At 36.6% G+C, this 57,671-nt stretch carries 48 protein-coding genes (1 of these 48 running past the window's edge); 21 read left to right on the top strand and 27 right to left on the bottom strand.

Annotated elements, in window-relative coordinates; translation table 11 throughout:
* Positions 1 to 263: 263 nt before the first annotated feature.
* Positions 264 to 3,077, bottom strand: coding sequence for a hybrid sensor histidine kinase/response regulator transcription factor (locus tag ACTHN6_RS06165; protein ID WP_440434852.1), 2,814 nt, complete (start codon positions 3,075 to 3,077; stop codon positions 264 to 266).
* 320 nt (positions 3,078 to 3,397) lie between these two features.
* Here ACTHN6_RS06165 and ACTHN6_RS06160 point away from each other — a divergent pair, with 320 nt between their 5' ends.
* The 7 genes from ACTHN6_RS06160 (at position 3,398) to ACTHN6_RS06130 (ending at position 15,332) form a co-directional block, all read left to right on the top strand.
* Positions 3,398 to 4,732, top strand: coding sequence for a sugar porter family MFS transporter (locus tag ACTHN6_RS06160; RefSeq protein ID WP_440434851.1), 1,335 nt, complete (start codon positions 3,398 to 3,400; stop codon positions 4,730 to 4,732).
* Between the two features lie 200 nt (positions 4,733 to 4,932).
* On the top strand, positions 4,933 to 8,163 hold the full coding sequence (locus ACTHN6_RS06155; protein WP_440434850.1) for a SusC/RagA family TonB-linked outer membrane protein: 3,231 nt from the start codon (positions 4,933 to 4,935) through the stop codon (positions 8,161 to 8,163).
* Between the two features lie 19 nt (positions 8,164 to 8,182).
* Entirely contained in the window at positions 8,183 to 9,934 is a 1,752-nt protein-coding gene (locus tag ACTHN6_RS06150; RefSeq protein WP_440434849.1) for a RagB/SusD family nutrient uptake outer membrane protein, read from the top strand.
* A 110-nt stretch (positions 9,935 to 10,044) separates the two neighbouring features.
* Positions 10,045 to 11,646 (top strand): glycoside hydrolase family 172 protein, encoded by a 1,602-nt coding sequence (locus ACTHN6_RS06145; protein ID WP_440434848.1) that lies wholly within the window; start codon positions 10,045 to 10,047, stop codon positions 11,644 to 11,646.
* A gap of 9 nt (positions 11,647 to 11,655) precedes the next feature.
* Positions 11,656 to 13,194 carry a glycoside hydrolase family 32 protein gene (locus ACTHN6_RS06140; RefSeq protein WP_440434847.1) on the top strand — a complete coding sequence of 513 codons (1,539 nt, stop codon included), beginning with the start codon at positions 11,656 to 11,658 and terminating at the stop codon, positions 13,192 to 13,194.
* A gap of 121 nt (positions 13,195 to 13,315) precedes the next feature.
* Positions 13,316 to 13,801, top strand: a complete 486-nt coding sequence (locus ACTHN6_RS06135) for a TlpA family protein disulfide reductase (protein WP_440434846.1) — start codon at positions 13,316 to 13,318, stop codon at positions 13,799 to 13,801.
* Positions 13,802 to 13,811: 10 nt separating this feature from the next.
* Positions 13,812 to 15,332, top strand: coding sequence for a TolB family protein (locus ACTHN6_RS06130; protein WP_440434845.1), 1,521 nt, complete (start codon positions 13,812 to 13,814; stop codon positions 15,330 to 15,332).
* An 820-nt stretch (positions 15,333 to 16,152) separates the two neighbouring features.
* Here ACTHN6_RS06130 and ACTHN6_RS06125 read toward each other — a convergent pair.
* The 19 genes from ACTHN6_RS06125 to ACTHN6_RS06035 all read right to left on the bottom strand — a co-directional run bounded on the left by ACTHN6_RS06125 (position 16,153) and on the right by ACTHN6_RS06035 (position 31,694).
* The gene (locus ACTHN6_RS06125; RefSeq protein ID WP_440434844.1) at positions 16,153 to 16,455 is read right to left on the bottom strand and encodes a helix-turn-helix domain-containing protein; all 303 of its coding nucleotides are present in this window, start codon (positions 16,453 to 16,455) and stop codon (positions 16,153 to 16,155) included.
* Between the two features lie 20 nt (positions 16,456 to 16,475).
* Positions 16,476 to 16,763, bottom strand: coding sequence for a hypothetical protein (locus ACTHN6_RS06120; protein WP_440434843.1), 288 nt, complete (start codon positions 16,761 to 16,763; stop codon positions 16,476 to 16,478).
* 3 nt (positions 16,764 to 16,766) lie between these two features.
* Positions 16,767 to 18,005 carry a hypothetical protein gene (locus ACTHN6_RS06115; RefSeq protein WP_440434842.1) on the bottom strand — a complete coding sequence of 413 codons (1,239 nt, stop codon included), beginning with the start codon at positions 18,003 to 18,005 and terminating at the stop codon, positions 16,767 to 16,769.
* A 2-nt stretch (positions 18,006 to 18,007) separates the two neighbouring features.
* Positions 18,008 to 18,808, bottom strand: coding sequence for a conjugative transposon protein TraN (traN, locus tag ACTHN6_RS06110; RefSeq protein WP_440434841.1), 801 nt, complete (start codon positions 18,806 to 18,808; stop codon positions 18,008 to 18,010).
* Between the two features lie 5 nt (positions 18,809 to 18,813).
* Positions 18,814 to 20,091, bottom strand: coding sequence for a conjugative transposon protein TraM (traM, locus tag ACTHN6_RS06105; RefSeq protein ID WP_440434840.1), 1,278 nt, complete (start codon positions 20,089 to 20,091; stop codon positions 18,814 to 18,816).
* A gap of 3 nt (positions 20,092 to 20,094) precedes the next feature.
* Complete coding sequence (locus tag ACTHN6_RS06100) at positions 20,095 to 20,553, bottom strand: hypothetical protein (RefSeq protein WP_440434839.1); 459 nt, start codon at positions 20,551 to 20,553, stop codon at positions 20,095 to 20,097.
* Positions 20,550 to 21,167: a conjugative transposon protein TraK gene (gene traK, locus ACTHN6_RS06095; protein ID WP_440434838.1), complete on the bottom strand. Its 618-nt coding sequence runs from the start codon at positions 21,165 to 21,167 to the stop codon at positions 20,550 to 20,552. Before traK ends, ACTHN6_RS06100 begins: the two co-directional genes overlap by 4 nt.
* 2 nt (positions 21,168 to 21,169) lie before the next feature.
* Positions 21,170 to 22,432: a conjugative transposon protein TraJ gene (traJ, locus tag ACTHN6_RS06090; protein ID WP_440434837.1), complete on the bottom strand. Its 1,263-nt coding sequence runs from the start codon at positions 22,430 to 22,432 to the stop codon at positions 21,170 to 21,172.
* An 80-nt stretch (positions 22,433 to 22,512) separates the two neighbouring features.
* Positions 22,513 to 23,145, bottom strand: coding sequence for a TerB family tellurite resistance protein (locus ACTHN6_RS06085; RefSeq protein ID WP_440434836.1), 633 nt, complete (start codon positions 23,143 to 23,145; stop codon positions 22,513 to 22,515).
* Positions 23,142 to 23,528, bottom strand: coding sequence for a hypothetical protein (locus ACTHN6_RS06080; RefSeq protein ID WP_440434835.1), 387 nt, complete (start codon positions 23,526 to 23,528; stop codon positions 23,142 to 23,144). The genes ACTHN6_RS06085 and ACTHN6_RS06080 overlap by 4 nt, the downstream gene beginning before the upstream one ends.
* Before the next feature lie 5 nt (positions 23,529 to 23,533).
* On the bottom strand, positions 23,534 to 24,181 hold the full coding sequence (locus ACTHN6_RS06075; protein ID WP_440434834.1) for a hypothetical protein: 648 nt from the start codon (positions 24,179 to 24,181) through the stop codon (positions 23,534 to 23,536).
* A 69-nt stretch (positions 24,182 to 24,250) separates the two neighbouring features.
* Positions 24,251 to 24,916 (bottom strand): conjugal transfer protein TraI, encoded by a 666-nt coding sequence (locus ACTHN6_RS06070; protein WP_440434833.1) that lies wholly within the window; start codon positions 24,914 to 24,916, stop codon positions 24,251 to 24,253.
* A 5-nt stretch (positions 24,917 to 24,921) separates the two neighbouring features.
* Positions 24,922 to 25,290 carry a hypothetical protein gene (locus ACTHN6_RS06065; protein WP_440434832.1) on the bottom strand — a complete coding sequence of 123 codons (369 nt, stop codon included), beginning with the start codon at positions 25,288 to 25,290 and terminating at the stop codon, positions 24,922 to 24,924.
* A complete protein-coding gene (locus tag ACTHN6_RS06060) occupies positions 25,287 to 27,734 on the bottom strand; it encodes a TraG family conjugative transposon ATPase (protein ID WP_440434831.1) in 2,448 nt (815 codons plus the stop codon). The genes ACTHN6_RS06065 and ACTHN6_RS06060 overlap by 4 nt, the downstream gene beginning before the upstream one ends.
* Positions 27,735 to 27,740: 6 nt before the next feature.
* A complete protein-coding gene (locus tag ACTHN6_RS06055; RefSeq protein ID WP_440434830.1) occupies positions 27,741 to 28,073 on the bottom strand; it encodes a DUF4133 domain-containing protein in 333 nt (110 codons plus the stop codon).
* 7 nt (positions 28,074 to 28,080) lie between these two features.
* Positions 28,081 to 28,467 carry a DUF4134 domain-containing protein gene (locus tag ACTHN6_RS06050; RefSeq protein WP_440434829.1) on the bottom strand — a complete coding sequence of 129 codons (387 nt, stop codon included), beginning with the start codon at positions 28,465 to 28,467 and terminating at the stop codon, positions 28,081 to 28,083.
* 209 nt (positions 28,468 to 28,676) lie between these two features.
* Positions 28,677 to 29,117: a hypothetical protein gene (locus ACTHN6_RS06045; protein WP_440434828.1), complete on the bottom strand. Its 441-nt coding sequence runs from the start codon at positions 29,115 to 29,117 to the stop codon at positions 28,677 to 28,679.
* A gap of 208 nt (positions 29,118 to 29,325) precedes the next feature.
* Positions 29,326 to 29,892, bottom strand: coding sequence for a Crp/Fnr family transcriptional regulator (locus tag ACTHN6_RS06040; RefSeq protein ID WP_440434827.1), 567 nt, complete (start codon positions 29,890 to 29,892; stop codon positions 29,326 to 29,328).
* Positions 29,893 to 30,326: 434 nt separating this feature from the next.
* Entirely contained in the window at positions 30,327 to 31,694 is a 1,368-nt protein-coding gene (locus tag ACTHN6_RS06035; protein WP_440434826.1) for a hypothetical protein, read from the bottom strand.
* 306 nt (positions 31,695 to 32,000) lie between these two features.
* Between ACTHN6_RS06035 and ACTHN6_RS06030 the strand changes: the two genes are divergently transcribed.
* A complete protein-coding gene (locus ACTHN6_RS06030; RefSeq protein WP_440434825.1) occupies positions 32,001 to 32,219 on the top strand; it encodes a hypothetical protein in 219 nt (72 codons plus the stop codon).
* Between the two features lie 374 nt (positions 32,220 to 32,593).
* On the opposite strand, the gene ACTHN6_RS06025 is transcribed toward ACTHN6_RS06030, so the two are convergent.
* Positions 32,594 to 33,775, bottom strand: a complete 1,182-nt coding sequence (locus ACTHN6_RS06025) for a redoxin family protein (RefSeq protein ID WP_440434824.1) — start codon at positions 33,773 to 33,775, stop codon at positions 32,594 to 32,596.
* Positions 33,776 to 34,354: 579 nt separating this feature from the next.
* Here ACTHN6_RS06025 and ACTHN6_RS06020 point away from each other — a divergent pair.
* From ACTHN6_RS06020 to ACTHN6_RS05990, 7 genes are all read left to right on the top strand, one after another.
* Positions 34,355 to 34,567, top strand: a complete 213-nt coding sequence (locus tag ACTHN6_RS06020; RefSeq protein WP_440434823.1) for a hypothetical protein — start codon at positions 34,355 to 34,357, stop codon at positions 34,565 to 34,567.
* Positions 34,568 to 34,596: 29 nt separating this feature from the next.
* Positions 34,597 to 34,812: a hypothetical protein gene (locus tag ACTHN6_RS06015; protein WP_440434822.1), complete on the top strand. Its 216-nt coding sequence runs from the start codon at positions 34,597 to 34,599 to the stop codon at positions 34,810 to 34,812.
* Positions 34,813 to 34,835: 23 nt separating this feature from the next.
* Positions 34,836 to 35,063 (top strand): hypothetical protein, encoded by a 228-nt coding sequence (locus ACTHN6_RS06010; protein WP_440434821.1) that lies wholly within the window; start codon positions 34,836 to 34,838, stop codon positions 35,061 to 35,063.
* A gap of 191 nt (positions 35,064 to 35,254) precedes the next feature.
* On the top strand, positions 35,255 to 36,271 hold the full coding sequence (locus tag ACTHN6_RS06005; protein WP_440434820.1) for a hypothetical protein: 1,017 nt from the start codon (positions 35,255 to 35,257) through the stop codon (positions 36,269 to 36,271).
* Between the two features lie 59 nt (positions 36,272 to 36,330).
* On the top strand, positions 36,331 to 36,753 hold the full coding sequence (locus ACTHN6_RS06000; RefSeq protein WP_440434819.1) for a MauE/DoxX family redox-associated membrane protein: 423 nt from the start codon (positions 36,331 to 36,333) through the stop codon (positions 36,751 to 36,753).
* A 177-nt stretch (positions 36,754 to 36,930) separates the two neighbouring features.
* Entirely contained in the window at positions 36,931 to 39,714 is a 2,784-nt protein-coding gene (locus tag ACTHN6_RS05995) for an outer membrane beta-barrel protein (RefSeq protein WP_440434818.1), read from the top strand.
* Positions 39,715 to 39,743: 29 nt separating this feature from the next.
* The gene (locus ACTHN6_RS05990; RefSeq protein ID WP_440434817.1) at positions 39,744 to 40,511 is read left to right on the top strand and encodes a GLPGLI family protein; all 768 of its coding nucleotides are present in this window, start codon (positions 39,744 to 39,746) and stop codon (positions 40,509 to 40,511) included.
* A 77-nt stretch (positions 40,512 to 40,588) separates the two neighbouring features.
* On the opposite strand, the gene ACTHN6_RS05985 is transcribed toward ACTHN6_RS05990, so the two are convergent.
* From ACTHN6_RS05985 to ACTHN6_RS05975, 3 genes are all read right to left on the bottom strand, one after another.
* Positions 40,589 to 40,984, bottom strand: a complete 396-nt coding sequence (locus ACTHN6_RS05985; RefSeq protein ID WP_440434816.1) for a response regulator — start codon at positions 40,982 to 40,984, stop codon at positions 40,589 to 40,591.
* Between the two features lie 55 nt (positions 40,985 to 41,039).
* Positions 41,040 to 41,441, bottom strand: a complete 402-nt coding sequence (locus ACTHN6_RS05980) for a hypothetical protein (RefSeq protein WP_440434815.1) — start codon at positions 41,439 to 41,441, stop codon at positions 41,040 to 41,042.
* A 352-nt stretch (positions 41,442 to 41,793) separates the two neighbouring features.
* Positions 41,794 to 43,002: a TlpA family protein disulfide reductase gene (locus ACTHN6_RS05975; RefSeq protein ID WP_440434814.1), complete on the bottom strand. Its 1,209-nt coding sequence runs from the start codon at positions 43,000 to 43,002 to the stop codon at positions 41,794 to 41,796.
* A 918-nt stretch (positions 43,003 to 43,920) separates the two neighbouring features.
* Between ACTHN6_RS05975 and ACTHN6_RS05970 the strand changes: the two genes are divergently transcribed.
* From ACTHN6_RS05970 to ACTHN6_RS05945, 6 genes are all read left to right on the top strand, one after another.
* Positions 43,921 to 44,988: a hypothetical protein gene (locus ACTHN6_RS05970; RefSeq protein WP_440434813.1), complete on the top strand. Its 1,068-nt coding sequence runs from the start codon at positions 43,921 to 43,923 to the stop codon at positions 44,986 to 44,988.
* 18 nt (positions 44,989 to 45,006) lie between these two features.
* Positions 45,007 to 45,465, top strand: coding sequence for a T9SS type A sorting domain-containing protein (locus ACTHN6_RS05965; protein WP_440434812.1), 459 nt, complete (start codon positions 45,007 to 45,009; stop codon positions 45,463 to 45,465).
* A 76-nt stretch (positions 45,466 to 45,541) separates the two neighbouring features.
* Positions 45,542 to 51,859: a SpvB/TcaC N-terminal domain-containing protein gene (locus ACTHN6_RS05960; protein ID WP_440434811.1), complete on the top strand. Its 6,318-nt coding sequence runs from the start codon at positions 45,542 to 45,544 to the stop codon at positions 51,857 to 51,859.
* The gene (locus ACTHN6_RS05955) at positions 51,859 to 52,350 is read left to right on the top strand and encodes a hypothetical protein (protein WP_440434810.1); all 492 of its coding nucleotides are present in this window, start codon (positions 51,859 to 51,861) and stop codon (positions 52,348 to 52,350) included. The genes ACTHN6_RS05960 and ACTHN6_RS05955 overlap by 1 nt, the downstream gene beginning before the upstream one ends.
* A gap of 228 nt (positions 52,351 to 52,578) precedes the next feature.
* Complete coding sequence (locus tag ACTHN6_RS05950) at positions 52,579 to 52,956, top strand: hypothetical protein (protein ID WP_440434809.1); 378 nt, start codon at positions 52,579 to 52,581, stop codon at positions 52,954 to 52,956.
* Positions 52,928 to 53,803, top strand: coding sequence for a hypothetical protein (locus tag ACTHN6_RS05945; protein ID WP_440434808.1), 876 nt, complete (start codon positions 52,928 to 52,930; stop codon positions 53,801 to 53,803). Before ACTHN6_RS05950 ends, ACTHN6_RS05945 begins: the two co-directional genes overlap by 29 nt.
* A 305-nt stretch (positions 53,804 to 54,108) precedes the next feature.
* Here ACTHN6_RS05945 and ACTHN6_RS05940 read toward each other — a convergent pair whose 3' ends face one another.
* From ACTHN6_RS05940 to ACTHN6_RS05930, 3 genes are all read right to left on the bottom strand, one after another.
* A complete protein-coding gene (locus ACTHN6_RS05940; protein WP_440434806.1) occupies positions 54,109 to 54,501 on the bottom strand; it encodes a DUF1398 domain-containing protein in 393 nt (130 codons plus the stop codon).
* 75 nt (positions 54,502 to 54,576) lie between these two features.
* Positions 54,577 to 55,341 (bottom strand): helix-turn-helix domain-containing protein, encoded by a 765-nt coding sequence (locus ACTHN6_RS05935; protein ID WP_440434805.1) that lies wholly within the window; start codon positions 55,339 to 55,341, stop codon positions 54,577 to 54,579.
* A gap of 85 nt (positions 55,342 to 55,426) precedes the next feature.
* A protein-coding gene (locus ACTHN6_RS05930; protein WP_440434804.1) for an NACHT domain-containing protein crosses the window boundary here: on the bottom strand, positions 55,427 to 57,671 show its 3' portion. 1,886 nt of this gene lie beyond the right edge of the window; the window shows 2,245 of its 4,131 coding nt (coding positions 1,887–4,131); its start codon lies beyond the right edge, outside the window; the stop codon is at positions 55,427 to 55,429.

Genomic DNA, 57,671 nt, shown 5'->3' with positions numbered 1-57,671 from the left:
AACTAAGTTACCAGAACTTAAAACATTCAATACCGATGCTAAGTGAAAATAAACCATAAGTATTTTTTGTTTTATAAATGATTTATTAAAAGGATAGGTCATCAGAAACAAATGAGAAAAGAAATTGAAATAACTTTTTTATTAATAAGGGCATTTGTTCAAGGTATTCTTAATTTGAAAGAGAGAATTAAAAAATTTAAGGGATTGGTTTTTTGCCATTTTACAGATTTGAAGAAATTCAAAAGTCTATAGCAACGATACTGTTATCTTATGTTATTTGTATTCCTATTCTCTTTGTATTCGCTTGGCGTTAAATTAAACTTTGATTTAAACACAGTAGAAAAATAAGCCGGAGAAGAAAAACCTACTTTATAAGCAATTTCTGAAATAGATAGTTCTTCATTTTGCAACATAAACTTTGATTTTTGCAAACGTTTGTTCAAAATATATTCGTTTACGTTACAGTTAAGCAGCGCTTTTACTTTACGATATAACTGCATTTTAGATAAACCTATTGTTCTGCAAATATCATCTATGCTAAACTTTTCGTTAGCAATATTACTTTCAATCAAAGCATTGAATTCGTGAAGAAACTTTCTGTCTGTTTTGTTGGTAGAACGGGTTTTTAATTCTGAAGAAATTTCACCGGAAAAATGTTCTTTTAATATAGTGCGGTTTGCCAGCAGGCTTTTAATATTTTGTTCGAAAAGTTTAAAGTTGAAAGGTTTGGTTATGTAAGAATCTGCCAGTTCTTTCATGCCTTCAATTTGCGATTGAAGCGATGTTTTTGCAGTTAAATGTATAATGGGTATGTGCGATGTTCTTATATCTGTTTTAAGAATATGCGTTATTTCAAATCCATCTTTGCCCGGCAGCATAATATCGCAGATAATAAGATCAGGTACAATATCGAGCGCTTTATCAATTGCATCAATTCCGTTTTCCGCTTCTATTATTTCGTAAGTATAACTTAAACGGGATTTTAAAAATCTTCTCAGGTCGTTATTGTCTTCAACAATTAATATTGAATGTTCGAAAGAAGGGCTCGTTAATTCATTCTGAAAAGTTTCATCAGGTAATAATTCTGAAGTATAAACTTTACTGTCATCATATAAAACAGTTTCAGAAATTTCTTTTCTTGTATAGTCCTGTTTATTAAGTGCTGTATTTTCAATAGGGATAGTGATAGTGAATTTTGTGCCTTTCCATTTTGCACTCTTAACACAAATGGTTCCGTTATGCAATTGTATAAGTTCTTTCGATAAAGCAAGGCCTAAACCTGTGCCGCGGTAATTTTCATGTTCACCCTGGTAAAACAGTTCGAAGGCATGTTCAACAGCAACTTCGCTCATGCCAACACCATTATCTTCAATAATAATCTTTATATTTTTTGCTGCTTCATTTTTTTCAAGAAAGATGTGTATATAACCATTATCGTTGGTGAACTTAAATGCGTTGGAAAGCAGGTTGAACAGCACTTTGTCGAGCATGGTTTCATCAAACCACACATTTAAAAAGTACTGGCTGGTAAAGAACCGCAGGTCAATATTTCTTTTGCGGGCAATATTTTTATATGCTTCTATTATCTGGTTTAAAAAAGAAACAATATCGTTTTCCGCAACATTTATTTTCAGTTTATCAATTTCAATTTTCCTGAAATCCATCAACTGGTTAATGAGCTTTAAAAGTCTTAATGTATTCTTTTGAATCAATGATAAACTTTGTGCTGCAACACGGTTTACTTTCTCATTTTCCATGAGGTCTTCAACCGGGCCAAGTATTAATGTAAGCGGCGTTCTTAATTCATGCGACATTTTTGTGAAGAACTGGATCTTTGCCTCATTGGCTGCATTGGCTTTCTTACCAAGTTCAATAAGCTGTTCACTTTGTTTCAGAATTTCTTCATTTTTTAAAGCAAGCCTTGCTGTAATTTTTTTATTCTCACGCAGGTAATACAGCAAAACAAAACCAAAGATGAGCGCCAGTGCCAGTGACACGGAAATCGCGAAAATTATATTAGACTGATTGTTGGTAATAATTTCCTGTTCTTTAATTTTCTGCTGGCCTCTTTCAATATCATTTTGCAGGGCAGATAATTTTTCATCCTGCAGGCGCATTACCCGCACATTCGTGGAATCAATAACAGTTGTTGTAAGCAGGGTTTCTTTTTTATAAGTATTGTTGTATAATATTTTTACAGCAGTTTGTATTGCTTCTTTGCCGCCTGTAGGATAAAGTATAGTTGCCTTCAGCATTCCTTTTTCAACCAGGTCTATGCCACCGTTTTTGCCGGGCAATCCATCAACACCAATGATCTTGGTTTTATTTTCAATGCCGAGGTTTTTGCAGGCATTATAAACAGCCAGCGCCAGTCGGTCGTTCTGTGTAAATATTAATTGTATGTCAGGATTGTTTTTTAAAAAACCGGTTGAGTTTTTATTGGATGGATGTTCATCGCCTTCTTCATAAATTTTTGAAATATATTTTATGCCCGGGTATTGCTGAAGCGAAGTAAAGAACCCGTTATGCCTGTCTATATCTGCAGAAGAGCCTGGAATATCTGATACTTCAAGAACGTTGCCTTTGCCTTTTAAAATGGAATTGGCAAATGAGGCAGCGGTTGATCCCACTTCATAATTGCTGCCGCCAACGTAAGCAGTGTATTTTTGTGATGAGGTTCTTCTGTCAACTATAATTACTTTAATGCCTTTATTGTAAGCTGTTTCAACAATGGGTGTAACTGGTGCAGCTTCCTGCGGTGAAACAATCAACAAATCTATTTTTTCATTGATCAGCTCTTGTATCTGTTCAGTTTGCTTTTGTGTGTTGCCGTTGGCATCTCTAAATACAAATTTTACTTCAGGATGAAATGCCAGTTCACGCTTCATTTCATCCAGCATGGTTTGACGCCATTTGTTTACCATAGTGCATTGTGAAAAGCCAACGATATACTGCTTTTTATTTTCGTTTTCATTACAGGAGGATATTAAAATAATGAAAGAAAAAATAATAGCAGCTATAGTAAACCGTAACATTAAACAAATGCCCACATGCAGCAACCGGTAGCAATTTTGCATTAGCAATTAATCGTTATAACTCTTCTAAGATATGCTGTTTTATGAAATAAAAGCGTCTTGCCGGCATTTATTCATGTAATAATTTTTTTGAAAAACTTATAGTCGTCTTGCAGGTTAAAAAACATGTTACTATTTTAAAAGAGCATGTTACAAAATCGAAAATGCAATTCTTTATATTGATATAATATATTTTGATAATCAACGATTTGTCTCCTTAAATTTTTTTAAAAGCTTTTGATACTATATCAGAACAATTGGGCTGCGACCGTCTTTACATTTAGTTTCCATTTACTCGTTTGCTTAAAAAACATTGCTTTGTCATGAACAAGAAAAAAGTACTGCTTTGGAGTATTGTTGTAGCGCTTGGAGGATTTCTTTTTGGATTTGATACTGCTGTAATTTCCGGAGCTGAAGAATCTATTCAGCAATACTGGAGCCTCAATTCTGTTGAACACGGTTTAACCATTTCCATTGCCCTGATCGGAACTATTATAGGCGCTTTAACCGGCAGCATGCCTGCTGATAAATTAGGCAGAAAGAAAACATTAATACTAATTGCTGTTGCTTATTTAATTGCTTCTGTTGGCACATGTTTTTCAACTAACTGGTATAGTTTTCTTCTGTTCAGGCTGATTGGTGGTTTAGGTGTGGGTGCCTCATCAGTAACAGCGCCTGTTTATATTTCCGAAATATCACCGGCTGCATACAGGGGCAGGCTGGTAATGATGTTCCAGTTCAATGTTGTTTTTGGCATTCTTGTTTCTTACCTGTCTAATTATGTAATTGGTATTGTATTTAACAATGATTATTCATGGCGTGTAATGCTCGGCATCCAGGCTATACCGTCTCTTATTTTTTTAATACTGTTACGATTTGTTCCTGAAACACCACGCTGGTTAATACTAAACAAACAACCTGATAAAGCTGCATCCATTCTTAAAATTATTGATCCTGGCAATTATGAAAATGATATCCGGGAAATAATCGCAAACAATAAAGAAGAACATGAGATTGATGCAGGCGATATGTTGTTTTCAAGAAAAAATAAACTGCCTGTTTTTCTTGCTGTTTGCTTTGCCATTTTTAATCAAGTTTCAGGTATTAATGCAATTATTTATTATGCGCCGCGCATTTTCGAAATGGCTGGTTTGGGCAGGCAATCTTCATTGTTGTCAACAACGGGCATCGGTTTAATTAATTTTCTCTTCACGCTCATTGCCATCAATTTTATTGATAAAATAGGAAGGCGCACTTTAATGATCATTGGCTCCGTTGGTTTAATAGGAACGCTTGGCCTTGTTTCCAAAACGTTCTATGCACAGGATTTTTCCGGCTTCGGCATTATTGTTTATCTAATGATCTATATCGCATTTTTTGCGTTCTCGCAAGGTGCTGTTATATGGGTTTTTATTTCAGAAATATTCCCCAATAATATACGCGCAAAAGGGCAAACGTTAGGCAGCTTTACACATTGGTTAATGGCCGCTGTTATCACTTTTCTGTTTCCTGTATTGTCAGAAAAATTAGGAGGCGGTAATACTTTTCTTTTCTTCAGCATCATGATGGTTTTGCAATTATTGTTTGTGTTGAAAATAATGCCTGAAACAAAAGGAAAATCATTGGAGCAGATTGAGAGAGCGCTTATTCTTCACTAATCAAATTGATTCTTCAAAACAAAATTCAAATAACACTATGCTACACTTCAACAATAAAAATGCGGGCTTGTCATTGCATAATTTTTCTGTGAATAAATTAACCGTTATTAACAAAGCTCCGCCGGCTAATCAAAACATTACTTCTTAAAAACTGTACCTGTATTTAAGACCTCCATTTTTTAATTATAAATAAAATCTCTATGAGAAGATTGTTAACGCTGATATCAATGCTGATAGTTACAGCCTGCTTTGCACAACAAAGGAAAATGACGGGGCGGGTTATAAATCAAGCAACCAAAGAGCCTTTAGCGGGTGTAACTGTTGCCGGTAAAAGCCAGACCGTTGTTACAGATGCTGCCGGTAACTTTACGATTTCTGCGGCTGCAGGGGAAACCATTAAGCTTTCTTATGTTGGTATGAACACTTTAACGGCAACCGTACCAAACGAAAATACTGTTATGGAACTTGCAATGACTGAAGCCGCGACAGATCTTGAACAGATTGTTGTAACAGGATATAAGTCTGAAAGAAAGGTTGATCTTACCGGCGCTGTGTCTGTAGTTAATCTTGCCAGTGTTAAAAACGCACCTGTATCAAGCCCGATGCTTGCTTTGCAGGGGCAGGTGCCCGGTTTATATGTGCAGCCTGATGGCTCGCCAACAGGCGCCAATGGCGGCGCTCCGAGAATTTTAATACGTGGGGTCAATACATTGGGCAACACTAATCCATTGTATATTATTGACGGTGTGCCAACCACGCGGTATGAAGATTTCGCCAATCTGAATACATCATCCATTGCTTCCATACAGGTTTTGAAAGATGCATCCGCATCTTCTATTTATGGCTCAAGAGCTTCCAATGGCGTTATCATTGTAACCACTAAAAACGGTGGCAGTGGCGATAAAGTTCATATTCAACTTAATTCCAGCTTAACGTTTCAGACTGAAAAGCCCTGGCAGGAAAATGTTTTAAATTCTGAGCAGAGAGGCGAAGCATTGTGGCGTGCCGCGATAAACGATGGAACAGACCCAAATAGCCTGGTAAGCCAGATATATAAATTTGACTGGAACGGAGATTATAACAATCCTGTTTTAAATAAAGTAATCATTGCACCTTTTGTTGGGGCAACCGGTACAGGAAGCCCTAATTTCGATCCCTACAACGGGCCGTTTTCTCATACAGACAGCCTTGAACCGGCCGGCAATACTAATTGGCAGGACGCTTTGTTTAAAAAAGCAACTATTACTTCTACCAATCTCACCATATCCGGCGGCAATGCGAAAAATGGTTTCCTTACCGATCTTGGATATTACGATAATAATGGCCTGGTTGTTTTTACCAAATATCAGCGCTACAATGTTAGAATAAACAGCCACGCTTCCGCATTTAACGACAGGCTGAAGTTTGGCGAAAATCTGCAACTGGCAAGAACATCACAAATTAATTCTGCCAATGATGTGGGCGGCGCTCCTTCACCTGGTCTTGCCCTGTCGCTTGCGCCCACTATCCCGGTTTATAAAACTGATGGCACTTATGGCGGCCCGCGCGGTGCAGGTTATACAGACAGGAATAATCCTGTGGATGTACAGTATTTAAACCGTTTCAATACCAATAATCAATTGCTGCTTATTGGAAACATATATATGGATTTAGAAATAATCAAAAACCTTGTATATCATACCAGTTTAGGATTTGATTATTCTGACCTGAAAAATAAAAACGCAGCGTTGATTGGCGATGAAGGGCCGGTAAGGTCGTTCAACAGTCTTTCCCTGCAGGAATCCAAGGACTTTACTTTTACCTGGACGAATACCTTAAACTATAATTTACAGCTTAAAGAACATCGCATCAACATTCTTGCCGGCACGGAAGCTATTCGCAATGATTTCTCAACCTTCGGCGCAATGAGTACCAACTTTGCTTTGCAGGACGAAGATTATCTTCAGCTGGGTGCAGGTTCCGGTTCGCAAACGGATAATGGTTCTGCAACAGGTTACCGCTTGCTATCTCAGTTTGGCAAAATATTTTATGGATATGCCGACAGGTATCTCGCTTCCGTAACAGTAAGAAGAGACGGCTCTTCGCGTTTCGGAACAAACAATCCTTATGGTGTTTTCCCGGCCTTTACATTGGGATGGAGAATCAATAATGAAAAATTCTTTCAGAATGTAAAAAACGTTTCCAACTTAAAGCTGCGGGCAGGTATTGGAACTGTAGGTAACCAGGAAAGCCTCGACAACCTCGCAGCTTATACTTTATTGAAGGCTAATTACGGCACATCAAGCCCTGCCTGGGCGCAATGGCTGAATACAGGAACAGCCTATGATTTATATGGCATCAACACGGGCCAGTTGCCATCAGGATTTGTGCAGACACAACGTGGCAATCCTGACCTGAAATGGGAATCAACTACTGAAACCAATATAGGTCTTGACTTTGGATTCTTAAATGAAAGCATCACAGGTTCATTTGATTACTTCATAAGAAAAACAAGTGATATTCTTATTCAGCCACCGGTAGCCGCTGTTTTGGGCGAAGGGCAACAACAGTTTTTAAACGGGGCCAATGTAACCAACAAAGGCTGGGAAGCAGTACTGGGCTATAATCATACAACCAATTTCGGCCTCACCTATTCTGTTACGGCAAACGCAGCCCACTGGCAGGATAAGGTTACCAGCATACCGGACGATGTTCGTGCGGCGTACCCCGGCGATGCTACTCATTCTATTGTTGGCCATTCCCGCTTTTCCATTTTTGGTTATGAAACAGTGGGTATTTTTCAAAGTTCAGAAGAAGCACAAAAGGCACCGACACAGCCGGGCGTTTCGTATGGTTCGCTGCAAGGAGCGGGGCGCCTTCAGTATAAAGATATTGCAGGCTATGATGCCAATGGCAATCTTACCGGGCCTGATGGCAAAATTGATGCGGCCGACCAAACATGGCTGGGAACAACATTGCCAAAGGTGGAATACGGCATACGTATAGATCTTAGCTATAAAAACTTTAACCTCACTGTTTTTGGTTCAGGCGTTGCAGGCAAAACCGGCTTTGATCCCACCAAATTCCTTAATGATTTTGTGAATGCAAGAAGCAATTTCGGGCCGGGCACCTTAGATGCGTGGACGCCGCAAAATACAGGTTCTTCCATTCCGGCTTTAAGCTTACTGAATAATAATGGCGAAGACAGAACATCCAATTTCTATTTTGTAAACGCTTCTTATTTCAAGCTGCGCAACCTTCAGATTGGCTATAACCTGCCGCAGCATATTGCCAACAGCATAAAGATGACAGGATTAAGAATTTACCTGGCCGGTCAAAACCTGTTTGCTTTAAAGTCGAAAGAGTTTTCGGCTAAAGACCCTGAAAGAACAGATTTTAATACATGGCCGGTACCAACAGCATATTCAGTTGGCATCAATGCAAATTTTTAATTCATTAAAAAATGATCGTATGAAATATCGTGGAATAAAAATAATGATGGCTGCAGCTGTTATATTTTCTATGAGCTGCAAAAAATATCTTGATTATAAACCGCAGGGTGCACTGGCTGCATCAGACCTTACATCACCTGAAGCTGTGGATGGCCTTTGCACCGCAGCTTATGCAGGTATTGCTAATGATTTCTGGGATGCATCCATTACAAGTATGTGGCAATGGGGAAGCATCCGTTCAGACGATGCATACAAAGGCGGCGGTGATATTGGCGACCAGCAGCAGCTTGATAAGTACGAACAATTTTACCTTCTTAATGCAGATAATAACGGGGCAGGAGATAACGGTTTCACTGAAGCATGGATAAGAATTTATGGTGCTATATCAAGAATCAATGCTGCATTAAGAGCATTAAATGATATTCCAGATGCAGATTTTCCCAAGAAAACAACACGCATTGGCGAAATGCATTTTTTGCGCGGGCACATGTTTTTTTTATTGAAGATTTTATTCAGAAACGTACCGTATTTCGATGAAACTGTATCAGAAGATGATATACTGAAAGTTTCCAATACCATGCCTAATGACTCTTTGTGGGAAAAGATCGCCGGTGATTTTCAGGTGGCAATAAATGATCTTCCGGAAACGCAAACGGGCGAGCCGGGCAGAGCTACCAAGTATGCTGCTGAAGCCTATCTTGCCAAAGTAAGATTGTATGAGGCTTATAAACAGGATGATAATTATACGGTAACAAGTATTGATGCAGATAAGCTGCAGGATGTGGTTAATCTTACAGATGATGTAATCAATTCAGGTTTATATAAACTGAATGATGATTTTGCCTATAATTTTTTATACGGTTATGAAAATGGCCCGGAATCAATTTTCGCCATTCAATATTCTATTAATGACGGAACACAGATAGGCGGCAGGTTAAGCATGAGCACCAGCCTGAATTATTTTGCTGGAGCACCGCAGTATGGATGCTGCGCTTTTCATGTTCCTTCCCAGAATATGGTAAATGCTTTTCAAACAGATGCCAATGGCCTGCCTGAGTTCACCACGTTTAATGGTAAAGTATTAACTGATGCAGACCTTAGGGCTAATGGTGTAACAGTTGATCCGCGTATTGATCATACCATCGGCATACAGGGCCACCCGTTCAAGTATGATGCAGCTATACCTTACGATCATAGCTGGGAAAGGCTGGCAGGTGTGTATGGCGGTTTTGGAACTATGAAAGAACTGCAGCTGGCTTCATGCCCATGCTTTAAAAAACTCGGGCCTTTTTATGGCACTTCAGTTAATATGGATGTGATACGATATGATGATGTTTTGCTGATGAAGGCTGAAGCTGAAATACAATTGAACAACCCGGCTGCAGCATTGCCTTTAATTAACCAGGTAAGAGGAAGAGCCGCGCAAATAAGTCCTTTGGTTAAAAAAACAGATGGCACTTATCCTTCCAACTATAAAATTGATGTTTATAAACCTGGCGTTAATATTCCTGTATGGGATAAGAACACCGCATTTACAGCATTACAATGGGAGAGAAGAATGGAGTTTGCTATGGAAGGTTACCGTTTCTTTGATCTGGTGCGATGGGGCATTGCGGAACCAACGCTCAATAATTATTTTGCTATTGAAAAAACGCGGCATCCGTTTTTAAGCAGTGCTCACTTTACACATGGTACGCATGAATATTTCCCGATACCGCAGGAGCAGATCACATTTACAAATGGCTTATATAAGCAAAACCATGGTTATTGATTTTTTAATACAAGCAGTAACTATTATGCATGGGAAGGGAGGTTTCTACCTCCCTTAAAATTAATTAATATTGTTTCTTTTAAAAGTTAAACTAAATCTGGCGCTGAATAATGATGATGAAAAAAAATATGGCGATTGTTACGGCAACATTGTTACTGTTTATTTGTTTTCAAAGTTTTTCTCAACCGATTATAACACTTCCCGTATTATTAAAAAGCATGACAGATTTTGATGCCATAACAAAATTTACTTCACCATCGTACAGGCTTAAACAGGCAAGCAGTTACGACAGGAGATCTGTTTCTCCGGATAAACCGGGATGGTTTGCCAATACAGATTACAACCAGTTTATCCGGGAAGAAAAAAAGGACGGGCATACTGAATATGTAATGATGGATGCAGATGGTCCTGGTGCTATTGTCCGTTTTTGGTTAACAACCGTTGTAAAGCCCGGCATGTTGCGTTTTTATTTTGATAATGAAGCAAGAGCTTCAGTTGAAATACCCGGTTTTGATTTATTAAGAGGTTTTAAGTTGGGGCGGGCTTTATTAAATCCGCACAGCAGTTATGAACCCGAAGGCAAAGGCGGCAATACTTTATACCTTCCGTTGCTGTATCAAAAACATTGTAAAGTAACGTGGGAATATACAGATACATCCGCCAGTAAAACTTCGCATTATTACCAGGTCAATTACAGAACATATTCAGCAGATACAAAAGTGGAAACATTCAATTTGAATCATCTCACGAAGTACAAAACTGATATCGATAAAGCGGAAACTTTGCTTTGGAATCCTGTTGTTGCACCAGGTAAGAAAATACAAATCAATCAAACAGTAAGCGCAGGTAAAGAAGCTGCAATTATATTACCGGAAGGTTCAAATGCTGTTCGTGTATTAACAGCAAAATTGAAGACAGCCAATAAAGATGATGCGGAAAAAATGTGGCGTGGAGTATTCTTAAAAATAGAGTTTGATGGTCATCAAACAGTGATGTGCCCGCTCGGCGATTTTATCGGCAGTGGTTATGGCGGCAGGAAAATTAAAAGCTGGTACAGGGATTTGGATGATAGCGGAAATCTTGTAAGTCGCTGGGTGATGCCGTATGAAAAATCCGCAAAGATTTCTTTCATTAATAAAATTGATTTTAATGTTGATGTAAATGCTGCAGCAACGGTAAGCAGCTTTCAATGGGATAACAATACTATGTACTTTCATGCTTCATACAAGTATGAAGAAAATATAAAAGATGCAAAATGGGATTATGATGTTACCAAAGTGGCTAAAGAAGATTCATCCGCACCCATTGACTGGAACTTCGTTACCATTAAAGGCAAAGGTATTTATCTCGGCAATACTTTGTGCGTGAACAATCACATGAATTCCTGGTATGGCGAAGGTGATGCGAAAGCGTATGTTGATAATGAAAAATTTCCTTCAGAATTTGGGACCGGTCTTGAAGATTATTATAACACATCATGGGCGCCGGTAGTGTTATACCAAACACCATTTGCAAATGCGCCACGTGCTGATAATCCATCATCAAAAGGTTATAACACTTTTACACGAACAAGAATTTTAGATGCAATTCCATTTAAAAAATCATTTGCTTTTGATATGGAAATGTTAAGCTGGGATGGAGGTACAATTGACGCTGCCGCTACAACATATTGGTATGGATTTGATGATGCACATGAAATATTAACCAGATAAAATAATATTATGAAACGATTATTGCTTTGTTCATTTTGTTTTTTGTTATCCGCAATTTTATTTGCGCAGGATGATACAACGTCAACATCGCAGTGGAGACCTCTATATCATTTCACGCCTGCAAAAAACTGGACGAATGATCCTAATGGATTGCTGTATGTAAAGGGTACCTATCATTTATACAATCAGCAAAACCCGTTCGAAAATCATTGGGGGCACATGAGCTGGGGACACGCCACCAGCACAGACCTTGTTCACTGGAAACATTTACCCATCGCCATTCCTGAATCGATAAAAGGCGATGATACAACCTGGATATTTTCAGGCAGCGCTGTGCTTGATAAAAACAATACCAGCGGCTGGTGCAAAACAAACGATTGCATCGTTGCAATTTATACAGGTCATCAGCCACACATTCGCAAAGAATCTCAGTTTGTTGCTTACAGCAATGATGGCGGAATGACGTTTATCAACTACGATAAAAATCCGGTTATTGATTTAAACAAACACGACTTTAGAGATCCCAATGTTTTTTGGTATGAGCCTGGAAAGTTTTGGCTGATGACAGTTGTATTGCCTGCTGAACATAAAGCAAGGTTTTACAGTTCACCTAATTTGAAAGACTGGACTTTATTAAGCGAGTTTGGTCCGCAAGGTTATACGGGCGCTTATTGGGAATGCCCTTTTTTAATTCAGTTGCCTGTTGAAGGAACCAGCGAAAAAAAATGGGTGCTCGTTACATCTGCTGCAGGCGGCGAACGCGGTGTGTTTGAACAATATTTTGTAGGCGATTTTGATGGCAAAGAATTTAAGAATGATAATGATTCTTCTAAAATATTAACGCTGGATTATGGCGATACTTATTATGCTGCTATTCCATGGAATAATTTGCCTGGCAATCAAAAAACTTATATTGGCTGGATGATTCCAAACCCGCAGCCAACATACCCGTGGCGCGGGCAAATGTCTGTTGCAAGAGATTTAAGTTTAAGGCAAACAAAAGATGGAATAAGATTGATACAAAAGCCATCATCTGTTGTTGAAAATGAATTGAACAAACTTTCAAATAATAAAATAACTGAACTAAAAAACATTGCCCTTAATAATGCTGAAACAGATGTAAGCAAGAACAAAATAAAAGGCAATGCTTATTGGATTAAGGCTGAACTTACGCTGCAACCCAATGCCACTGCGGGTTTTAAAATAGCGCAAAAGAAAGATGTCAATGGTAAAGTAATTAATGAAATAGTTATTGGTTATGATGTATCAACGCATCAACTGTTTGTTGACAGAACAAATTCCGGCGGCAAGCTGAATGAAAAAGCTTTAAAAAGAACGATTGATTTAAGTGATGCTTCTGATAAAATTCAGCTTGAAATATTATTGGATAAATCTTCACTTGAAGTGTTTGCAAATAATGGTGAAGCAGCATTAACTACTTATATCTATCCTGATGAAGGTGCAGATAATATTGCTGCTTATTCATCAAACGGAAATGCAACAATTGATAATCTTAAGATTTGGGATTTATCATCAGTAAAACAATAATACTTTGCTGATCGATGGAAATAGCGGCGGTCTGACGGCTCTCAGCCGTCAGACCGTTCCCGGAGCAGTAACATTTTAAAAACTCACTAAAAAATTATTGCAAAATTTTATATTGGCTTTAATGAAACGATTGATGAACATAGGCCTGCTGTCATTATTTTTTTCAATCAATATACAGGCGCAGGCACCGGCGCAAACTGTTCCCACATTTAATTTTTACCGATTTGATAAAATAACTTTCACCAATAAAGATTTACCAACAGGAAAAATGTTGTTCTTCTTCTTTTTTGATCCTTCATGCGAACATTGCCAGCAGGCGATGAGCAATCTCAACAAAAATTTTAAGCAGTACGCAAACGCAGCAGTTTATTTAATAAGCGCTGATGACCCAAAAGTAATTACTGCATTCATGGATAAATACGCACCATCATTAAAAAACAAAAAAAATGTGACGCTGCTTGTTGACACAAAGAATGAATTTCTTGAAAAATTTAAACCAATAAGATATCCTTCTATGTTTCTGTATTCATCAAAAAATGTATTGCTGGATTATGAAGATAATGAAGGCAGCATGTTCAGATTTTTTAAATATTTAAAACAGGCATAAAACATTCCGAATGAAATTAAAATTTAGAATTCCGCTGAGCTTAACATTTATTGTATGTTTTGCATTAATAGCAAACGCACAAAATAAAGTTGGCATTTTTGATAATCATGTTGATGTTGGAACGAATGTAAAACCTGGATCGGCAACATATATTCCACAAACGCAGCAATATGTTATTTCAGGCGCCGGTTATAATATCTGGGGCGACCATGATGAATTTCAGTTTGTATATAAAAAAATGAAAGGCGATTTTATTTTATATACACGCGCTGAGTTTTTGGGCAGCTGGGTTAACTATCATCGCAAAGTTGGCTGGATGATTCGCAAAAGTTTAAATGGAAATTCACCGCATGTAAACGCTGTTGAGCATGGCGATGGATTAACATCACTGCAATTTCGCAGAACTGCGGGTGCACAAACAGAAGAACATAAATTCAAACTCACTAAAGCAAATATTCTTCAGCTTGAAAGAAAAGGCAACACATATATTATGCGTGCTGCTATTTATGGCGAACCTTTTCAAGTTGATTCAATCACAGATATTGATTTAGGTGATGAAGTGTATGTAGGATTATTTGTTGGCTCACACAATTCTGATGTTGTTGAAACTGGTGTATTCAGTAATGTAAATATTACTATTCCATATAAAGGTGAAGCAGATAACAGAACGCAAATGACACTGGGCAGCAATCTCGAAATTGTTGAAGTGGCATCAGGCAAACGTAACATTATTTACAAAGTACCTTATTCAATCCAGGCGCCAAACTGGATAACCGATGGCAAGAGTTTAATCTTTAATGATTATAAGGGCATCATGTATAATTACAATCTTGCTACTAATAAACCTTCGCCAATTAATACCGGCAATATTGTAAAAAATAATAACGACCATGCAATTTCTTTTGATGGTAAAATGCTTGGCTTAAGTAATAATGTAAAAGAATTAGGCGGTTCAATTATTTATACGGTTCCTATAACTGGTGGCACACCAAAACAGGTAACACCAATAGGTCCGTCGTATTTGCATGGTTGGTCGCCCGATGGGCAATCGCTTGTTTTTTGCGGTGAAAGAAACGGTGAATTTGACGTATACAAAGTTCCTGTAAATGGCGGCGATGAAATTAAATTAACTGATGCAAAAGGTTTGGATGATGGCCCTGAATATACACCTGACGGCAAGTATATTTACTTCAATTCTGTTCGTTCAGGTTCAATGCAAATCTGGCGCATGAAACCTGATGGCAGTGACCAGGAACAGGTGACCAATGATGAATTTAATAATTGGTTTGCGCATATTTCCCCCGATGGAAAATGGATTGCATTTATATCATTTTTAAAAGATGAAGTGCCGCCGGGCATGCACCCGCCATACAAACATGTATATATAAGAGTAATGCCTTTTGAAGGCGGAGACACCAAGGTAGTTGCTTACATTTATGGTGGACAAGGCAGCATGAATACACCTTCATGGTCGCCTGATAGCAAGAAACTTGCATTCATCAGCAATACAGATGTGAGTGAAGAAAAATAAAGTAATGGCATCTCTGTTATTTAAAATATAAAAAAATCGAAGGTTGCGACTTTTCTTTTATCAGGGACGAAAGTTGGAAGCACTTCATCAACGGCAATTGTATCAGCTATTTATTTGGATGGCACATTAAATAATGAAAGAAGTTTTATGAAGATGACAGGCATGCACCGGCAATGCTTGATAAAGCTGGTTTAATCGTTGTCCGAGCGAAGAAGATGGAGCAGTAAGAAGTTTGACAAACTATGGTAACACCGAGGGATATTGCAGATATAAATATGCCTTCAAGAGATAAACAAATCAATATTTTTCCTGCAATAATTTGGAAAACTACCTGCCAACAGCTCCGGAGGAAGACCTAAATTCCTTTTAGCCACTTAAAAAATCATCTTGATTTATACAGAGGACTTATACCCAAAAACAGAATCAACTTTATAAAATGTTATGTATATTTTTCTAACGAAAAATGAGTTTTTTGAGCCATAAGGCTTATCAGAAAATGTATAAAAAATGAGTAGCAAACCGCTACCCACATTTTAGTATAAGCACTAATCTTATTGCTGATAAGTTGATCTCCACCAGAGCTTATATCCTCTCAGATTAGCGGTGGCATTATAATAATTTTGAATGAAATAACCACCAACCATTTTCAGTACATTACCTAGTTTAATTTTGATGCGAAAAATATTCCAATGCTACACGTTCAATAATGTTTAAGGCTTTAGGATTTGATAAGTTTTAAGCCGGAACAAATCGAACCATTTAGTCGTCTTGAGAGAACGTACCACAATTAAGTGTATCTATTTATAGAATATCAGTAAGTTTAACTATTAGTTTGCAACCTATTCTTCGCTATCAATTCTTCAATATCACTTGTTAAGAAAAAACGTCTGGATTCAATTTTTAGTGATTTTAGCTTTCCCTGATGTATCCAGTCATAAACAGTAGGCTTTGACACCTGGAATAGTTCACATACTTCTTTTACTTTCAACATCTGTTTAGGATTGATGCTTGCAGGTTGAATAAAACCTTGCGTTTTTTTATCCAATGCTTCTTCTATTATATTTCGCATGTGCTGCCAGAACGCATCTGTATCTATCGGAATTAAAATTTGTGATGCCTGCATAATAGAAACTTTAGCTGAGATTAAACGTTTGACAAATACACCAAACTCCCCAACATCGGGTTATATGAAGGGACGTACCGGATATAACCGCATTGCGTTAAATCCTGTAGGCATTTATGATAAGTAGCGCCACCGGAAATCTTAGCCTGCTTCATTAAGTCGCGGCTGAAAACAGATATAGGGATACGGCTGTCCTGTTGCCGGTAAGCATACAGGATAGCCATATACAAGCTGATATGCGAAGGCCCGATTCTTGGATCCTCGCGTATCATTTCCATAAAACCAAATAGCGCCTTAGTATCATCCATTCCTTAATGCACTTTCTGTTTACGGCTTTGTTTTTTTACTGGTTCACCATTTTTTTGCATTTGAACCTGCTTATGTTTTTGTTCCTGCTTTTGAGATTGCACAGGCGCTTGTTTTTGGGCTGTAGTTGGTTCCTGTTTTTGTTGCTGGCTCACGTGTTGTTTCAACTGCTCTGCCAGTTCCTTACCAATATATTGTTTTTCAACAAGCAGCTCCGTTGATAAGCGCTGTTTATTTTCATCATACACATGTAGCGATCCCATGGCAATGTTAGGTGAGACATACAATTTTTCTTCGTTGCCCTTACTATCAACAAAGGTTACCTTTTGCAGATTGCCTCTGTGCAGGGATTCTGTTAACGACTGCCTGTATTGTTCATTCGTCAATTCCTTGATGGGATATTTTGAAAGCACAGTCTCCAAATCAAATCCATAGTTTTTAGTGTACTGCTTCATTTCGTAATTCCCATTCTCTAATTTGTTTTTAAAATTGAGCCTTATCCATGCCTCATATTCATTGCCTTCTTTGCTTACCAGGTTTTTATAAACAGGCCGTCCGTCAAGCAGGTTATAGGCTTCTTTAAGCGTGTACTTGTTATTAATTTTATTTTTCTGCTGATCATCCTCTTCACTGTTGCCTTCTGCTTTTTTTGAGGTAATATAAAACGTTTGCCTTGTCGTATTCACTTGGCCCTCCTTTTGCAATTGCAGGTCAAACTTGTTGAGAAAATAATAATCTGATGTGGCAGATTTTTTTAAATGCAGGGTAGCTGTTACTTCATCCCCCTCATACTCTTTTTTAAAGCCGTGTTGTATAAGTGGTACACCTTGTTCCATTTTTGTTTTTAGTTCAGGCGTAAAAGCTTCTCCAAACCCTGTTCTCTTTAACTGGTTTTCATTAAAGCCCATATATTTCACCTGGTCTTTGTGGTCTTGCACATTTTCATTGTCCATAATTTTATTTTTAAATGTTGATTGAATTAAATTCTGTTCAAGAGTTTGCCCATAATGGATTTGGCGGAATACATCAGCAAGTGAACTGGCATAAATAACTTCATAATATTTATAGTGGCTGATATTAAGCGCAGCAAATTCATGCGCCTGATCCGCATTCTTAAAGCCATATACATCTTTCCGTTGCAGAAAATAATAGATCGTGTTGTAGGCAAACCAGCACCTGTTATTGGCCAGTGCTGTTTCAATACATTGCATGGCTTCATCCGATATGACATGCTCAGTTGGCATCTTCAATATTGCAGGATTTTCGCTTTTAATAATTTTCTATGGCTTATATGCAATTCCAAATCACGCCCACCGTTTTTTTCACCTGCCTGTACTACCAGTTCCTGCTTGCTGGAAATAGTAAAAGGTGTAAAAGCAAAAACCGGAGTATCAGATTGCAAGCCATCCACTGTTTGCGTTGAAGTAGCATACAAAGGCTTTAATTCCGTTTCTTGCACAGCAGTACGCTTGCCTCTTTTCTTATCCCTAATAAAAAAGCGGATATAATCCGGTGTGTAAGCAACATGCGAATGATTGTGAAGCTTGAACCGAAAACACATCACATCATGGGTAAGATATATACCCTGCAGTCCAAGCAATATTTTTTGTTCACGGGTCTGCCGGTGCAAAAAAGACCTTGTGTTTTTTATACCGGCAACGATGTTGTTGAATGTTGCTTCATCTATAACCTTATCTTCAAGGGTTGCTTTCATGCTATCAGGTGTGAAAGAAATATTCAATGCCGTAGGTTCATCTGCATAATCAACCAGGAAAGAATAAAATTTACCGTCAGCAGTAACCACGCTTAAATTGGTTGCTGCAAAATCCTGCACACCCGCTTTTATTTGAAGGATATTGTCAACACCTTTTGCTTTTTGCGCCAGTACAGATGCGCTGCCCCTGTCCACACTTTCAATAGCGTAAGGGAAAATGATATTGCTTGTTTTGTTATAGCTGATAGTAATATGATAAGGCGCAATCATTTTTTGCGCTTTTGCTGCAAATGATAAGGATGCTAATACCGTTAAGACGATTATATTTTTCATAATAGTTATTGTTTGTTGTTATTGTCTTTGAGTAAAACCTGGTAACCTGCTTTCACAGTTACTTTTACCAGTTTGATTTTTTTACCGATGAGGCTTTTGGCTGCCTGTATGCCTGCACTGGCTACCTGTGCGCCGATAGAGGGATCAAGGGTGGCGAGGCCGATGCTTTGTGTAGCTTCATTCGCTGATTGCTTGGCCACATCCCTTGTGATAGCGCCCGGGATAAAAATGCCGCTCATGCCGTCAAGGTCGTAAACCGATAAGGAGACAGGCAGGATATTATTTTCATAACGGATGGTATTGATGCTGATGTTTAATCTTTCGCCGTTAAGGGAAGCTGTTCCATATACAAAGCAATCTTTAGGTACCAGCACGCCGTTGATATATACATCATTTAATAATCGCAGCTTAACGGTTGAGCCGCTTACGAGTGTTTGCGTTTCCTGCACTACTGCCTGCATGCTGCTTTGAGCTGTGTTGTTTATCGTATTATCATCGAGTGAATAAAAGGCGTTGCCGGCTGATGTTGCCGGAAGTGAACTATCCTGTATGGCTTTTGTTTGAAGAACAGTTATATTATCATTGTTATCTTTTGCTATTACCGGAAACACTTTTCCCTTATACTTCACAGATTGTTCCTGCATCGCCGCCTGCACTCTTTCAGGATGTTGTATATCCAGCACTTTATCCATCATTGCATTTAACTGCTGCATTTCAGGGTCTGCTGTTGTGTCTGTTTGATGAATAGCCTGTACCACATTTTGTAAGCGGTCAACTGCATCATTATCTATAGCCGTATGTGTTACAGCCGAAGTATCTTTTATAGATGGCGACGGTTGCGGTGGCTGGTTCAATGCGGCGTTTAATTTTGCCAGTTGCCGGTTAACCTTATCAACATTCGGGTCATGATAATCTCCCAATGTACCAGGAGGCGAAGGGTCATAAGAAAAATGATAAGGATTATCTGTATCGCTTTGCAAAGACTTCAGCCCTTCTTTAAAAAAAGGATCATTTTCCATTGCTTCTTTCATCTTTGCAGAGTCCGCATCCGCCTGCTGGTAAAAATCAAGTTTGTTCCAGCTTTTATGATCTTTTAAATGGGCATCAGGCAAATGCATATTAAAGCCCTGCTGTGCTGCATTTTTAGACGTTGTTTTAGCATCAGCAGAGAATATGCCTACCGACCATAAGAGGAAGGTGATAAATGGAAGCGCCAGCACCGGCAGCACGAGCAGGAATTTTCGCTGCCTTTCTTTTACAATGGGATTAATAGTTTGTTGCATAACCTATTTTTTGGATGAATAATATTGTTCGATAAACTGAATACTGTCCAGCAAGCCTGGTCTGGCTTGAACAATGCTGTCATAAAACGCGCTGCCACGCTGATGCAGGCTGTCTAACCAATGCTTAAAATGTTCAATGCGCATAACTGCCTGTACAATGGCCGTGTCTTCCAACACAGGATTGTTTTGTTCAACGTGATTCGGAACAGCGATAGGGGTAACAACATAACCAGTATGCTTTTTTTGTAAAGCATGAATGATGATATAAGCGCTGCCAATCGCGGAGGCGATACAGAATACAATTAAGAAGATTTTTATCGTACGCCTGCTTACTGTGGCTGCTTTGTTGTTTAAATAATCAGCCAATTTTCTTGCTTTCCTATTAATAATGTCAGCAAGCTTTTGCCATACCGTCAATACAACGGTGTTGGTTATTTTTCTTTTCTTAAATATTCTTATCATCTCGCTTCCGTTTTGAGGTCTTTGTTTTCAAGCATGTTCCAGCGTTCAATCAAAAAGCCATGCGGGTTATTATCCGAGCGGGATACATTGCGCAGGTATCCTTCTGTAATCAGGCTGCGATAAGAGATGCTTGAAGTGCGAATAATTTTTTGCGTACAGTAACACTTAAAATAATAGGGGTATCTATTCACATTTACATCTACACTATCTACTGTGATCTGCTGGCTGATATTGCCGGCAATGACATTTGAGTAATAGCCATTTTCTTTTAAATCTTCATATTGTCTTTTGGCAGAACCATCAGCTAAATACAGCGCTTTTGCAATGTTGGACTGTATCACTTTATCATCGGGGTCAAGGGTGAAAAAATCAATATGAAAATCCTTTACATGGTCCCGGGCTTCTACAGGTATATTGTCTTTGCGGTCTGCTGCCAGTGCTTCGAGCGCCTTGCCATTCGCCAGTACATACACTTTGCTCTCAGTGATGGCCGCTAACTGGTAGCTTTTATACAGCACAAAGCCGCACAGCAGCATACAACCGCCAACCACCATGAAGGTGAAGGTGCGTACATGCTTAAAAGCTATATCAATATTTTTCATTTTTGTGAACATGGTTAGTCGTTTTGTTTGTTGCCGGATAATTTATTGTGCAGGTATTCACTGGCATGGCCATAACCTCTGCCCATGCCTGCGGCAAAGCCTTTCCCTGATGGTTGCTCATTATAACCTGCCCTGATGCTGCCCGGTGTATTCATTACGTTTTGCGCACCGCTTCCCATTTTTGCTGCCGTCATACTGCTAGCAGTTACAGCACCTGATACTGCACCACCGGCAGCTCCCATCGCTAGCGTAGTTGCTTTACCTGTTAATGCTTCGCCGCCGCCAACCCACAGTACGTTATTGGCGATAGAAGGCACCGTGAAATACCCGATGATACCTATCACCATAAAGATGAGGTAGCCCATATCGGTAGAGCTGAAAAAAGTATCGCCCTGCTGTGCGATTTGCTGCAAATCAACCTGCAGCATGTTCTCCTGTATCTTACCAATGACAGCACCGAATAAATTGGCGATAGGCAGCCAGAGAAAGATGTTGATATACCTGGCGAGCCAGTGGCGTAGCGTATGATGAAAGCCATCGAACACACTTAAGCCGAATGATAAAGGCCCGAGAATAGCAAGGATAATTAAATTGAATGTGCGGATGGTATTGATACAAAGCGCTGCCGCCGCAAAGAGCACCTGCAACACTTCACTCATCCATTCCTTGATACTGTTGCGAAAACTGTAACTGGCTTTCGCCATAGCAAACCTGATGTCATCGCCAATGCCTTCGAAGAAACCTACGTCTGAACTTGTTTCACCGGGGTGTGTATATTGATACCATTTATCCTTATCCCCATTACCTGAATCGCCTACATACATTTGCCAGGTATCCGTTTGTTTGATGGCGTCCTGTTTTTGTTGGAGCAGTGCAGCAATCGCCTCGTCAGAGTTGTTAACCATCGCCGAAGTCGCCGTAACGGTAGGTTGCATCACACCATTGATGAGGTTAATAACAGCAGGAAAAACCAGGATAGCAAACCCAATCACAAAAGGCCGGAACAAAGGATAAAAATCTATAGGCTCTGCATTGGATAGATGCCGCCAAACCCTTGCAGCGATATACCAAAGTGCAGCAAACCCGGCAATGCCATGGCCTACGCCAATCAGCGAACTGCAAAGCGGTATCATTTCACTGTAAAGCTGATCCAGCACAGCTTGCAGGCTGTTGATATTATCCGCTAATCCGCCGCCTGTATCGCCTTGAGCCTGTGATAAGACAGGCAATAGCATTCCTGTTATTGCCGCAAAGGCAATGATTAAAGCTTTTTTCATGTTATCGTTTTCTATCTCACTAATTCATTCACACACGAACGATTGTTTCTGCTTTCTTTTTGGAATAAACAAAACCCGAATCAGGGTGATGCTTCGATACCGTTTATTTGCTGCAACTTATGCACATCATTTTGTTCTTTTGCTCTTTGCAGTCTGAGCAAGTAATTATTATTATTGAAGCTGTATAAGAACATAACTTTATCCTGCATATCCGCATAAATATGGTCAATTATTTTTAAGCGTTCCCCATCGCTCATGCGCATTTGGTTAGCGGTTATCACGGTAGTTAAATCCATAATATTTTTTAGTGATTGATTAAGCAGGTTGTTATATACTTTACCCATGTAGGAGATTTCATCAGGATTGAATAGATCCGCCTGTTTAAAACCATTGAAAGCAGATTGATATTGCTTAACCATCTGCACCTGGTAATTAATGATAGCTGGTATCTTCCAGTATTTGCGCACGGTTGGACTAACCAACCAAAGCCCGTCTAAAAAAGCTTCATGCAGATTGAAGTTGCCCTGCGCAATGTCCCGCACAGTGGTGTAACCCTTGCTTACAATATCATAACCGGTTTTCATATCAGATAATATCCGTTTCATTTCTGTCAGCTTTCCTATGTCCAGTATCAGTTGCTGCAGTTCAAAAGCCTGCGCATGGATTTTCATCAAACTACCGCATAGCAGCAATATCAATACACACTTTTTCATGTCCTCTGTTTTTCTTTGTCGAATAATCTTGTTACTTCTTTTATATCTGTCAGCTTCGCCTTTCTTTCTTCACAGAGCTTTACAAACCCTTTTTCAAATCTTTTGAGAGTAGTAATATTTTCTTTCATCACCGTGAACATTTGTGTAAGCAATTGCAGCTTATCAGCTTCACTCATCGCAGACTTAGGCGATATAAGCTCCTTTATTTTTTCAATAGACTGGTTGCCTTCTTTCAGCTTTTCATTGAACACGCCGGTGATGTAGGCGCTTTCCTTTTCCGTGATAACCTTATCTTCCTTTATTTTCTTTGTAACTATTTCAAATAAACTGTTTAACCGCGTTACGCCATCCACAATAACCGTTATCATTGTTCCTTTCTGCATAGTGTTTATTTTATATCGTACATCTGCTGAAGTATAGCTGCATCGTTAGCATCTTTCTTTCGGGATAAGGCCATTACGCCGGTTTGATTACTGAAGCTTTGTGCAAAAGCATATTTATCCTGCATATCCGAATACAAATCGTCAAGACGTTTTATGCGTTCTTCATCTGAAAGCTGGTACTTACCTGAAGTAGTGATATTAACAAGCTCCGTAAGGTCATCGGCGCATTGATTCAATAAGTTCGCAAATACGGTATAGATATAATTTACTTCGCTGTTATTGAACTGCCCACTGGACTTTGCATTGGAATAGGCTTTATGATATTGTTGAACTATGGTTAGCTGCATGGCTATGATAGCTGCTATTCTTGCATCTTTGGCAATAGCGGGGCTAACGTTACTCAGTGAGCCAAAATAATCTTTGTGCAAGTTGAACTCACCGTTTTTTATATCGCTGATAGCAGTCAATCCATGCTGTGCTATATGATAGCCTTTCTGTAAATAGCCTGCATATACCTGTAACGCTGCTATCTGAATGCCCAGGTATTTAATTTGCGTTTTCTTTTGCGCAAACCATTCTGCAAATGTTTGCGCATGAACTATCTGCACAGAACATATAATTAATATCATCAAACACCACTTCTTCATCATCATATTTTTTTCTTTATTAATAAAGAGGTTAATACTTATAAGCCCGCTTCTTAATTCCCTCCTTTGGAGGGGTTAGGGGAGGCTATACATCCATTTCACCATTGCCGCATCATTTTCATCTTTTGTTCTTGATAAAGTGAGTAATGAGTTTTGTGTATTGAACTGGTGCAGGTCATTATAGTTTTTATTGACTTCATCATTTACATTGTTGATAATTTCCATCCGCTCTGCATCGCTCATTTGCGTGGTAAAGGAATTGACGACAGTAAATAGTTGATTAATGTTTTGCACGGTCTGATTAAGTATGCCGCTATACACCTGTGCCATATAATTTATTTCATCTGCTGTAAAATGTTTATCCTGCCGAAGCATATTCCAGGCGTGCTGATATTCGCTGACAAGCTGTGCCTGGCGTTCAGCGATTTCTTTTACGCGGTGATAATCTGTGATGATGGTTTTTACTTTCCAGAGATCTTTATAAAAACTGCTGTATAAATCCTTTTGCTTTTGCACCCAACCTGTAATCTCATTCAGATGCAGTTCACTCATAGTATTCTCTACTACCTTTTGCGCATTCTGTAAAACAACGGTCTTATTTTGTATGCGCTGCACCTGAAGGTCAATAGCTTTAATCACCTTTGTAACTGTCAGCTTGATTATTTGCCCTATACCAAACTGCGCATTTGTTCTTACTGTAAAAACACTACATATTGCCAGTAACACTATCAACTTTTTCATAACCTTTATTTTACTTTTTTATAAGTGCTGTTACCGATATACAAACAATTTTTTTCAGGAGAGAAAGAAATGATCTTACCATTAGGCTGCACTATCATTTGCTTGTTGTTTTTGCTGTATATACCATACCATGTAGTTGTTTCATTTTGCCGGTTCAACACTTTGCCATCATGCACCGGTATATAACTTAAATGCCTTTCAATGTTATAGCTGTTTGTTGTTTCATCTACAATGGTGATAACCAGTGTATCATTACCACTTGCATATTGCTGCTGAAATTCTTTTACATACATACCGGGTATAAAATCTTTGATGTTGCCATCGGATAAAGCACAACCGCTTAATAAAAACAAACACACAATAATCTTTTTCATGACTGCTTTTTTAAATCGTTTACCAGCATGGTAATACCGAGTTCCATGCTGCCATATTTTTCTGCATATTCCATCACCTTTACTTTTTCCTTTTCTTCTGTTGAATAAGTAAAATATTCTTCTGGTGATAATTCATTGCGATACACCTTCATTACCTGCCCACCCAAATCAATAAACACTTCCCTGTATTTTTTGCCCGGTTCATTGGCCCGGTTGACAGACAGCAGGATTGTTTTGCCTTTATCTGATAAACCCAGCGTTGCCTGTAATGCATCAAACTTGTTCATGAACTTGCGCATGTCCATGAGTATTTTAATATCCGCATTGTTGATGATCGCCTCCTTGATAATGGGGGAGGAAATCAGGTCATCTATTTCCTGCGTTACTACGGCTGCAATACCGTTGAACTTACGCACGGTTTTAAATACATACTTGATAAATTCCGCCATGCCGCTTTTGGCTATCGCTTTCCAGGCTTCTTCAATCACGAGTATTTTTCTTTGTCCTTTTAACTTGCGCATTTTGCTGATGAATAGCTCCATGATGATTAGCGTTACTACGGGAAACAGTATTGGATGATCTTTTACATTATCCAGCTCAAATACGATAAAACGCTCTTGTAACAAATCCAAGTTCTTCGTAGCATTTAATAAATAATCAAACTCGCCACCTTTATAATAAGGTCTTAGCACGTACAGGAAGTTATCTATATCAAAATCCTTATCCTTCACCTTATGCTCTTTCAATACCGTTACATATTCCGTTTCGAGGTATTCATAAAAACTGTTGAAAGAGGGAAATACATTTTGCTTTGCTACATGCTCGTAGTAACCTTGTAAAACATTCGATAAAGCCACATATTCAGACCGAACAAAACTTTCATCTTCTTTCTTCCACAGTGATACCAGTAAAGCTTTTAAGCTTTCTTTCTTTTCTGTATCCAACACTTCACCGGCAGGAATATAAAATGGATTGAACTGTATCGGTTCTGCTTCTGAGTAAGTAAAGTAATAACCGTTTACCAGCGTACATAATCCTTTATAGCTGCCGCCAATATCCACTGTTACGCAGTGCGTGCCCTGGTCGTATAAAGAACGCAATACGTGATTCATCGTCATGGATTTTCCGCCGCCACTTCCACCGCACACAAATAAATTCCTGTTGGTAACAATACCTTTCTGCATCGGCTCATCAAACATATCCACATACACCGGCCTGCCCGTTAATCTTTCTCCAAACCGTATTCCATCTGCTGCACTTATGTAAGGACTATCGCTGTTTAAAAAGCAGGATGCCTGTTCAACAAATGTTTCTATGGTATGATCCTTTGGTATATCGGCAGCATTGCCCGGTATGCCTGTCCAATAAAGCTGTGGTGCAGATACGGTTTCATATTTAGCAACTGCATCCATCTGCGCAAATGCCGCCATCGTTTGATTCACCTGTTCTTTGGCTTCATCTTCACTTGATGCAATTGTCATTACATTATAATGGACGCGGCAGGGACGTTTACTGTCCGTAAGCATTTCGTTCAAATACTCATTGCCGGCCTGGTGTGATAAAGCATTTTCTCTTGAATATTTAGCTAATGAATAAAGCCTTTTATTCTTTCTTTCAAGCCTTTGCCTTGTTTCGTTCACATCACCCAACACAATAAACTGGTTATAGATGTGATCGGCAAATAATAACATGCCGGCATAAGAGGAATATCCAACAGGGAAAGATGTTTTATCTGTGCTGTACGCATCATGTGTTATCCTGGCGCTGCAAAGCGCAGGAAAACTTTCCGCATCAGATAATGTAAAAAACTGGCACAAATCGCCACCCACTTTTACTTTGCCATCAAATGAAATATCCTTGATTAACAAAGCATCTTTACAAGGCAGTTGAAATAAATACTGTTCTATCCATCCTGCTTTATCGTTAGTGCTGCTTAATTCGTCATCATTCAATCGCTGCAATTGAATGCCCGCTTCCTGCAATAATCTTTTAAACTGGCTCACTTGCGTTTCCCATACCTGCAAACTATTGGCATTAATGGTTTGTTCAGGCACTATAGAGCGTTGCAGCAAGCTGCAGAATGCAGAACTTGCAGGCTTACGATTTGAAGGAGATAAGGTAATGCTGATATAGCAGCTATGCTCAAAATAAACTCTGCCTGCATAAAACCTGTCGCTGGCCTTACTTAGGAAACTTTTAACTGCAACTATATCTGCCCGAAATACCTTTTTACGGAATACATCCTGCTGCACAAATACACTATGGTTAGGCAATGATCTTATTGCCTTAATCCTGCCCTGGTTCAGCGCTTCATATTCTTCATTGCTTCTTGTTAAGCCTTCAGGATATAAGGCTTTAAACACAACTGTTATATCGCCGTTGGCTGAAAGGATGCAGTTGTGCTCAACCGATACAGGTAATATGTCATCTAATAACTTTTCCATTCCTTATCACTTAGTTATTTTAATTGTTTGCCGGCAAAATCTTTTCCTTGAATAGCAATGAATAACTTTTGGTATTTTTCTTTGCGCATTCTTTTGCATTAATCCATGTTCGCCATACCGGTTGTTTATTCTATATACATAGATGAATATGCAGCTTCCTGTAACCAGGATTACACCAACACATACATAGGCATTAACGCCTGCGATATAAAGTATGGCAAAAAGTATCAGCGCTGCTACCAGGCCACCGCCCAGATACCAGATGTATTGTGCTTTGAGACCGTGGAACTCCAAACTTTTATTGATGCCTTTATTAATATGATAAACAGTATTTGCCATATTATAACTATAATCCGAAAAAGCTTTTTAATACGGTTGCCACTACCACTAAAAACACGCAAGACCCAAACCATGCTGCTGCTGTGCTGCCGGTATCAGGATGGCCATGAGACCATTTTTGATATACACGCACTGCACCTACAAGACCAAGTATGGCGCCTATCGCATACATCAAATTGCAACCTGTATCAAAATAGCTTTTCACCTGTGTGGTAGCTTCTTCAATACCAGCATTGCCATCCTGTGCCTGGCTACATACTGTTATTAATAAAAGAACTGCACTCATGGATGCGCATAGCATCCCCTTCTTGCTTTTAAAGCAATTGCCGTTTATCTTTTTTGTTTTTTCTTTGGCAACGGCGAAGCCAAAGGCTTTCAAACGCCTCACTTTCATACCCACTTGCTTTATTGATTATTAAATAATGATTATGTCATTGTTTTTTATTTTGATTTTTAAATCCTGCAGCCGCTGCCCCGTGGATTATGCTTAAAAGCGAGGCAGCACCGGCATACAGGTTTGAGCACTCCGCATACGTTTCCCTGCCGCACTTGTTTTTCCTGCTCTGCTGCATGCGGAGTAATTATTTTCTTCTTACTAAAAAATCACGAAGGCGGGTTCCATAATGCAGCAAGCCCATCTGCATCAAAATGAATGTTGCATTTGTTTTCCGCTTCAACAGCAATAAGGTTTATGATAGCAGGTTGAAAAGGAGAGCCTTTGAGGGCTTCATATTTTTGCAGCAGTGCATTAATGGATATGCTTAATGTTTCTTTAATCATGCTTTCAGCAGCCGATTGCAGTAAGAGTGCATTAAGCTCATCCACGAAATCATGTACATCAGGGGAAAGGTCAGGTTCAGTATTAGCCGGTACAGCAACATTATTTTTTACAACAGGTTCAACAAATAAAGAAGTTTGTTGATGCATTGATGCTTGCACTGCGTGTCTCTTTGTAAAATACAACAGCCATACAATGATGTAATATAATGCCAGTACAACAACGCTGCCGGTAAGGTAATGCGTGAAGGGAAGATAAATCAGCATAGCACTTCATTTTCAGGTTCACAAAATCTCGTTTGCTTTAATGATGTAAAATTAGATTACTGTCAGGGGGTGCTTGTTATACAGGATTAATAACAGAAAGAAATAAATTAACCATAGTTAAAAAATACAAGATTATAATTATACATGGTTAAAGAAGAACAACAGTGCATTCATTTAAGCGTATATCAAGGAGCAAGTTCAGGTATTATTACTCCTGCGGATTACGTTTATATCTGCTGAGTGCAACATTTGTAATGCCTAAGTAGCACGCAAGATATTTATCTTTTATGCGGTCAGCCATCCAAGGGAATTGTTTTAGTAAAGCAGAATATCTCTCTTTCGGTGGCAAATGCATCAACATCAGATGATCTTCTGAAATACAATAATATTTTTCAGTGATTTTTCTGGCGTTGATATTGAAATGTGCATACTTACTGTATATATATTCGAGGTCTTTATAGTCAATATAGTTTACGATGGTAGGTTCAATTGTTCTTATAGCAAGTTTAGAAGGCGTTTGATTAAAAAAGCTCTTTACTGATATAATAATATCTCGCTCTTTATTGAACCAAACGATAATTTCTTTGTCGCCTAAATTGTAAAAAATTTTCATTAGCCCTTTTTCAATAAAGGCGATCCTGTTACAAACATCCCCTTCCCTGAGCCAATAGCTATTGGCCGGCAATTCCCTTTTTCTTAAGATTTGTAGCAAATAAGATTGAATTTCAGGTGAAAGCGGATATATGGAATTTAGATATTGAAATAACTCTAACATCTTAAACAAGAGGCGGCAAATGCCTGCGCTTTTTTAAATCAGCGATTAAGAAAATAAAATTGGATATGATAAAAAAAATAATTAGGACTCCAAAGGCACTTAATGTAATTATGGGCAGTGTTTCATGAAAAGTGCCATAGTTATAACTTGCATTAGGTTGAATAAAAAAATAAATAAGCGAACCGATCATACAACTTGCTCCGAAAATATTAAATAAATAACCCTTGCTTTTTCTAACGTAATAAGAAAGCATTAAACAAAGGATTCCTAATATGCCAAGTATTGAATGAATAACAAAATGTGGCAATCCCAGTAAAATATACAATAGGTAAAATCCGCCCATTTCTTCGCCGCTTACTATTATGCAGCAGAACAATAGGATTATTAATAAAGGATGGGTAATAATTATTTTTAATCGTTTCATTTAATCTAATTTAATTACAAGGGCCATGACTTGCGCCTACATACCCGGCTACTCCCGGAATTAATATTTCTCCTCCATCGTATCCTCCTGTTTTGCTAAGGTCAGAAAGTTCTATATACAATCCTTGCGGTGTATTTGAAAGCTCGCCCATCATTCCTCCAGGTATGTGATATTGCGGAATTTCCAGTGGCTCATATACTGCCAGATTAAACACAGACAATGCAAAATCTGTGCAATTAAAGTTGTCTATATCATATCTTGATTTAGACTGGTATTGAATCTCACTTAACGCGTTTTCAAAATGTACTGCATCTATATTGACAGTAAGAGAAGCATTGAACTCATGGCCTGCATTATCTACCATTTTACTTGGAACAGGGCCATTGGCCTCAATTGACTTCCATCCGGATTCAGGATAAAAGCCTATGTTCTGCTGAATTGAGGTACTGCCATTGGATTTTGTTAACTGTAAAAAAGTATGGCCGCAGGCTCCCGTACTAAAATCAAACAGTTTGTAGGGATCATTATTTACCGGTATATCTGTATAAATCGTAATCTTAAATGTTGCCCCCTGATCTGATAACTGCGAAAAGCAGTTTACATATTTTGTTACATCTATCGTTGATTGATCAGCATTTTCATAGGAAATATTAATTGTTTCATCAGGATACACAGGACCACTGCCACCACCATGAGGTTGTGGATCAGCGGAACCATATGTATAAGTACTTCCACCACTACCACCACCCATTCCTAATATGTCGTCAAAACAATACCAATAATAAGGCGTAGGATCATCATAGATATATCCAACCACCACCACATCTGGCAGGATTTGTTCACCGGCCGGTTCTTCTTCTTCCATCAGGGAACTTACATTACTGGTAGTAACATTCTTTGTATTCTCACTATACCCATTTTTGGTGTTTTTACGGTCGGGATTTTTAAGATAAATAATTTCCTTTCGATTGAGCGAACTTGCAACTACTGTAATGTTCAAACTTCCTTTTTGGTTACCATTATGTTGTATGTGAACTATTTTTGCCTTTATAATTCCTTCAGTACTGTCGGTCTTCAATAAAATAAAATCATCTGATATTTTCTTCCCGATTATGCCTATGCGCAGAAAATGATTTCCAGTAAGAACGCCATTACTTTTATACAGGTGAAGAAAATCGATGGTTTCAAAATCGCTTGCACTTAAACTGTCTTTTAAACCGGCTTTAATTTTCGTCAGGTAATTTGCTTGCATAACGAAAGAATCAATTGCGCCTGATTTGTATTCTTTTACTATGTCTTGCTTGTAGCATGAGGAAATTAATAACGTGATATCTACAATTGCAGCAACACAAAACCATTTTAAATTTGGGCTTTTCATACTAATAAGTTTTTACAATTGGTAATTGCGTAAGTATATTACTAGCTATAATATTAAATCTAGAATGGCTTCATTGAAAGTTATAGCTTATCGAAAACTGTGCACAATTATTAATAATAGCTATGAATGTGGTGAAAAAAAAGTATGTGAGTGGGACTTTTTACTACAGAAGAAAGAATTTATTACTGTCTAAGCCATTGTATACTACCCGTAAGAGTAGTTTTTAAGAATTTATAGAGCTTTCAATTGCAGCAATAGTATTAGTTGTTATAACTTCCATTTATTCTTAATTTATAAACTGAAAAAATGAAACCATCATTATTTGCTAAGAGCTTTGCAATCTTAGGTATCTTGTCAGGCTGTTGCTTAGCAAGCTTTAACAGCTTTGCATCTCAAGATGATACAGTTACTGTTGCTTGCCCTCAAGGTTCCACTTATAAATGTGCCACTATTGATTCAGAAGGTGGCGGTCAAATAATAAAAATGAAAGGATCAGGCACAGTAGTTATAACTGTTCCTGATTAATTTAAAGCACATATTTGACAGGAAAAGAAGTTGTTGATATTTTTGAGACAACCTCTTTTTATTAAGATGTTTATGGGGATTAATTTTTTTTGATCTCTAAACCTATACTTTACTTTTGAGCATGCTCATTTTTTAATTGTGAGTGCTGTCTCGTCAAGTAGAGAACTATTGCTTGAATTATTTCGGAAAGGAGTCGCTAATTCTTAGTTTATTAATTTCTTTCTTTATGCAAGTGGTGATTAAAAATCTATAACAATATAGATGTCTGTCGCGGGCGGAAGCACTGATTGTTACTTTTTTGTAAAAAAGCCCAATACTTACAACACTTTGATTGTAATCCTAAAGACGATATTTTTATCTTGAAACGATATTTATTAGTCTGATAGTACCAGACACTTTATTTTTCTTTTTTCTTGTATGAGTGTAAGCCCATATTTTTCTAATGCTTTATTTAAAGTTTCAGGCTTTTCATATGCCCAGTTTAATTTAATGTCATACTTACCCTCTAATCCAGTTTCATCAATTACTGGAGCATCTTCTAAATATCCTTTTTCATTACTCAAGTAATCTACTAAAGAACTAATTGGCTGATTCAGACCTTCATAATTTGGTCCGTAAAACTGCTTTGAAGGCGATGAAGTTTGTGACTCTTTAAGTTTACTTGTGTCCAAAGCTTTCAATATGTAAACCACTCGTTCCTTTATAACTTCTCTTGCCTTGATTGGAAATGTCGTGCCGGCAATTGCCTGTCCAACTTTATATAAATCAACTTCTGAAGGTTTTAGTTTATACAATTTAAGACAATAAAGATTTATAGGAGTATACTCGGTCAATTCTCTGTTTTTGATGCTATCTATTATCCAACTATGCGCAGGTAGCTTAAAAACTTCTCTAAACAATGATGGCAAAGTGAAATTGTTAACCTCTAAACTATCGTTACTCTCTATTACCGACGTGTTTTTTTCCGGATCATATTTTGTCACTTCGAATTTATACAAATCGATAGGAAAACCATCAGTAGTTGATTTTTTAAAATCATTTTTGACCTTTAAATTTATCTCACGATCATTATAAAGATTGCTTAGTACAGAAGATGTAATTTCTTCGGGATAAGTTATAGCGGCAATTCTTCCTTTTCGATTAATTATTACAGTATGAGGAATAACTTTATGGGGGAAAAAATTATTAAAGCTACTGTCTGAAACAAAATAAAATGTGTAACCAGTATTTTGAGCAAATTGTTTAACTTTTTTAATAGGCTCGTCTGAAATTGCTAATACAATAATATCTGTTTTAAAAGGTTGGTAAAGATTATAGAGCTCCTGCATACGCTCTAAACATGGTGCACACCATGTAGCCCAAAAGTCAATAATAATTACTTTTCCCTTGAAATCAGAAAGTTTATTTTTCTGAATATTATTTTGTTTAATGATAGCATTAAAAGTGTAGTCTGGCATATTTTCACCGATGTGCAATGCAGCAAAATTATTTTGGCCTTTTGCAAATAAACCCATACCAAGTAAAAACGAAATAATTATAAATCGCGTGATGCTCATATTATTAATAGTATAGTTGCATTATAAGCAAGAAAGATTAATTGAAATGCCATAGAGCTAAATTAAAACTTATTGCAAATGCTCATGCATAATTAACACATCATAGAGGATGTTCTAATTAAAAAACATTTGCATGATCATAATTACATCATAATATGATTTGCTTTAGTGATCTCGATTTTATTACAGAATGTGTAACTCCATCAATAATTATAAAAGACTACCCGATAAGGTAGTTTTTTAATAAAAGTTAATAGATACAATTTTGATAATTAAAAATACTTGTAACTTGTTTTAAATATTTTGGTTACATAGTCGTGAGAAAGATTTAAATTCATGTAATAACTCAAGCCCACAATAGAAAATTACTTAAATAGCATAGAATAGCCTTGATTAGTATATGAGAAGATTAGTAAATAGCACTAAACTAACATAAACAAATAGCGCCTTCACAATATATATCTGAATAGTTTTTAAGAACATGATATTGATTATTGAATATAAACAAGTATTATATCTATTATAATTAGAAATGACTTTTGTTTCACTTATTATTTTTTAATCTCTTAATTTCTAAACATGAAAAAAAAAGTATTTAGTAAGATTTCCGGCGCTTTGACAGCTGGATTTTTGTTAGCCGCAACTTTTCACCCAACTTCAAGTAAAGCTAATGTTGACGATGGGGGGTCGACTACCATCACCTGTCCAGAAGGAGACACATATAAGTGTTATACTCAAGGCACACTAACTGTTTATAAGGGAAAAGGGGATACTATTATTAAACCTTCTTAAGTTATTTTTTAATCTTTTAATTTATAAATATGAAAAAGAAATTGTTTGGTAAAGTTTCCGGTATACTAACAGCAGGGTTTCTATTGGCTGCAACTTTTCATCCAACGGCAAGTAAGGCCAACGTTGATGACGGCGGTTCTACTACAATTACTTGCCCTGAAGGTGACACCTATAAGTGTTATGAATTTTCGAATGGCGGCGTTGTTTATAAAGGGAAGGGAGACACTATTGTTAAACCTTCATAATCTAAATTTTTAAATCTATAAACATGAAAGACAATATACATGCTAAAGTTGCAAGTATTTTAAGTGCAATGTTTTTGTTAGCTGCAACCTTGTATTCGAACTCGAGCAACGCAAATGTTAATGATGGTGGTGGAACTGAAGTCCATTGTCCTGACGGCAATACTTACGTGTGTGCAACAATGACTGATTCTGGTGGCCATCAGATTACTGCTTATAAAGGAAGTGGATCTACTACAGTAGTTGTGAATTAAGAAATTTAAAGTTAGGCCTACACAAGCTTCATACTGTGCCGAAAACTATTTGTTCTTGGGGCATGGTCAAAATGAAAATCATATACTCTAAAGTTTAAGCTCAAGAGTCATTTATTGATTCTTGAGCTTTTTTAAAATAATGATAATCAATTGTAAATAGTTTTAAAAGATAATGTAATTAAATAATTTTAATGAAAAAAATCCTTAAAAATTTACTGCTAATACTGTTGGTCTTTTTTATTTTATCATTCTTTGCTTATAAATTTTATTGGACCCGGGAAAGTAAAAGAGTTTCTTTTTCTCAAGAAAGAAAATATAGTAAATCTCCAGATTTAATTAAATTTTATCACTTAAATTTTGAGCCCGCAAAAATACGAGAGATTAATGATTCCGTGCTTTTAATAGAAGATTTACAAGAAAATAAACTTGTCTTATTTAATAAATTTAGTAACAAGCTAAGCACTTACTTTGAAGAAAAAGGAGATACTGCAAAAAATCATAAACTAATTGAAGGAATTGATATTGACAACAGTCGAATTTTTGTATCAGATAGTAAAAAGAAACAGATAACAGCTTATGATTTAAATGGAACCATTTATTCTTACGATTCAATAAATTTTGATTTTGCAAGATCAATAAAAATTCAGGGTGATAGCATCTTTTTATTTCAAAGGTCTATAACCAAAAATTATCGGCCGGTTATAAATTTTGCTACTGCAAATATTAAGACATCAAAAGTTATTAAAGATGATATTTTTAATAACGTCTTTAATAATGAAGCTAATTCTGATATGATTAATGATGGTTTTCTCGTGAACGCTGGCAAAGTCTTCTTTTATATTTGTTATCAGGTACCACAATTTTTTTGTTTTGATAAAAATATGGTCCTTTTATATAAGGCTAATTTAATTTACAATACACCTAATCCAGTGATTAAGAACCTAGGAAGAATTAGATATGTTGAGAGTTCTTACATCGGAGTGACTAATGCAACTTTTCGTAATGATTCCTTATTCATTCTCTCAAATATTGGAGATAAATCTTATAAAGATAAAAGGATAGTAGATATATATAAGATTGCCGATGGCAAATATGTTCACTCTTTCGTCGCACCTAATGAAGGAAGCTATATTCCGACTGAAATATATAAAGGTAGAAACTACTCCTATTTTGTTTATAAAAACGGTTTTGGTTGTTTCAAAAACTAAGATCACTGAAAACACCTTCTAATTAAAAGACCTCTATTTGTTGAATTAATATTTTATTAATGAAATTAAATGTTTTGAAACAATTAATAACTTATTTGCTAACTCTTTTATTTACATATACATCAATGTTGAAAATAATTGATTACCAAGATTTCGTTATTAAGCTTTTAAAATCTTCCATACTGCCAACAGAATTCGTAGGATTTATATCATATTTTATTCCTACAATAGAGATATTAACTGTAATCCTGCTATTGTTTAAAACAATTTGGGGATTGTATGCTTCTTTTATTTTAATGTGTGCATTCACCTTTTATCTCGTTCTATTAAATAGCTACTCAAACTATTCTGGATGTTCTTGTGGTGGTATATTGAATAATTTAAGCTTTAAATCGCACTTGGTTTTCAACATTTTCTTTATTGTTTTAAGTGTGCTGGGAATTTTTTTATATTCTTCAGAAAATAAGGCAACTAAAAAATAATTGGATATTTCTCTTTTGTTCTATTTACTGGAAATATAAGAGCATGCCCACAGAGACTTTGATATGCAATGGTGTCAACACAAGTTGACCATCTATAAAACAAAGGGTTGGTATCACTATAATATATAAACATATAAATCCTTACAAGTTATTGCTAGAAAATTTTAATTTTTAACCATGTGTTCCCTTTTAAAAAAAAGAACGGTAATATTCCTTTTTTTGTTACCAGCCTTTTCATCTGCTATTTATTCGCAAAATGTAACAATTAGCGGAAGAGTTTTGGATACTTCAAATCATGAATTTATTTCTAGCAGCTCTATTGCACTAATTAAACTCGAAGATTCGATTCTCGTAAGATACACATGGACTGATTCTATTGGAAAATTCAGGTTAGAGAATATCAATTCAGGAAAATATATTCTAATTGTATCACATCCTAACTATCCAGATTATGTTGATGCTATTGTAACGAAAAATGAAGCTAATCTACTTCTTCCAGATATTGTTCTCAGTACGAAAGAACACTTGTTAGAAGAAGTTGTAGTAAGGCAAACTGTTTCTGCTATTAAAATAAAAGGAGACACTACTGAATATATAGCTGATAGTTTCAAAGTTCAACCTAATTCTACTGTTGAAGAATTACTGCGAAAATTGCCCGGCATGCAAGTCGACAAGTTTGGCGTAATAACATTTCAAGGCAAAAAGGTAAAAAAAGTGTTGGTTGACGGCGAAGAATTTTTTGGAGATGACCCTACCTTGATAACACAAAACATACGGGCTGATATGGTTGATAAAGTTCAAGCTTATGATAAAAAAAGTGAGCAAGCAGCATTTTCTGGCATTAATGATGGAATTAAAGATAAAACAATTAATATAAAGCTTAAGGCAAATAAGAAGAATGGATATTTCGGAAAGGTGAATGGCGGAGCTGGATCTAGTGGCTATTTTGATAACCAAGCGATGATTAATCTATTTCGTGATAAAATGAAATTTGCTTCTTATGCTATTATATCAAATACAGGTGTAGGAGGTTTAGGATGGAAAGATCAACAGAATTATGGAGATGTTGCAAACAGCGGCGTACAAATCGGAGACGCAGGTGATCTTAGCATTTCCATTTCTAATGATGATGAGGGAATAAATTCTTGGTCTGGTAACTATGATGGCAGAGGTTTACCTCTAGTTCAGACCGGTGGATTACATTTTAATAATAAGTGGGATGATGATAAACAGTCCATCAACACAAATTATAAGACGTCTAATCTAAATATTAAAGGAAATTCTAAAACTGTATTCCAAAATAACCTGCCAGGCCTTAAAAATTTTGGTAATCAATCTGAATCTTTCTCTGGATTAAACTTTCGTAATAAATTAAATGGAACCTATGATCTGGAGATAGATTCTTTTTCATCAGTAAAAATCTCTTTTGATGGATCAACTGGTCATAAAACTACCACTAATAGTTATGAATCTGAAACATTTGGGGAGGACAGTTTATTAATAAGTGATAATACAAGGGAAATTAAAGGCAGGGGAGACAACAGAACCTTAATTAGCAGTATTCTCTGGCGTAAGAAATTTAAAAAGGCGGGTCGTACAATATCAATAAGTTTTAATGAAAACTATGTTTTAAACGATATAAATGGGTTCCTGTATTCCAAAACTTTTTTTAAAAAAATCGATAGCATTAGCGTAATCGATCAAAAAAAAATCAGCAATACTTCAGGATTTAATTTTACGTCTAAAGCAATTTATACCGAGCCACTATCGACCTCTTCGAGTTTGGCTATTAACTATGGTATTATAGTAAATAACATTAAATCTCGTAGAAAAACTTTTGACAAATCTACTCGCGGAGATTATAGTATATTAAATGAAGAATTTAGCAATAATTATCAGTATAAGCAATATACATATCTGCCAGGTGTAAGCTATAATTATTCGAGCAAGAAATGGCTAATTAATTTTGGAAGTAATATTGGAATAACAAGTTATAAGCAGGACGATATTGACATTGACACATCAATACGCCGTAATTTTATCAATTGGTATCCGCGGGCCATGCTTGCATATTCTTTTTCTACTCAAAGGCGGCTAAGTATCAACTATAAAGGAAATTCTCAACAACCATTAATTAACCAATTGCAGCCTGTTATTGTAAATGAAGATCCTTTTAATCTTGTTGTTGGCAATCCAGGTTTAAACCCTTCATTTAGAAATAATTTTCAGGTGACTTTTAATGATAATAAAGATGTAGCGCAACGCTATTTTTATGCTACTATTAGCTATTCTTTCACAAGAAATGGTATTACAAATTATACTACGACTGATACTTTAACCAGTATTACAACTTCCCAGTTTGTAAATATTAATGGAAATAAAAATTTGACATTATATAGTAGTTATGATTTTAGTTTAAAAAAGCCTGATTTAAATATTAGCCTTAACCTTAACACTAATTTTAATAATTACGTTAATTATGTAAATGGAATTTTAAGCAAAAACCGATCTGCGTTTTATAGCGGAGGTATTTATGTTGGAAAAACTAAAGTTGAAAAATATGACTTAAGGATAGATTTGACAGGTGGCTATAATACTTCAAAATCAAATCTTGAAGCAGCAGGTATAGTTAAATACTGGACATACAATTTGCACCCAAGCCTAATCGTATTCTTGCCTTTTAAGATGCAGTTACAATCTGATCTTAACTATAATTTTCAGCAAAAATCTTTAATTTTTGATAATAATATTCGCAGGGCTATTTGGAATGTAGGAATAAGTAAAAAGCTTATGAAAAAGGATAATTTGAAATTTACACTTTCGTGTAATGACATACTTAATCAAAACATCGGCATATTAAGAAACATAAACACTAACTATATAACTCAAAACACCTTCACAACTATAAGAAGATATATTTTACTATCTGGTACTTTAAATTTTAATAAGAGTAAAAACTGAGGTTGCGGTTTTATAAACTAAACCAATTAATGATGAACACTTATAAATCAGGTATATTATTTATTTTAACGATAATCAGTAATGTATGCGTTAAGGGTCAAAATATCGCTCTTCTTCGAGAAGGGAGAATAGAGTTTGAAAAAAAGGTTAATATGTATAGTTACGTGGATGCGAACGATCAAAATATATATGGTCAATCCATTGAACAATATAAACAAAATAACCCCCAGTTTAAGTCAATATTATTTGACTTATATTTTAAAGACAATGAAACCCTTTACAAGCGATCATTAAAAAACACCCAGAGTGGAAATAGCTTGATTTGGAAATATTTCGATAGTGATAATTCAATTTATTTGAATTTCAAAGACGGAATTAGAATTAGTCAAAGAAAAATTTTTGAGCAAATATTTGTAATACAAGATACTATCGAAAATATCAAATGGAAAATTACAGAAGAGACGAGGGAAATTGCTGGTTTTCACTGTCGTCGCGCCAATGCAATTATCATGGATTCATTATATATCGTAGCATTTTATACTAATGCTATTAACTGTTCAGGCGGCCCTGAATCAATTAATGGTCTGCCCGGAATGATATTAGGGCTGGCTGTTCCTTCTTTACATTTTACAATATTTGCAAAGAAAATTTTCTCGGATCTAAATAACAATAGTGATATTGCGCCTCCCCTAATTGGCAAAAAAGTAACTCAAGAATCTTTTCAAAAAGCGTTGCATCCGCTTCTTCAAGATTACCAAAAAAATGAAAACAAAATCGAACAACTTATTATGTTTTAATACCGACTGTTACATATGTTCATCAGGCTGTATAACAATATTTTTTGTATTTGATTATCGGCATATTGGGGCATAAATTACAAAATACTTTCATTCGCCATTTCAATAATAGCATTTCTTACATCTTCTGCTTCACTGCCTTTTGAAAGAAATTTATCCACGCCGGCCGCAAGTATTTCTTCAATTATATAATCTTCATTATTTGTAGAGCAGGCAATAAGCTTAATTTTCGGCCACTGTTTTTTAATTATCCGGGCAGTTTCAAAACCATCTATTTCAGGCATGAACACGTCAAGAATGCATACGTCGGGCAGTTCTGTGGCCGACTTTATTTTATCTATGCAATCATATCCATTAACCGCTTTAAAGATTATTGTAAAACCATAACTGTTCAGTACTTCTGATAAAGCCTCACGAAAAAACTTATTGTCATCTGCAATGCCAAGCTTTATATCATTATTTGTATTAAGCATAACTGTTTCTTAAGATGAGTAAGTTTTATGTATTCCCTTTTTTGTTTGGTCAGGGTTATTCGGGTTTAGTGAGATGAGTCAGTGAACTATGATATAATACCTCATCAAATCCAGAAAAATTTTCAAACTGTTCTTTGTACCTGCTTAAAGTTTTGTATACGTTCTGAAGGAATTTTTTATCCCAGTTTTCCGCCAGCAGGGGTAATGCAATGGCGCATCTTGATTTAAAAGATTCACGATCATTCCCCAATAGCGAACTACATATTGCTGCAATGCAGCAACAAAGTATATTTATTTGTGTGCCAGACAGAGATATGCGTGAAACAGGTTCGCTATCAGGTGTTGAAAATGCAATGTGCAATTGCTTGTAAACATGTATATTAATATTTGCAGGCAAGTCAAATATTCCGGCACTAACCAACTTGCTATAGATAGCAAATGCTGACTTAAAAAACATGAAATGTGAATTGGTTGATGTCAGGCGCAATAAAACTGGTGAATCCGGCATATGAATATCAGACTTTTATATATTGAACTAAATGAAGTAAGCAGGCTAGTATATCAATACAATCGGTTATTGAAATATTTAAGCCATTGAACTTTTGGAATCTATGAGCATATATTATCGAGCTTTTAATTAATTTATTTATTAGTTGGTTTTGATGTTTATTTTGCTATATCAGCGCCGAAAATGTACAAGTGATATAAAAATACCACACGAAGCTTATGTTTTATGCATACCATCTAAAAACTACTCATTCGGGTAGATCTTGGCATATTTCGGATTTAGTTGTTTGCCATTTAATGTATTAATGCGGCTTAGTTTTTATTGTATTTATATAGTTGTAAAAGGTGCCCAATGTTATCATTGAGCTGTCTGCCTTTACTATTTTTTCGCCTTTTATATTAAGGATAAACTTAGAAGGGTAGCCGCTAATGTTTAGTTGCCCGCTCAGGTTTACTTGTGTATTATCGTAAACTACAGGAAATTGAATTTGATGTTGCTTAATTAATGCCTGAATATATTGTTCATTCTTGTTCGTGGTTGTAAAATCCGTATTTACTGAAACAAAAATTACATCAGTATTATTTTTTAATTTATTATAAAGATCATTTAAGGCAGGTATTTCTGCAATACAGGGTGAACAGGCAGAATACCAGAAGTCAACCAAAATGTATTTTGCAGCTTTAAGCTTTTCTGTCGGAATTGCATTTGCCATAAAATTCCATTTTTGTGGAAGCCTAATGGGATGTTTAACTGAAACAACGTAATCCATTCTTGTACGTTCTTTTTCGATTGCTCTGTAAATATCCAAACCATTTATAGGATCAACCTGCCTATACCATTCTCTTAAAGTGTCTGCCGGTAAAATGTCATTAGATATATTTAAAGCCAAATTATTCAATAGGGCTAAAGATTTTTCTTTTTCACCGGCTGCCATATAATGTCCGATAAGACTTTTAGCAAATGTTACAGCCCTGGGTTTGTAAAACTTATTACTTGAAATGCCGGTTAACAAAAAAGCATAAGCTGAATCAACATTATTATCAATAAAATATTTTTTGGATTCCAGTTCACACGAGTTATTATTCAAAATTGATAAAAGTTTTTTTAAAGAGTTGGTTGTATCAACATTAGCGTTTTGGAATGCAAGCAATTGCTGGCTTAAACTTTTTGCAATAGCATAAAGACACCCGAATGCACCTGTATCACTATAATATTTTTCCCCTATTATAATAGTGTTAGCTAAGGAGCCAGCCCAGATTAAATTTTGATCTAACAACAGAGGATTTTTGGAAATAAATCCAACATCTGTTTGCAAGGAAGGCAGCATATAGTTTCTATATAAATAAAATTCAATTGTATCGTTTATTTGATGGTTCGCTGCAATACTTATAACTGTCCAGAAGTAAGAATAGGCATCCAGGTTATTCAATACATTTTGTGGCAGGTTAGTCTTACTAGCCATGGAATCTAAAATGAACTGCTTCCATGCTTTATCAATTGCTGAAAACATGCTATCAACCTGTGAAGGTTCGTTGAATTTAAAAGAAGCCGAATGTTTTAAAAAGTGTTTTGCAATAAATTGCTGTTGATAATAATAGCGTGGTTTTGCCGGTTGTTTATTTTGGCTAAACACGGCTATGTTGTTAAAAGATAGTATAAGCAAAAAAAGCCTTAACGAACGCATTCCTGAACAGTTTTATTGTTAACGCAAAAAAAGCCTCCAAATTATATCGGGAAAATTCAGAAAAAGCATCTACTATCTCGCATTTATTCACTTGCAAATTGCTGAAAAGCAGCGATTAATTTTTAATTATTGTTTTATTTATGAGCTTGCAGGATCCCTGCAATTTTTACGATAAAACTGCTTCTTACTGCCCAGTTTTCTTTTATGCGTTTTATGGAACAAGCTTACCCGGTAAATGATCCGGTGAATTACTTTAAAGAGGCGGCTACAGATTTTGGTTATGAGAAGTAATAATATTAATTCAACAGCGCTTTCATTGTTCGTTCTGCGGACGCAACAAATCTTAGTTATTATTAGCTGCAGTTTTGTTACATTAAATAGTTACTCTTACTATCGCTTCTTAATATAAAATTAATTTTGTCAATTCGGTTTAGAGTTTAATCTTTGCTGCGGCTATTTAAAAGGCCCTAAACAGAAACCCTTTAAACTGCTAAAGCCTAAAAATTATAGTCACAGAAACCAATTACATTCTGAAGTTTAAAACCTGATTAATGGAAGCAATTTCGCGCATAAGGTCGTCTATATTTACATCTTTTGTTTGTAAAGAACATATTTAAAAGTTCTCTTTGCCCACGCTTCTAAAGAGATTTATGACAAGGAAAGACTAACTTCTATTTATTATCGGTTATAGGCCTTGGTTATGTACAGCTCAATATACTTGGACGCCATAAACTGAAATTTAAAATGAAAAAGACTATCACAACCCTCTTTTTTTTGCTGGCAATAGCAGGCTTTGTTACTGCCCAGGATAACAGCAGCGTAGATTTGGAAATTCCCGTTCTCCAAAGAGATTTGTCCCCAAGTATTGCCTCTATTGAAATAATGAGTAACCTTGGCGACTCCACATTTATGGGAATTTTACCTTCAGAATATCCTAATGTAAGAACCAATGTGATTATATCTAAAGGTGTTCAACGCTGGCTGCAGGAATATGTTGGCCAGGCTTTTAGCAGTTCTTTTGATACAAGCGGAAAAAAAGCCCTTTGGGTTTTTAATGCCTTAAGAGTAGGTAAGGATTCTTCTAATGCTGGAATAACATCTTTTGTAAAACTTTCGGCGGATATATATAACAATACACTCAGTGGGTATCAATTAGAGAATTTGTTCGATACGACATTGGTTTCAACTGATCCCAATATTGATCTTGGTGAAGAACTTGCTATTGCAATAAATACTCTATATGATAAATCTGTAGCAAATACTTCATCAGCTATAAAACAACAACTGCAGTTTAGCCAGATCGGAAATAAACCTTTGACCAAATCAAGTCTGATTCAATCTCTTCAGGCTGAAACCAATCTGAAAATTTTGTCAGACAGCATTTATCAAACGGGCGTATTTAAATCATTCCAGGAATTTATAGATAATGCTCCTTCTATAACAAATTTCTATACGCTGGTTGATTCAAACTCAAATCAAGTTCAATTATATGAGTTAACAGCAGACAGTTCTTCGCAATTGATTGCAAATGCCTGGGGAATAAGCATTAACAACGAACTGTATCGTTATCAGGATGGACAACTATACGCTATTGAAAAAGATGGCAGCAGCTTTACGTTATCAAAATACCTGGATTATCGTACGAGAAAGAACCAGGCTTTTTTCTGGCGCAGATACATTGGAAAGCGGCAAGGAGATGATAATCCATTTAATGACGCGCATGTTTATAGAACAGCATTAAATATCAATCCTTCCATAAAAGTTGAAGCAACACAACTGAATATGGCAACCGGTACAATAAGCATTGATTAATTCCTAAATCTTTTAAATATGAAAAAGCTTTTACTTATTCTGATCGTGATTATTGCAGATTTTATAGCTGCATCACAACTAAAAGCCCAAACATTGCCTGTAGGTTCTTGTGGCATTGTATATACATACGATCCAGCTGGTAACCGCACTAAAAGGGAATATGTCTGTAATAATGGCCTTGTCGGAGGAAATGACGAGGCGGTTGCAGAAAATGCAAAGATATCGATGGAGGATGTGCTTAAGGTTGACGTGCTTTATCCAAATCCGACGACAGGTATTTTTAGCGTAAAGTTATTTAAAGCACTTAATAAAGCCGTTGTAACGATCAGTAATGCTTCCGGAAGAACTCTACTCAAGAAAACAGAAAGCGGCAATATTTTAACCTATGACCTGTCACATTATCCTTCAGGAGAATACTTCGTTACCATAAAGCAGGATCAACATTCAATAACGATGAAAGTCATCAAGAGTAAATAACATAAGTTGTATACAACTGCTAAGGAAACTTCAAACAACCAATAATAGTTTTTAAGAAATCGATAATTCCTCGAAAATGAAAAATTATACCCTTATTGTCAAGCTGACTTTCTTGCTTATTTCAACATGCCTCCCTGCAATTTCGTTTTTACAGGCGCAGACGATAGACTTATCGAAGCCCGTCGGCTCTACAGGCGGTTTAGGCGCCTCAAATGGCGCAGGCGGTCTTACTTACACTATACCGATCGAAACTACTTCAGGCATTAATGGCTTACAGCCCAACATTAGCCTGGTGTATAATTCACAGGGTGGAGACGGCAACTTTGGTTGGGGCTGGAGCCTGTCGGCAATATCAACGATAACTCGTGCTGGAAAATCAAATTATTATAATGGCATAAATGCGCCGGTTTCATTTACCAATACCAATGATGCTTTTGTATTGGATGGTCAAAGGTTGTTTGTTACATCAGGTACAAATGGCGCGAATGGGACTGTGTATGGAACAGAAAATGAGCAATATAATAAGATAGAATCATTTGGAGGTACTGAGACAAGCGGGCCAACATGGTTTAAAGTAACGCTTAAGAATGGTACGGTAATGGAATATGGTAATGCAACCAATACTAAATTGCTGAACGATGCACAAACGGGCAATCTGGTTTGGCTATTAAACCGTATAACGGATATTAATGGTAATTATGAAGACTTTAAATACAGCGTCAGTAATACAGACAGGAATTTTGCATTAACAGAAATTGATTATACAGGAAATACCACACAAGGTATAGCTCCATTGGATAAAGTTCAATTTACTTATACCGTAAAGCCTAATTGGCAAACGCAAAAGAGCTTTGTTTCAGGGGCGTCTTTTACAACCCCGTTTCTCTTAAGCACCATTAAAGTTATTCATGAAGATGATATTGTTGTTACTACCAAAACATATTCATGTAGTTATACGTCATTACATGGTCAGTATTTCCTTCAGACTTTTACAGAAAATGAGCGCGGTTCTGGTATAGAAAATTTGAATCCCTTAAGATTTACCTATGGTTCAAATACTGCTGCTGCTGATGTAGATGTTTCTCCTTCTTATGGACAATTTAATTATAATAATACTTATACGGGTGAAATAACCGGCGATGGAAAACAGGATTTGGTTGCTGCTTATTTATATTATGATAACAATGGATGGCCGCATTATACACAATATGCAGTTTTTGATGAATTTAGCAGCTATGTCGGCCAGCCGGCTATGTCTATAGCTTATACCTATAATTTTCCTACCGGAAGCACGCAGGCGTCCCAGATAAAAGGCTCAACCAATTATTATAACTTTCTAACGTTTGATTATGACGGAGATAGCAAGCAAGATGTTTTAATGGCCAATTGGAACCTTTCCGGTACTGAAATGATATATACAGGTATTACAATAAACTATTCCAGGTTTTATACTGCCACACAAGGCCAGACTTACAAAACAGTACAATACCCTTCAATTCCGCATGTAAGTTCATATACGCAGGATTTCAAGTATTCTTATAAAAACGGTACCAATTTTATCCCGGGTGATTTTGATGGAGACGGAGTTCAGGATTATATATTGATCTTAGGCATAAATAGTACCAATTCCTTCAAAGCATTCTTTTCATCTCCTAAAAAAGGCATTGTAAATCAGGAAATCACCGGCTTTGGTGTTGAAGGCACATCAACAGACCCATTCTATGCAAATTCTGTAGCTAATGCAACGGATGTTACTCCAATAGATTTTAATGGTGATGGTAAAACCGAAATATTGGTTCAAAAATCTTCCCAAAGCTATATATTATCGGTTTATCCTGTTTCAATAACAACAGGTTATAATTGGGCGGCAACTAAACTTTATACAACAGCGGCTATTAAAACCGGCTACAGGGTTTTGCCTGGTGACTTTAATGGTGATGGAAATACTGATCTGTTAGTCAGGTCTTCTGAGACTGATCCAAATGGGGCCTGGAACATTTTATATAGTACTGGTACTGTATATACCTCTTTTCCCTTTATTTTTCAGAAAAAGCCGTACCTGGAAGGTGATAATGGAGCAACCAACGCTCATTTACTCATGATCGCAGACCTTAATGGTGATGGCAAAACTGATGTATGGCATTCCCTGGATGATGCAAGTGGAGGCTTACATTCCCTGCATACTATTTACTATAGCAACGGTATACCAATGCCTGGCCAGAATTCAACCACGGCATTTGCCCCTTACACATATTCAAGAACAGAAAGCATTAATAAAAGCACCAATACCCAGACTATTTATGGCGATATTAACGGCGACGGCAAAGAGGATCTGTTGACTTTAAATGGAACAGTTAGCCGGTTTATATATCCCAAGCCATTTAAAGAAGACCGGTTACTTGTAAATTCTATTGACGGGCTGGGTAACCAGACAAACTATAATTATGCGCTTCTAACGAGCAGTTCTGTGTATCAGCGATCTACGAGCTATGATTATGACAATCCTAACCAAAGCCCGGGACAGCAAACAAATGGTAACCCTTATATGGTTATTAAAGCACCGCTGTATGCGTTGTCAGGTATCGTCATGCCTAATGGCATTGGTGGAACCACAACACTTTCATATAGTTATCAGGATGCGGCTGTAAGCCCTGTACGTGGATTTTTAGGATATAAACAGTTAACTGAAACTAATTATGCAACAAATTTTGTTCAGACAAGAATATCAGAGATTGATGCCAACCTGTTGATACCTTATGTAACTGAACAAAAAACTACATATGGCACAACCACAATATCAGATACCAAGCTTACCAATGTGCTTACGAGGGTATACCCGGGTAATTCTTTTGATAAGAGATATACTTACCGCGTCACAGAAACGAACGAGACCAATGGCTTAACCGGCGCTGCCACACAAAGCACAAATACATTCGATACTTATAACAATATCACCACAAATGTCACAGGCAAGGGTTACATGAATAGCTCAACGTTTACAGCCACGGAAACGACAACTACCACAACGGTCTTTGGTACACATAACACGCCTGTTCCTGCCGCACCGGAATCTGTAACGGTAAGCAGTACAAGAAGCGGGCAAACTGCGGTAAGTAAAAAAACAACTTATACATACGATACCAAAGGCAATGTGATCACGGTTACCGACTTTGCAGGAACGGCATTGGCTACCACGACAACAAACACATATAACGGTTTTGGCAATATCACAAAAATTGTTATTTCGGCCCCAAGTACGACAACACCTGTTACAAATTTAAGCTACGATTATTCCGGCCGTTACCTGTTACAGAAACAAATGGTGGGAAGCGGCATTACGAAAACAGAAAAATATACGTATGATCCATATTTTGGGCTTTTGGCATCGGCAACGGCTTCGGATGGATTGGTAACAAACTATACCTATGATGGTTTTGGCAGGCGTAATAAAACAACATTCCCTGATGGAAATGCCATAACAGAAACTATCGGGTGGGAAACAACGGGGGCCAGGTATTCCGTTGTTTCGCAACGTGTGGCAGATGGGGGTATGTATAAAAAAGTGTATTACGATGTACTCGGCAGGACTGTAAAAACAGAAACCGGCGGCTTTAATGGGCAAAACCTTACCAGTAGTATTGTTTATGATTACAAAGGACGAGTTTTTTCGCAAACAGACCCTCATTATACAAGCGAAACGACCGTAACAAACTTGTTTACCTATGATGATTATGGCAGGCAGATAAAAGTTGCCAATGGCATGACTTCAATTTCAACTGCTTATGCAAAGCTCTCTGGTGGCAAGTTTAAAGTAACTACAACAAATGGGGCCAGCCAGTCGAGCAGTAAAACACAGGATGGCGCCGGGCGCATTGTAAATGCCATTGATAATGGTGGTCAGCTAAACTTTACCTATGATAGCTGGGGTAATCAAACGAAGGTAGGGCTGGGAGGCAAAGCTCTGGTTACTTCCGTTTATGATGATTATGGAAGGCAAACTTCCTTAAAGGATATAAATGCAAGTACAATAGCCTATGAGTATGACGCACTGGGTAAGATCACAAAGCAAACAGATGCCAAAGGAAATGTTACGAACATGGTTTACGATGCTTTTGGCCGTGTTACAACCCGCGCCGGTGCAGAAGGAACTACCAGTTATGAATATTACAAAGATGCCGCATCCGGTAAATGCAATGATAATTTTTCCAAAATAACAGGCTTTGCCGGTGATGTTACCAGTTATGCGTATGATAATCTAAGCAGGCCAACCAGCGAATCGGTTGTGTTCGATGGAACTACATTCACCAAAACAATGGGGTATGATGCTTACAGCAACCTGAATAAAACAACTTATCCTTCCGGCGTTATTATTAATGATACGTATGATAAGAATGGCATACTTACCAAAACCACGATGGGGTCCGGCACGCCAACAACATTGTTTACGGCTACTGCCATGAACAGCAAAGGCATATACACGGGTTATACTTACGGTAATGGCAAAGCTTCAACGGTAACTTACGACCTGGCGAAAGGGACGCCTACGAGATATTATACAGCCGGCATCCAGGATTTGAATATGAATTTTAATGGCGGCACAGGCAATTTGGATTGGAGAAAAGATGCGATTAAAGGCCTTACAGAGAATTTTCTGTATGATAATCTTAATCGGCTTACCAGCGCAAAAGTGGGAACATCAGCAGCATATACAATAATCTATGATAATACAAACGGTACTTCATATGGTAATATTCAAAGCAAGTCTGACATTGGTAATTATACCTATAAGACAGGTAAAATAAATGCTGTAGCTTACATAACCAGTACGGCTGGCGGCACAACACCGCCGGGTGTGATTTCCCAAAACCTGCAACAGATTACTTATACGCCTTTTTTAAAAGCTGCAACGCTTACTGAAAATGATTACAACCTCACCTATACTTACGGACAAAATCAGCAGCGCATAAAAAGTGTATTAAAGCAAAGTGGTGCAGTTATCGAAACCAAATATTACCTGGGCGCTTTTGAAAGGCAAACGAAAGGTGGTGTTACAAGGGATATACATTATATCAATGCAGGCAATGGCTTGTGTGCTATTATTGTAAAAGAAGGCAGCACTATAACACCTTATTATGTTTATTCAGATCATTTGGGTAGCATACTTACGCTTACAAATGCGACAGGGGCCGTTGTGGTAGAGCAAAACTTTGATGCCTGGGGCAGAAGAAGAAGTGCTGCCAATTGGACGTATTCAGGTCTTCCTGTTTTACCGGACTGGCTTTATCGTGGTTACACCGGTCATGAGCATGTAGTGCAATTTGCTCTCATAAACATGAATGGGCGCATGTACGATTATTTAACGGGCAGAATGATTAGCCCGGATAATTACGTGCCTCTGCCCTGGAATACGCAGGGATATAACAGGTATGGGTATGCAAATAATAATCCATTAGTTTACACCGATCCTGACGGTAACTTTTTCTTTCTGGCTCCTATCATCATAGGTGCTGTGGTTGGTGGTGTGTTTGGAACAATCCAATCTCTTGAACAAGGCAAATCTCCGTTTTGGGGATTTGTAAAGGGCGCAGCAGTTGGTGCAGTAGGAGGATATATAGGCGGAAGTTTGCTGTATGGAAGTTTTGCAAGTTTGGGAATGGTTGGATCAGGAATAGCAAATGGCGCAATTACTGGTGCTGTTACAGGAGGCCTAAATTCAGCGCTTAACGGCTCAAACATCTTAAATGGTATTGGAACAGGGGCTCTAATCGGAGGAATCACTGGGGGAATTCAGGGCGCAATAAAAAGATTATCCTTGAAACCTGTGGATAGCCAGCTGCCAGGGGATCCCTCTCTCACCGGAGAGACGTTTGATTCTCAAGAGCAATTGGATAGTTATATTGATAACCATATTGGTAACACAGATCAATTAGAATCAGATTTCAACACTAAGGTTATGTTGGGAAATGCAAGCGATTTACCTAAAGGTTATACCTACGATGCTTCAAATAATATGATATATAATAGCAAAGGAGGTTTAGTCGGTGGTTATACCAGTGATTATAGAGGAGGATGGTTTAGCACGTTAAAATCCACAATACATATCAGTCCTGGTGTCGCTGGATATAACAGTAACGGCGTAAATTTGGCACATATGACCATTGCCCACGAATTCATCCATGCATATCATATAAATTTAGGTCTTGGCAGCAATATTTATAATACATACAGCGAGAAGGCTGCATCATCATATAGTTTAGTATACTCTAAGGCTTATAACTTGTCGCCATGGCTAACAAACGCTTATAGAAGTCTTGTTGGTGATGGCCAATATCCTAAAGCATATTCATGGCTTAATTTGATTGGCAAATTAAATTTTGGATTAATTCCCAGATAATGAAATTTTTAAGCTTAATTATTATAGCCGCATTTATCGTTATAAATGGAATTTCCTGTGATAACGAAAAGAAGGATCAACATCAGGTTTTCTTTTTTATAGATGAATTAACTCAAAAAATTGATTTAAAGAATGGTGTGTATATAGTCGAAAGGCTAGAAGGGAAAATGGAAATAAAGTTTACCCTATCTCACAAAGAAAAAGAAGCCATCCAAGAACGATATTATAGCCTACATTTAGATAAAATAGATTCTTTCAAGCACTTTAATGATAAGTGTAATATCATGCCTAAGATATTCACGACGTTAAATGTTTCGAGGGATGATCAATTAGTGCAAAAAATAGAAATAGATGAGAGTTGTAACGACTTTTATATGCAAAACTGCACTCAGGCCTATCATATTAAAAGTTTTCTTAAATTTATTAACGATATTTTAAAGCAGAAAACTGAAATTAAAAATGCACCAAAATCTGATTTATTATTAATGTAAGCAACACCACACCATCTTAATAAAATAAATGATTAAGCACCTTGAAGCGCTTACATTTAATCTCCATCGTAAAATTAAAGATCTCGTCCAATAAGGAAGCTGGAACTAAAACAAGTATCATCTAAGTTAGAGTGGCTTATTTGGCAATTATTATAAGATTTACACAACAGGCCTTAGAGTTGATGAGGGTGATGTCCTACATAATGATAAATGATAACGATTAGAAGTATGAAGAAATGGAAGTTGAAGAAGATCATTACTTATATAATACTTCTATTAGTTGCAGCGGGTATGATTTGCCCTTTTGCAAAAGGTATTGTTGATAAATTTTATTTGAAAAGAGAACACTTTTATGCAATAACTGATAATATATCTTTAGGAGCCCCTCAAAAGGCTGAAGGAATTAATACTAAATTTACATTTCGAATTAAAGGTAATCGCTATGCCGGATTTACAACCCTGCCACTTAAAATCGACGGTACTAAATATTTTATTAAGTTCTATCCATTGAACCCAAATCGAAATGAAGCGACAACCGTGATTGCAGATTCCTCGGATATCAAAAATTTACCACAAAATGGCTATAAAAAATTGCCGCATAATTAATTTTTTTCTTTTTTCATTTTTATCGTATTCTGGCTTTTCACAAAAACCAGAATACCTTCATTTGGTACCTCAGAATAATCAAACAGCTAATTCAATTTTTTCTAACATAGAAGTTGTAGATACAAGGTTTGATACTGTTTACATGGGCTTTGTGCAAAAAGGCGCATTTAACCGTAAAGCGCCTTTTCAGTTAGGGCAATCAATGAATGCAGAGGTGCAGCAATTCGCAAATGCTTGCATTGCTGGTGCCAGTAAACAAGATGGAACAGTGCTTGTTAATATTCGTAGCTTTTTTATTTCAGAAGCTGAAAAAGCAACTGCTGAAACAGGAACATTTGTTTTTAAAGCCGGATGTTATTTTAAAAACAATTACAGTTATGATTTGATGTTTACCGTTGATACTTCGGTAACATTAAGATCAATGTGGGATGTAACAAAAAAATTAGAAGAAGAAGCAAGTAAACAGCTTGGTAACATTATTAAGCGTGCAGCAGGTTTTGATACAATCCAACTTCAAAAGACTTCCTACTTATATACAGACATTGAAGATATTGATGATTTAGAAAAGAAATCCATTCCGGTATATAATGTTCTGTTACCGCAAAAAGGTTTGTATATTAATTATGAAGCATTCAAAAACAACCAGCCAACTGATACAAATTTTATAGCAGAAATACATTCAGTAAAAAATATCCCTGTTTTTTACTCTGTTAAAGATGGCTATACAAAGGGGAAGCCTATTAAAACAAAAAATTATTATGCTATTTGCGATGGTGAGCAATTATACATATCAACTAATTATGGCATTTACCCGGCAATAAAAAACACAATGATTTCTATTTTATAGGTACTGGAAAAGAAGCCGGTAATACCACAATTGTTTCTTCTGCTTATTTAATGTTTGGTTTGTTAGGTGGTCTAATTGCTTCAATTCCCCAGAATGCGACTTTTGAATTTAAAATTGATCATTCAACCGGTGAGTTTTTACCTGTTAGAAAATTAAACTAAAAACCAAATTTGTGCTGAAACAATACTTTTCTTAACTTAGTATTTAAGGGTTTAGGGTTGAAAAAATCCCACCAGTCTTGGCGGGATTTTTTATTTGCAGAACCCACGTTGCTTTCTACCATTACAAGCCAGCCTAAAATTTGTTTAAACAATTGGAATATCTTCTGCCAACATTTTATTACCAGGCTTATCATAATAAGTACAGGTCATATGCTGCATGTCAACTATCCATTTTTCAACACCTGCTTCTGCAGACTGCCTGCAAAAAGTGAGATAGTCGGTCTGTCCCTGTTGGTGAATTAACAGGCTATGTTTAAGGTTTTCCATATTACCTGTTTCTGCAACCTCCACCGGCGCCCATTTTGCATCCACCGAAAGGATAAAGTTGTTTCTACCATTATACTGAATGTGACCGTCTGAAACAAAATGCTCGTAAAATAAAACGCCTAAAGATTTCATTTCCTGCACATACGATGGAAAATCTATGCCGCTTCTAACTTTAGAATGTGCCGCTTTAATTTGCTCAATTGTAAACATTATTTAATTTTTTAATTGTAATAATGCTGCAAAACTCGAATAATGGGTAAAGCCTGTATTGTAAAAAATCGTTTATTACAAAAGCCGTTTAAAATTATCCGGCGTGTCGCCAGTGTACTGTTTAAAATCTTTTATGAAATGTGCCTGGTCAAAAAAATTATGTTCAAAACATAAATCGGTAAGCGACTTCGCTTTTTCCAAATCATTTAAAACGGCATTGAAACGAATGATAGAAGCAAATTTTTTAGGAGTAGTTCCGATAAGGCTTCGAAATCTTTTTTCAAATGGGCTCTGGCTGACAAACAGCTTTTGGGCTAACTCTTTTATTTTAATTAAGCCATTTGATTGATAAATAAGTTTAACAGCTTCAACAATTAGTTTGTCTTCTTTTCTCTCTTTTAGTTGCGACAACAAAAACTGTTCAATAATTTTTATTTTGCCTGTATGTGATGCAGCCGATGATAATTTATCCTGCGTTTCGTCAATTTTATTTTTTTCAAAGATGTTGTCAAGCGAAACACTCTGATCAAATAATTCATGTGCTGGTAAACCGGAAAAATAAGCAAAACCGGTTGCTGTGAAGTAAACAAGAACAGTTCCTGTAACGACGGTGTTTTCAAAAATTTTGAAACTGTTTTGTATGCCGGTAATGCCTGCTGTTGCCAAAGTATTTTGTACATTATTTTCGAGGGAATTTAAAAATCCTTTGTATTGAAAACCTATGACAAGTTTTGTTGAAGGAAAAACTTTGTATATGCTTTGTTGAAAACTTTCAGAGATTGCAAAGTGATTTATATAAGGCTTTAACTCATCTATTGGTATGATTTTATAGAAGCTCATTTTTATGTGAAGTTGCAGATTGAAAATTTAATCAAAGATTGAGGACATCGTGATACGATCTAGGAAAAATTTAAGCATAGCAATTTTAACGATCTATAGTTTTTAATATGGATTGAATCTCGGAAATATTGACGATTGTTTGATCGGAATTCCTAAAGTTTTCAATCATTCTATTATTGTAAAAATTAAAATCAGTAGCGTTATGGTAACCTTCTTCGAGCAAATGAGCCATGGATTGTTCACAAAATTTGGTAACAATTTCTAAGTCGCTTTCACTTTTTCCGGCAAAGCCATTCAATAATTCTAGCAAAATATTACTTGCATTTTCACTAAAATGACTATGATTTTTGAAACGCTCCTCAACAACCAGATACATTAAATCTTCTATTTCTTTTAATGCTAAGACAGTATCAACATTGTGAATGGATAAGCGTCCCTGTATTGAGTAAGGAGATTTTTTATTTATCCTAACAAAATTCATAAGAAACTTAAAACCGTATATATCTCCTAAATGAGCGAGATGTCTTGCAGCAACTATTTTTGTTTCATTGCTTGTTGTTGAAGACTCCAAAGCCTTAGTAAGGGATGAAATTGCTTCAGCAGGATAAGTAGGCTCTATTAGCTCTATTAAATGGGTGTACCAATATTCATTATAATTATCTAGTCTCGAAATAAATTCACTAAGACTACTAATATTACCACCTAACTCCAGATAAATATCCGCAATATCGCCAAGGTATAATCTCCCATATCTTTTTTCAAGAATAATATTTAAAATTTCATCTTTGGCCTTTTTTATTTTTAATTGCCTGCACAAGGCTAAATGAGTACCCAAAACACTATCGAGCTTTATTCCTTTTTGGATATTTAATAAAATTTGCTCCTTTAATTTTCCAATACCAGCTGGTGAGAGATTCTTAATGATGAGTTCTGCAATTGACTGCCTATTATTTACTTTATTTGTTTCGAATGTTCTAAGGCCTCCTGCATCTAACCATATCATCTCAATTAAATACGATTCGGATGTTTCCAGTTCAAACTTTTCAAAAATATTGCCTAATCTTATCTCAAGCTTCCGCCAATGAAACCGGTCACCCTCTTCCCATTTGCAGTTTTCGAAATTTGCTTCAGGCAATTTTTTATAATAATAATTTTTCAAAATTTCCAGATAAAACTGCTTGTCTTCCTCATTAATAGAATAGTGAAGTATTTCTTCAATTCTAAAAATTTCAAAATTCTTTTCATTATCTAACCATTTTAAACAATCATTCAATAGAACTATTTCCTTCTTATTTCTAAACTTCGATAAAAAACTAAAAATAAAACGCGAATCAAATTTTCTACGTTCAAAACTGTTATCTACATCAATATATAGTTCATCGTCTGGTATGGCTTTTTTCCCGTAAGCATTAAAGTAATTGATTACACCTTGCTTAAAAGCTATTACAGTGGCTATGTATTTTCTATCGTTTAGCCTTCTTTGTTCTTCCAACTTTAAATAGGTTTCATTTTCCCCCCAGTGTCTTTTATCAAAAATCCTTCCTTCGGTTGCATCTTCACATAACTGGGAAAACTGGTTAGAAATTTCTTCTTTTTGTTTATATCGAAGGCCGCTAAGGCAATTTTGTAGACCTTTTAAGTCATTTGTCTCTTCATATTCGAATAGGACATAGTCATAAGTATCTGAGGTTATTAAAGCCCCTATCTCCCAATTGTGGTCAGCAAAAATCTTTTTTATTAAAATTCGCGTTACTACCCAGTGAGTACCTGTTTCTTCCAAAAATCGATCAATGTCTTTAAAGTCTTCTCGTAAATGTTGTTTGCCAATCGCAGGAATATAAAAGGCAATGGGGAAAATAATTAAGGGATCAGTTTTATAAATCTCTATGCATTTATCAAATAATTTTGCAATAAAGTCTTTACTAGTAACGCTCCGGCTACCATAAAGTTCAAGCCAGCTTTTATCCTGCATTTTATTAAAAAGCTTCCAATAATTTGCCCTTGAATTTGTTGATACAAGTAAATCTTCGAGGCTAAATGAAGATCCATGATGATCTATTTCTTTATTATACTTTATAAGAAATGGTATTCCAGCCAAAGCGTAATCATAAAAACTATCACTTAGCCTCAAAGCAGTAATTAGGCTATACAAATCATCTCTGTATGCATGTTTTTCAGGAAAATACTTACTTAACTTATTCAACAAATCCAGGTTGCCAATTTTATTAGAAGTTAAAAGTTTAACCAGTTGCCCCGCATAATAGGGGTCTGATGTATGGTCAATTCCATTAACCACAGTTTCCAAAATTTCGGTTTTGAATTTTGCAGGT

The organism is Parafilimonas sp. (assembly GCF_051953455.1).
Classification (GTDB): Bacteria; Bacteroidota; Bacteroidia; order Chitinophagales; family Chitinophagaceae; genus Parafilimonas.
Note: the sequence above shows the minus strand (reverse complement) of the source record. Positions and strands in the feature narration are given on the sequence as shown.

Coding starts and splice junctions, on each gene's coding strand:
- ACTHN6_RS06165 (WP_440434852.1), bottom strand. CDS start 3,077: ATGCAAAATTGCTACCGGTTGCTGCATGTGGGCATTTGTTTAATGTTA.
- ACTHN6_RS06160 (WP_440434851.1), top strand. CDS start 3,398: ATGAACAAGAAAAAAGTACTGCTTTGGAGTATTGTTGTAGCGCTTGGA.
- ACTHN6_RS06155 (WP_440434850.1), top strand. CDS start 4,933: ATGAGAAGATTGTTAACGCTGATATCAATGCTGATAGTTACAGCCTGC.
- ACTHN6_RS06150 (WP_440434849.1), top strand. CDS start 8,183: ATGAAATATCGTGGAATAAAAATAATGATGGCTGCAGCTGTTATATTT.
- ACTHN6_RS06145 (WP_440434848.1), top strand. CDS start 10,045: ATGATGATGAAAAAAAATATGGCGATTGTTACGGCAACATTGTTACTG.
- ACTHN6_RS06140 (WP_440434847.1), top strand. CDS start 11,656: ATGAAACGATTATTGCTTTGTTCATTTTGTTTTTTGTTATCCGCAATT.
- ACTHN6_RS06135 (WP_440434846.1), top strand. CDS start 13,316: ATGAAACGATTGATGAACATAGGCCTGCTGTCATTATTTTTTTCAATC.
- ACTHN6_RS06130 (WP_440434845.1), top strand. CDS start 13,812: ATGAAATTAAAATTTAGAATTCCGCTGAGCTTAACATTTATTGTATGT.
- ACTHN6_RS06125 (WP_440434844.1), bottom strand. CDS start 16,455: ATGCAGGCATCACAAATTTTAATTCCGATAGATACAGATGCGTTCTGG.
- ACTHN6_RS06120 (WP_440434843.1), bottom strand. CDS start 16,763: ATGGATGATACTAAGGCGCTATTTGGTTTTATGGAAATGATACGCGAG.
- ACTHN6_RS06115 (WP_440434842.1), bottom strand. CDS start 18,005: ATGCCAACTGAGCATGTCATATCGGATGAAGCCATGCAATGTATTGAA.
- traN (WP_440434841.1), bottom strand. CDS start 18,808: ATGAAAAATATAATCGTCTTAACGGTATTAGCATCCTTATCATTTGCA.
- traM (WP_440434840.1), bottom strand. CDS start 20,091: ATGCAACAAACTATTAATCCCATTGTAAAAGAAAGGCAGCGAAAATTC.
- ACTHN6_RS06100 (WP_440434839.1), bottom strand. CDS start 20,553: ATGATAAGAATATTTAAGAAAAGAAAAATAACCAACACCGTTGTATTG.
- traK (WP_440434838.1), bottom strand. CDS start 21,167: ATGTTCACAAAAATGAAAAATATTGATATAGCTTTTAAGCATGTACGC.
- traJ (WP_440434837.1), bottom strand. CDS start 22,432: ATGAAAAAAGCTTTAATCATTGCCTTTGCGGCAATAACAGGAATGCTA.
- ACTHN6_RS06085 (WP_440434836.1), bottom strand. CDS start 23,145: ATGAAAAAGTGTGTATTGATATTGCTGCTATGCGGTAGTTTGATGAAA.
- ACTHN6_RS06080 (WP_440434835.1), bottom strand. CDS start 23,528: ATGCAGAAAGGAACAATGATAACGGTTATTGTGGATGGCGTAACGCGG.
- ACTHN6_RS06075 (WP_440434834.1), bottom strand. CDS start 24,181: ATGATGATGAAGAAGTGGTGTTTGATGATATTAATTATATGTTCTGTG.
- ACTHN6_RS06070 (WP_440434833.1), bottom strand. CDS start 24,916: ATGAAAAAGTTGATAGTGTTACTGGCAATATGTAGTGTTTTTACAGTA.
- ACTHN6_RS06065 (WP_440434832.1), bottom strand. CDS start 25,290: ATGAAAAAGATTATTGTGTGTTTGTTTTTATTAAGCGGTTGTGCTTTA.
- ACTHN6_RS06060 (WP_440434831.1), bottom strand. CDS start 27,734: ATGGAAAAGTTATTAGATGACATATTACCTGTATCGGTTGAGCACAAC.
- ACTHN6_RS06055 (WP_440434830.1), bottom strand. CDS start 28,073: ATGGCAAATACTGTTTATCATATTAATAAAGGCATCAATAAAAGTTTG.
- ACTHN6_RS06050 (WP_440434829.1), bottom strand. CDS start 28,467: ATGAAAGTGAGGCGTTTGAAAGCCTTTGGCTTCGCCGTTGCCAAAGAA.
- ACTHN6_RS06045 (WP_440434828.1), bottom strand. CDS start 29,117: ATGCTGATTTATCTTCCCTTCACGCATTACCTTACCGGCAGCGTTGTT.
- ACTHN6_RS06040 (WP_440434827.1), bottom strand. CDS start 29,892: ATGTTAGAGTTATTTCAATATCTAAATTCCATATATCCGCTTTCACCT.
- ACTHN6_RS06035 (WP_440434826.1), bottom strand. CDS start 31,694: ATGAAAAGCCCAAATTTAAAATGGTTTTGTGTTGCTGCAATTGTAGAT.
- ACTHN6_RS06030 (WP_440434825.1), top strand. CDS start 32,001: ATGAAACCATCATTATTTGCTAAGAGCTTTGCAATCTTAGGTATCTTG.
- ACTHN6_RS06025 (WP_440434824.1), bottom strand. CDS start 33,775: ATGAGCATCACGCGATTTATAATTATTTCGTTTTTACTTGGTATGGGT.
- ACTHN6_RS06020 (WP_440434823.1), top strand. CDS start 34,355: ATGAAAAAAAAAGTATTTAGTAAGATTTCCGGCGCTTTGACAGCTGGA.
- ACTHN6_RS06015 (WP_440434822.1), top strand. CDS start 34,597: ATGAAAAAGAAATTGTTTGGTAAAGTTTCCGGTATACTAACAGCAGGG.
- ACTHN6_RS06010 (WP_440434821.1), top strand. CDS start 34,836: ATGAAAGACAATATACATGCTAAAGTTGCAAGTATTTTAAGTGCAATG.
- ACTHN6_RS06005 (WP_440434820.1), top strand. CDS start 35,255: ATGAAAAAAATCCTTAAAAATTTACTGCTAATACTGTTGGTCTTTTTT.
- ACTHN6_RS06000 (WP_440434819.1), top strand. CDS start 36,331: ATGAAATTAAATGTTTTGAAACAATTAATAACTTATTTGCTAACTCTT.
- ACTHN6_RS05995 (WP_440434818.1), top strand. CDS start 36,931: ATGTGTTCCCTTTTAAAAAAAAGAACGGTAATATTCCTTTTTTTGTTA.
- ACTHN6_RS05990 (WP_440434817.1), top strand. CDS start 39,744: ATGATGAACACTTATAAATCAGGTATATTATTTATTTTAACGATAATC.
- ACTHN6_RS05985 (WP_440434816.1), bottom strand. CDS start 40,984: ATGCTTAATACAAATAATGATATAAAGCTTGGCATTGCAGATGACAAT.
- ACTHN6_RS05980 (WP_440434815.1), bottom strand. CDS start 41,441: ATGTTTTTTAAGTCAGCATTTGCTATCTATAGCAAGTTGGTTAGTGCC.
- ACTHN6_RS05975 (WP_440434814.1), bottom strand. CDS start 43,002: ATGTTTTCAGCAATTGATAAAGCATGGAAGCAGTTCATTTTAGATTCC.
- ACTHN6_RS05970 (WP_440434813.1), top strand. CDS start 43,921: ATGAAAAAGACTATCACAACCCTCTTTTTTTTGCTGGCAATAGCAGGC.
- ACTHN6_RS05965 (WP_440434812.1), top strand. CDS start 45,007: ATGAAAAAGCTTTTACTTATTCTGATCGTGATTATTGCAGATTTTATA.
- ACTHN6_RS05960 (WP_440434811.1), top strand. CDS start 45,542: ATGAAAAATTATACCCTTATTGTCAAGCTGACTTTCTTGCTTATTTCA.
- ACTHN6_RS05955 (WP_440434810.1), top strand. CDS start 51,859: ATGAAATTTTTAAGCTTAATTATTATAGCCGCATTTATCGTTATAAAT.
- ACTHN6_RS05950 (WP_440434809.1), top strand. CDS start 52,579: ATGAAGAAATGGAAGTTGAAGAAGATCATTACTTATATAATACTTCTA.
- ACTHN6_RS05945 (WP_440434808.1), top strand. CDS start 52,928: ATGGCTATAAAAAATTGCCGCATAATTAATTTTTTTCTTTTTTCATTT.
- ACTHN6_RS05940 (WP_440434806.1), bottom strand. CDS start 54,501: ATGTTTACAATTGAGCAAATTAAAGCGGCACATTCTAAAGTTAGAAGC.
- ACTHN6_RS05935 (WP_440434805.1), bottom strand. CDS start 55,341: ATGAGCTTCTATAAAATCATACCAATAGATGAGTTAAAGCCTTATATA.